The organism is Desulfitobacterium elongatum (assembly GCF_055378975.1).
Window position 1 is genome coordinate 2,363,964 of sequence record NZ_AP038772.1, and the last position, 57,671, is coordinate 2,421,634.

Annotated in this window: 53 protein-coding genes (2 of these 53 cut by a window edge); 12 read left to right on the forward strand and 41 right to left on the reverse strand. The window is 43.0% G+C overall.

All coding sequences use genetic code 11. The features are described from left to right. Positions 1-849, forward strand: the 3' portion of a protein-coding gene (locus ACZ42W_RS11130; RefSeq protein ID WP_464170788.1) for a M18 family aminopeptidase. It extends 471 nt beyond the left edge of the window; the window shows 849 of its 1,320 coding nt (coding positions 472-1,320); the start codon falls outside the window, past its left edge; the stop codon is at positions 847-849. Between the two features lie 51 nt (positions 850-900). Here the strand turns inward: ACZ42W_RS11130 and ACZ42W_RS11135 are convergent, their stop codons facing one another. From ACZ42W_RS11135 to ACZ42W_RS11185, 11 genes are all read right to left on the reverse strand, one after another. Then, entirely contained in the window at positions 901-1,266 is a 366-nt protein-coding gene (locus tag ACZ42W_RS11135; RefSeq protein WP_464170789.1) for a DUF192 domain-containing protein, read from the reverse strand. 81 nt (positions 1,267-1,347) lie between these two features. Then, positions 1,348-2,262 carry a type II secretion system F family protein gene (locus ACZ42W_RS11140; protein WP_464170790.1) on the reverse strand — a complete coding sequence of 305 codons (915 nt, stop codon included), beginning with the start codon at positions 2,260-2,262 and terminating at the stop codon, positions 1,348-1,350. A gap of 60 nt (positions 2,263-2,322) precedes the next feature. Beyond that, entirely contained in the window at positions 2,323-3,282 is a 960-nt protein-coding gene (locus ACZ42W_RS11145; RefSeq protein WP_464170791.1) for a type II secretion system F family protein, read from the reverse strand. 51 nt (positions 3,283-3,333) lie between these two features. Then, complete coding sequence (locus ACZ42W_RS11150; RefSeq protein ID WP_464170792.1) at positions 3,334-4,713, reverse strand: CpaF family protein; 1,380 nt, start codon at positions 4,711-4,713, stop codon at positions 3,334-3,336. Between the two features lie 12 nt (positions 4,714-4,725). Continuing rightward, on the reverse strand, positions 4,726-5,976 hold the full coding sequence (locus tag ACZ42W_RS11155) for an AAA family ATPase (RefSeq protein WP_464170793.1): 1,251 nt from the start codon (positions 5,974-5,976) through the stop codon (positions 4,726-4,728). 12 nt (positions 5,977-5,988) lie between these two features. Next, the gene (gene cpaB, locus ACZ42W_RS11160; protein ID WP_464170794.1) at positions 5,989-6,732 is read right to left on the reverse strand and encodes a Flp pilus assembly protein CpaB; all 744 of its coding nucleotides are present in this window, start codon (positions 6,730-6,732) and stop codon (positions 5,989-5,991) included. 17 nt (positions 6,733-6,749) lie between these two features. Next, on the reverse strand, positions 6,750-7,727 hold the full coding sequence (locus ACZ42W_RS11165) for a pilus assembly protein TadG-related protein (protein ID WP_464170795.1): 978 nt from the start codon (positions 7,725-7,727) through the stop codon (positions 6,750-6,752). A 32-nt stretch (positions 7,728-7,759) separates the two neighbouring features. Continuing rightward, positions 7,760-8,152, reverse strand: coding sequence for a TadE/TadG family type IV pilus assembly protein (locus ACZ42W_RS11170; protein WP_464170796.1), 393 nt, complete (start codon positions 8,150-8,152; stop codon positions 7,760-7,762). Positions 8,153-8,156: 4 nt separating this feature from the next. Beyond that, positions 8,157-8,669, reverse strand: a complete 513-nt coding sequence (locus ACZ42W_RS11175) for an A24 family peptidase (RefSeq protein WP_464170797.1) — start codon at positions 8,667-8,669, stop codon at positions 8,157-8,159. A 123-nt stretch (positions 8,670-8,792) separates the two neighbouring features. After that, positions 8,793-8,960, reverse strand: coding sequence for a Flp family type IVb pilin (locus tag ACZ42W_RS11180; RefSeq protein ID WP_464170798.1), 168 nt, complete (start codon positions 8,958-8,960; stop codon positions 8,793-8,795). Between the two features lie 389 nt (positions 8,961-9,349). After that, positions 9,350-9,625: a hypothetical protein gene (locus ACZ42W_RS11185; RefSeq protein ID WP_464170799.1), complete on the reverse strand. Its 276-nt coding sequence runs from the start codon at positions 9,623-9,625 to the stop codon at positions 9,350-9,352. A 272-nt stretch (positions 9,626-9,897) separates the two neighbouring features. On the opposite strand from ACZ42W_RS11185, the gene ACZ42W_RS11190 reads away from it, so the two are divergent. Then, complete coding sequence (locus ACZ42W_RS11190) at positions 9,898-11,154, forward strand: DNA polymerase Y family protein (RefSeq protein ID WP_464170800.1); 1,257 nt, start codon at positions 9,898-9,900, stop codon at positions 11,152-11,154. 112 nt (positions 11,155-11,266) lie between these two features. Here the strand turns inward: ACZ42W_RS11190 and ACZ42W_RS11195 are convergent, their stop codons facing one another. Beyond that, on the reverse strand, positions 11,267-12,244 hold the full coding sequence (locus ACZ42W_RS11195) for a 2-hydroxyacid dehydrogenase (protein WP_464170801.1): 978 nt from the start codon (positions 12,242-12,244) through the stop codon (positions 11,267-11,269). 1,043 nt (positions 12,245-13,287) lie between these two features. On the opposite strand from ACZ42W_RS11195, the gene ACZ42W_RS11200 reads away from it, so the two are divergent. Further along, a complete protein-coding gene (locus tag ACZ42W_RS11200; protein WP_464170802.1) occupies positions 13,288-14,040 on the forward strand; it encodes a hypothetical protein in 753 nt (250 codons plus the stop codon). 300 nt (positions 14,041-14,340) lie between these two features. On the opposite strand, the gene ACZ42W_RS11205 is transcribed toward ACZ42W_RS11200, so the two are convergent. Continuing rightward, positions 14,341-14,811, reverse strand: coding sequence for a LysM peptidoglycan-binding domain-containing protein (locus ACZ42W_RS11205; RefSeq protein WP_464170803.1), 471 nt, complete (start codon positions 14,809-14,811; stop codon positions 14,341-14,343). A gap of 464 nt (positions 14,812-15,275) precedes the next feature. On the opposite strand from ACZ42W_RS11205, the gene ACZ42W_RS11210 reads away from it, so the two are divergent. The 3 genes from ACZ42W_RS11210 to ACZ42W_RS11220 all read left to right on the forward strand — a co-directional run bounded on the left by ACZ42W_RS11210 (position 15,276) and on the right by ACZ42W_RS11220 (position 18,070). After that, on the forward strand, positions 15,276-16,283 hold the full coding sequence (locus ACZ42W_RS11210) for an ABC transporter substrate-binding protein (protein ID WP_464170804.1): 1,008 nt from the start codon (positions 15,276-15,278) through the stop codon (positions 16,281-16,283). 82 nt (positions 16,284-16,365) lie between these two features. Further along, entirely contained in the window at positions 16,366-17,301 is a 936-nt protein-coding gene (locus tag ACZ42W_RS11215; protein ID WP_464170805.1) for an ABC transporter permease, read from the forward strand. Next, complete coding sequence (locus ACZ42W_RS11220; RefSeq protein ID WP_464170806.1) at positions 17,267-18,070, forward strand: ABC transporter ATP-binding protein; 804 nt, start codon at positions 17,267-17,269, stop codon at positions 18,068-18,070. The genes ACZ42W_RS11215 and ACZ42W_RS11220 overlap by 35 nt, the downstream gene beginning before the upstream one ends. Before the next feature lie 248 nt (positions 18,071-18,318). On the opposite strand, the gene ACZ42W_RS11225 is transcribed toward ACZ42W_RS11220, so the two are convergent. The 3 genes from ACZ42W_RS11225 to ACZ42W_RS11235 all read right to left on the reverse strand — a co-directional run bounded on the left by ACZ42W_RS11225 (position 18,319) and on the right by ACZ42W_RS11235 (position 28,189). Further along, positions 18,319-22,686, reverse strand: a complete 4,368-nt coding sequence (locus ACZ42W_RS11225) for a UvrD-helicase domain-containing protein (protein WP_464170807.1) — start codon at positions 22,684-22,686, stop codon at positions 18,319-18,321. Then, positions 22,679-26,551, reverse strand: a complete 3,873-nt coding sequence (locus ACZ42W_RS11230; protein ID WP_464170968.1) for a PD-(D/E)XK nuclease family protein — start codon at positions 26,549-26,551, stop codon at positions 22,679-22,681. The genes ACZ42W_RS11225 and ACZ42W_RS11230 overlap by 8 nt, the downstream gene beginning before the upstream one ends. A 306-nt stretch (positions 26,552-26,857) precedes the next feature. Then, positions 26,858-28,189, reverse strand: coding sequence for a PhoH family protein (locus tag ACZ42W_RS11235; protein ID WP_464170808.1), 1,332 nt, complete (start codon positions 28,187-28,189; stop codon positions 26,858-26,860). A 266-nt stretch (positions 28,190-28,455) separates the two neighbouring features. Here ACZ42W_RS11235 and ACZ42W_RS11240 point away from each other — a divergent pair, with 266 nt between their 5' ends. After that, positions 28,456-28,995: a hypothetical protein gene (locus tag ACZ42W_RS11240; RefSeq protein WP_464170809.1), complete on the forward strand. Its 540-nt coding sequence runs from the start codon at positions 28,456-28,458 to the stop codon at positions 28,993-28,995. A gap of 117 nt (positions 28,996-29,112) precedes the next feature. Here ACZ42W_RS11240 and ACZ42W_RS11245 read toward each other — a convergent pair whose 3' ends face one another. Continuing rightward, positions 29,113-30,021, reverse strand: a complete 909-nt coding sequence (locus tag ACZ42W_RS11245; protein WP_464170810.1) for a patatin-like phospholipase family protein — start codon at positions 30,019-30,021, stop codon at positions 29,113-29,115. 81 nt (positions 30,022-30,102) lie between these two features. Between ACZ42W_RS11245 and ACZ42W_RS11250 the strand changes: the two genes are divergently transcribed. Further along, positions 30,103-30,429 (forward strand): DUF4878 domain-containing protein, encoded by a 327-nt coding sequence (locus ACZ42W_RS11250; RefSeq protein ID WP_464170811.1) that lies wholly within the window; start codon positions 30,103-30,105, stop codon positions 30,427-30,429. 31 nt (positions 30,430-30,460) lie between these two features. Here ACZ42W_RS11250 and ACZ42W_RS11255 read toward each other — a convergent pair whose 3' ends face one another. From ACZ42W_RS11255 to ACZ42W_RS11300, 10 genes are all read right to left on the reverse strand, one after another. After that, complete coding sequence (locus ACZ42W_RS11255; RefSeq protein ID WP_464170812.1) at positions 30,461-31,216, reverse strand: ABC transporter permease; 756 nt, start codon at positions 31,214-31,216, stop codon at positions 30,461-30,463. Next, positions 31,213-31,974 (reverse strand): phosphate ABC transporter ATP-binding protein, encoded by a 762-nt coding sequence (locus ACZ42W_RS11260; protein ID WP_464170813.1) that lies wholly within the window; start codon positions 31,972-31,974, stop codon positions 31,213-31,215. The genes ACZ42W_RS11255 and ACZ42W_RS11260 overlap by 4 nt, the downstream gene beginning before the upstream one ends. Before the next feature lie 195 nt (positions 31,975-32,169). Further along, the gene (locus ACZ42W_RS11265; protein ID WP_464170814.1) at positions 32,170-33,528 is read right to left on the reverse strand and encodes a GGDEF domain-containing protein; all 1,359 of its coding nucleotides are present in this window, start codon (positions 33,526-33,528) and stop codon (positions 32,170-32,172) included. Between the two features lie 223 nt (positions 33,529-33,751). Next, a complete protein-coding gene (locus ACZ42W_RS11270; RefSeq protein WP_464170815.1) occupies positions 33,752-34,597 on the reverse strand; it encodes a YitT family protein in 846 nt (281 codons plus the stop codon). A gap of 300 nt (positions 34,598-34,897) precedes the next feature. Continuing rightward, positions 34,898-36,181: a DUF4349 domain-containing protein gene (locus ACZ42W_RS11275; RefSeq protein ID WP_464170817.1), complete on the reverse strand. Its 1,284-nt coding sequence runs from the start codon at positions 36,179-36,181 to the stop codon at positions 34,898-34,900. After that, a complete protein-coding gene (locus ACZ42W_RS11280) occupies positions 36,178-36,690 on the reverse strand; it encodes an RNA polymerase sigma factor (protein WP_464170819.1) in 513 nt (170 codons plus the stop codon). Before ACZ42W_RS11280 ends, ACZ42W_RS11275 begins: the two co-directional genes overlap by 4 nt. 177 nt (positions 36,691-36,867) lie before the next feature. Continuing rightward, entirely contained in the window at positions 36,868-38,304 is a 1,437-nt protein-coding gene (gene cls / locus ACZ42W_RS11285; protein ID WP_464170820.1) for a cardiolipin synthase, read from the reverse strand. A 202-nt stretch (positions 38,305-38,506) separates the two neighbouring features. Next, the gene (locus ACZ42W_RS11290) at positions 38,507-39,061 is read right to left on the reverse strand and encodes a chromate transporter (protein ID WP_464170822.1); all 555 of its coding nucleotides are present in this window, start codon (positions 39,059-39,061) and stop codon (positions 38,507-38,509) included. Between the two features lie 28 nt (positions 39,062-39,089). Beyond that, complete coding sequence (locus ACZ42W_RS11295) at positions 39,090-39,611, reverse strand: chromate transporter (RefSeq protein ID WP_464170824.1); 522 nt, start codon at positions 39,609-39,611, stop codon at positions 39,090-39,092. 199 nt (positions 39,612-39,810) lie between these two features. Beyond that, on the reverse strand, positions 39,811-40,317 hold the full coding sequence (locus ACZ42W_RS11300; protein ID WP_464170825.1) for a spore coat protein: 507 nt from the start codon (positions 40,315-40,317) through the stop codon (positions 39,811-39,813). Positions 40,318-40,493: 176 nt separating this feature from the next. Here ACZ42W_RS11300 and ACZ42W_RS11305 point away from each other — a divergent pair, with 176 nt between their 5' ends. Both ACZ42W_RS11305 and ACZ42W_RS11310 read left to right on the forward strand, forming a co-directional pair. After that, the gene (locus tag ACZ42W_RS11305) at positions 40,494-40,694 is read left to right on the forward strand and encodes a PspC domain-containing protein (protein WP_464165466.1); all 201 of its coding nucleotides are present in this window, start codon (positions 40,494-40,496) and stop codon (positions 40,692-40,694) included. Positions 40,695-40,847: 153 nt separating this feature from the next. After that, entirely contained in the window at positions 40,848-41,186 is a 339-nt protein-coding gene (locus tag ACZ42W_RS11310) for a hypothetical protein (RefSeq protein ID WP_464165467.1), read from the forward strand. Here ACZ42W_RS11310 and ACZ42W_RS11315 read toward each other — a convergent pair. From ACZ42W_RS11315 to ACZ42W_RS11345, 7 genes are all read right to left on the reverse strand, one after another. Then, positions 41,173-41,451 carry a hypothetical protein gene (locus tag ACZ42W_RS11315; protein ID WP_464165468.1) on the reverse strand — a complete coding sequence of 93 codons (279 nt, stop codon included), beginning with the start codon at positions 41,449-41,451 and terminating at the stop codon, positions 41,173-41,175. The genes ACZ42W_RS11310 and ACZ42W_RS11315 overlap by 14 nt on opposite strands. A gap of 426 nt (positions 41,452-41,877) precedes the next feature. Beyond that, positions 41,878-42,705, reverse strand: coding sequence for a DegV family protein (locus ACZ42W_RS11320; RefSeq protein ID WP_464165469.1), 828 nt, complete (start codon positions 42,703-42,705; stop codon positions 41,878-41,880). Positions 42,706-42,847: 142 nt separating this feature from the next. Beyond that, positions 42,848-43,117 carry a hypothetical protein gene (locus ACZ42W_RS11325; RefSeq protein WP_464165470.1) on the reverse strand — a complete coding sequence of 90 codons (270 nt, stop codon included), beginning with the start codon at positions 43,115-43,117 and terminating at the stop codon, positions 42,848-42,850. A 287-nt stretch (positions 43,118-43,404) separates the two neighbouring features. Then, positions 43,405-45,231, reverse strand: a complete 1,827-nt coding sequence (locus tag ACZ42W_RS11330; RefSeq protein WP_464165471.1) for an ABC transporter ATP-binding protein — start codon at positions 45,229-45,231, stop codon at positions 43,405-43,407. Beyond that, positions 45,228-46,985, reverse strand: coding sequence for an ABC transporter transmembrane domain-containing protein (locus ACZ42W_RS11335; protein ID WP_464165472.1), 1,758 nt, complete (start codon positions 46,983-46,985; stop codon positions 45,228-45,230). The genes ACZ42W_RS11330 and ACZ42W_RS11335 overlap by 4 nt, the downstream gene beginning before the upstream one ends. A 14-nt stretch (positions 46,986-46,999) precedes the next feature. Next, positions 47,000-48,160: a metallophosphoesterase gene (locus ACZ42W_RS11340; RefSeq protein ID WP_464165473.1), complete on the reverse strand. Its 1,161-nt coding sequence runs from the start codon at positions 48,158-48,160 to the stop codon at positions 47,000-47,002. Between the two features lie 500 nt (positions 48,161-48,660). Then, positions 48,661-48,801 carry a hypothetical protein gene (locus ACZ42W_RS11345; RefSeq protein WP_464165474.1) on the reverse strand — a complete coding sequence of 47 codons (141 nt, stop codon included), beginning with the start codon at positions 48,799-48,801 and terminating at the stop codon, positions 48,661-48,663. A gap of 204 nt (positions 48,802-49,005) precedes the next feature. Here ACZ42W_RS11345 and ACZ42W_RS11350 point away from each other — a divergent pair, with 204 nt between their 5' ends. Both ACZ42W_RS11350 and ACZ42W_RS11355 read left to right on the forward strand, forming a co-directional pair. Continuing rightward, positions 49,006-49,308, forward strand: coding sequence for a carboxymuconolactone decarboxylase family protein (locus ACZ42W_RS11350; protein ID WP_464165475.1), 303 nt, complete (start codon positions 49,006-49,008; stop codon positions 49,306-49,308). Between the two features lie 80 nt (positions 49,309-49,388). Next, on the forward strand, positions 49,389-49,607 hold the full coding sequence (locus ACZ42W_RS11355; RefSeq protein WP_464170970.1) for a DUF1294 domain-containing protein: 219 nt from the start codon (positions 49,389-49,391) through the stop codon (positions 49,605-49,607). Positions 49,608-49,694: 87 nt separating this feature from the next. Here the strand turns inward: ACZ42W_RS11355 and ACZ42W_RS11360 are convergent, their stop codons facing one another. The 7 genes from ACZ42W_RS11360 to ACZ42W_RS11390 form a co-directional block, all read right to left on the reverse strand. Continuing rightward, positions 49,695-50,816: an FUSC family protein gene (locus tag ACZ42W_RS11360; protein WP_464165476.1), complete on the reverse strand. Its 1,122-nt coding sequence runs from the start codon at positions 50,814-50,816 to the stop codon at positions 49,695-49,697. A 239-nt stretch (positions 50,817-51,055) separates the two neighbouring features. After that, a complete protein-coding gene (locus ACZ42W_RS11365) occupies positions 51,056-53,113 on the reverse strand; it encodes a heterodisulfide reductase-related iron-sulfur binding cluster (RefSeq protein WP_464165477.1) in 2,058 nt (685 codons plus the stop codon). 86 nt (positions 53,114-53,199) lie between these two features. Then, on the reverse strand, positions 53,200-54,186 hold the full coding sequence (locus ACZ42W_RS11370; RefSeq protein ID WP_464165478.1) for an electron transfer flavoprotein subunit alpha/FixB family protein: 987 nt from the start codon (positions 54,184-54,186) through the stop codon (positions 53,200-53,202). A 16-nt stretch (positions 54,187-54,202) separates the two neighbouring features. Next, positions 54,203-54,976 (reverse strand): electron transfer flavoprotein subunit beta/FixA family protein, encoded by a 774-nt coding sequence (locus ACZ42W_RS11375; RefSeq protein WP_464165479.1) that lies wholly within the window; start codon positions 54,974-54,976, stop codon positions 54,203-54,205. A 223-nt stretch (positions 54,977-55,199) separates the two neighbouring features. Beyond that, on the reverse strand, positions 55,200-55,982 hold the full coding sequence (locus tag ACZ42W_RS11380; RefSeq protein WP_464165480.1) for an enoyl-CoA hydratase-related protein: 783 nt from the start codon (positions 55,980-55,982) through the stop codon (positions 55,200-55,202). 35 nt (positions 55,983-56,017) lie between these two features. Continuing rightward, positions 56,018-57,196 carry an acetyl-CoA C-acetyltransferase gene (locus tag ACZ42W_RS11385; RefSeq protein ID WP_464165481.1) on the reverse strand — a complete coding sequence of 393 codons (1,179 nt, stop codon included), beginning with the start codon at positions 57,194-57,196 and terminating at the stop codon, positions 56,018-56,020. Positions 57,197-57,242: 46 nt separating this feature from the next. Then, positions 57,243-57,671 carry the final stretch of an acetyl-CoA hydrolase/transferase family protein gene (locus ACZ42W_RS11390; RefSeq protein ID WP_464165482.1) on the reverse strand. It continues 900 nt past the right edge of the window, so only the last 429 of its 1,329 coding nucleotides appear in the window; its start codon lies beyond the right edge, outside the window — the gene reads right to left on this strand; its stop codon occupies positions 57,243-57,245.

The window sequence follows — 57,671 nt, forward strand, 5'->3', positions numbered from 1 at the left end:
ATTCTCGTGATTCCTAATCTGGCTATTCATATGAACCGAAAAGTGAATGAAGGAATCGAGTTGAATAAACAAAAGGACCTCCTCCCTTTACTTTCGACTTTGGGAGAAGGTTTGGACAAAGACGGAATTTTAAATGGACATCTAGCTGAATTACTCAATATCCGATCTGAGGATATCCTAGATTTTGATTTATTCTTATATGAGTTTGATAGTGGTAATGTCATAGGCCTCAATCAAGAGTTCGTCTCAAGTAGTCGCTTAGACGACCTAGCTATGGTTCATGCAGGGGCCTGGGCGCTATCTCAGGTACAAGGCAACGAAGCTACGGCAGTGCTTGCATGTTTTGATCATGAAGAAGTAGGTAGCACCTCCAAACAGGGGGCTGCCTCTCCCCTTCTCGCTCATGTCCTAGAACGGATACTCCTTGCCCAAGGAAAAGGGCGTGAAGCGTACTTCCAGGCTTTAGAACGTTCTTTCATGATATCAGCGGATATGGCACATGCTCTCCATCCGAATTTAGGAGAAAAGCATGATCCTGTTAATAAACCTGTGTTAAATGGTGGGCCGGTCATTAAGATTAGTGCCAATCAAAGTTATACAACCGATGCAGAATCTTCGGTGATGTTTGAGGGGCTATGTCAACTTGCCAAGGTCCCTGTGCAAAAATTTGTGAATCGATCCGATGAACGTGGAGGTTCAACGATCGGCCCTATCTCCGCCACTCACTTAGAAATTCGCTCGGTGGATGTGGGAAATCCGATTCTAGGGATGCATTCCATCCGAGAATTAGGTGGAGTGAAGGATCATTTGGCGATGAGCAAGGTCTTTCGGGAGTTTTTCGGAATCTGATTGATCGATATCTCATGGTAAAGACCGAAGGAACAGAAGGAGAAATTTATACTAAGAAATTGTAATTGGGGGCCTTAATAAGAGGTCCCCAATTTGTATCCCCGATTTTCTACCCCAGCCTGATGGGAACTCTAAAATAGTTCTTGCTTCCTTTATATAAGGGGAGGACTCTCCAGGTTTAAGGTCATCAATTATATGACAAACTCTTCCGTCGCAATCCAGGAACCAAATGGATAAGGAGTATTTCATTCCATGCATATGTACTTGTTTACAGGGAATGAGCCATAGCCCTTGCCCTAGCTCGAGTTTTGGACGGCCAAGCAGACCGCGTAATCGAAGCCAAAAAGTGTCAGCTAGGAGAATTTTTTCAGCTATAGATTCGTTAGTCCGTTGATTCGTTAGTCGAACGAAGGTCATCTTGGGTCTCCCTTCTTTAGCCCATTCTTTGTGTTAGAGCTGAGTTGAGTTCCGTCTTAGAGATACACTTTTATTATGGGTTTATTTCGTTGTGAAGTTTAGGATGATCTGAATGACAGCTGGTCCAAGAATAACGATAAAGACACTTGGAAAGACGAAAAAGACTAAGGGTATCATCATTTTGACAGGAGCCTTTTGAGCTTTTTCTTCAGCACGTTGACGGTGTTTCTGTCGAATCTGTATGGATTGATTCCGTAATACGCCTCCGATCGAGATTCCAAGCTGATCTGCTTGAACAAGAGAAGCGACGACGTTGTTCAAATCCTCAACTGAATTTCGTTTGCTTAAATCTCTCAGGGCGTCCCGACGAGGGCGTCCCATCTTAATTTCTTGAAGAACTTTAAAGAACTCTTCCGCAAGGGCTCCCTTTTGTTTTTCAACGACTTTAAGTAAAGCGGCATCAAATCCTAAACCAGCCTCAACACTAACAGTGAGTAGGTCTAATACATCAGGAAGTTTTTTTTCAATTTCTTGTTGTCGTTGCTTTGTCCGTGCTTTAAGCCAGCTCCGAGGAAAAAGATAGCCAATCAGTATACCAAAGACTAGGGCTTCTATTCGCATGAGGGGACTAGCATGAAGTAGAGAAAAAAGTCCGAAAAAGAGCAACCCAAGTAAAATGGCTAGTCCATATTGAAGTCCCTGCCATTCCCCTTCGTCCCATTGTCCATTTAGTCCTATGGTCCCAAGCTCTTTTTGTGTTCGGTCTTTTCCTTTCGAGGAAGTCAGTCGGGAAAATTGTGACCCAAGGGTATGGAGAAAGGGACGGAGGATACGTTCCTTTAATGGTGGTACCTCGTCTGAGACCGAGGGTTCAATCCGCCCTAAAGCCCGTTGAATTCGTTCTTGGGGGCTATTATCTACTCCTCCGGCGACTATCGCTAGGACAGCAAAGAGAACAAAACCAAAAATACTCAGTAAAATTAGAGGTTCGATCATAAGTCATCCCCTTAATTTTCTTCTTACATCCAAGTTGGACTGTTACATTGGAAAAAGTTATTACGCTTCAACATTAATAATTTTGCGGATGATGATAAACCCTATACACTCCGAAACAAGCCCCGCGCCGAGCATAATCAAACCTATAGGGTGGGTGATGAGTAATTTAAGATAAGATGGATTTATAACGCTGAGTATTGCAGCAATTGCAAAGGGTAGACCCGCAATAATAAAACCAGACATCCGCCCTTGGGCGGTTAAGGTTTTGATTTCCTGATGAATGCGTATTCGATCCTGAATTGTGGCATGAATATTCATGAGGACTTCGGCGAGGTTTCCCCCTACTTGTCTTTGAATGAGAACAGCTGTGACAAGAAGGTCCAGATCGTCGCTGCCAACTCGCTCCGCAAGATGAAGGAGCGCGGTCTCTGTGGAAGTTCCATACGTCATTTCCTTAAGAGTGAGTTTAAATTCTCCAGAGATTGGGTTAGGCATCTCCTGACTGACCATTTCCATAGCCTGCAAGAGAGAAAAACCAGCACGCAAAGAGTTAGCTAAAATCAATAAGGAATCCGCTAACTGATTATTAAATTGCTTACGTTTGCGTTTCTGTGCAGATTTTAACCAAAGTTTGGGGATGAACCCCCCAGTGAATAGGAATAAAAGGCTGAGGAGTACATTTTGCAGAATAAGCATCCCAGCGAGATAAAAAACAAGGGCTAAAAAGCCTTGCAATACAAGAAATTCTCCGCCTTTAAGCTGAATATCACCTTGCATGAGTTCTCGATCGATTTTTTCACTCCACCGCTTAGGAGTTAACCCCCCTAAACGGGAAAGAAAGACTTTGACATCTTTTTTATCGGAAGTGGAAACATGTGGGTTGCGTATTGCAGTAAATCTCTGAAGCTTCTCCTCTAAAGTTTCTTTACGCTTTGAAAGTGCCATAATCGTGAGGTAGACGAAAAGAAAGGCAGATACCGCAGCTATACAAATTATGAGATTATATTGACCTATGAGCATTATGGAATCCCTCCTTGTGAATTGGAGAGTTTTTCACTTAATATATCCAACCTAATTCGTTCTTAGATTAGGGTCAGTGACCCTTTCATTGAGGAAAAGTGTTTCAGGTAAGGCTTGCCCAGTCGCGTTGAGTTTCTCCATAAAGTGTGGCCTTATTCCAGTGGCTCTGAAGTAGCCTTGTACCTTTCCCTGTTTATCAATGCCAGTCTGTTCAAACCGAAAAATATCTTGAAGGACGATAATATCCCCTTCCATTCCTAAGACCTCTGTGATGTGCGTGATCCGCCGACTTCCGTCTCGGAGACGACTCTGCTGAACGATGACATCAATAGCACTGGAAATTTGCTCGCGAATCGCCCTAATCGGCAGCTCCATCCCAGCCATGAGTACCATGGTTTCCAGTCGGGAAAGCATATCCCTTGGAGTGTTTGCGTGTCCTGTAGTAAGCGAGCCGTCGTGCCCTGTATTCATGGCTTGGAGCATATCCAGAGCTTCCCCGCTTCGCACCTCACCGACGATGATACGCTCGGGACGCATCCGTAATGCGTTGCGAACTAGGTCGCGGATGGTTATAGCCCCTTTTCCCTCAATGTTTGGAGGGCGGGTTTCAAGAGTGACAACATGTGTCTGACGAAGTTGAAGTTCAGCCGCATCCTCGATAGTAAGTATCCGTTCGTCTTCTGGAATAAAGGCCGAAAGTACTCCTAAGGTTGTCGTCTTACCTGAGCCAGTTCCACCAGAGACTACAATATTGAGACGTCCTTTGACACAGGCTTCAATAAATTGGGCCATTTCCGCTGTGAGCGTCCCGAAGCGGATCAGGTCCTCCACTTTAAAAGGGTCCTTGGCGAATTTTCGAATGGTTAAAGTAGGTCCATTTAAGGCAAGCGGTGGGATAATAGCATTAACACGTGAACCATCAGGAAGGCGGGCATCGACCATAGGCTGGCTTTCATCAATTCGACGCCCTAAGGGAGCAACAATCTTCTCAATGATATGAAGAACGTGGTTATCGTCATAGAAGCTAACTGGAACAAGTTCTAGCTTCCCTTTGCGCTCGACATACACTTGGCGAGGCCCGTTGACCATAATTTCACTGACATCGGGGTCGTTTAATAAGGGATTAATAGGTCCGAAACCCAGAATTTCATCCATGATATCTTGAATAAGTCGTTGCTTATCCAAGCGGGGAATCGTCAATCCTTGGGCTTCAATTTTCTTCTCAAACATTTCTTCAACCACGGGACGCAGGGTCTCCGAGGTTAACTCATCGGTTTGTGACATATCTATAGTCTGTATAACCTCGTGGTGGACGTGATCTTTGAATTCCTTCCACGGATCATTGAGCTGTAGCGTTCGGTTCGCACGTACATCTTGTAGTGTTTCCTCAGGATTCTTTTTCTCTTTTTCTAAGCGTTTAAGCAAGGACATGGGTTATCCCTCCTAGAAGCCAAACACACGACGAAGTCCATGGAGTGACTTTGAACGGTTTGGTACGTGCTCAGTAGACATGGCTGTAATCTGTGCTGCTTCGCTTTTTTCAGTTAAGAATGTTGCGGCGATTCTCCGGATGCCTTCAGCTGCTTTGCTTTGAGGATTATGCTCGACGAAAGGTATTCCTTTATTAACAGCATTGACTAAGGTTTTCCCATCGCTCAGGATTTCAAAGCTAACCTTGAAATTAAGGGATTTTTCTATATCCGAGAGGTCTAAGCCCATTTCTCGGCTAGAGCGATTCAATATAACCTTTACTTTATCGAGATAATGTAAATCAGACATCGTTTCGAGGCTCAGCTTTGTATTTTTTAAGGCGGGGACCTCCATAGCAACGACAAGGAAAATTTTCTCAGCAAGGTCTAAGCTAAGTAAGCTAATATCTTCAAAACGACTGACATTATCTAGAATGATGAAATCAAAGTGAGGCTTTACTTCTTTTAGAATTTGCTCTATATGTTCCACTGTTACCAATTCCGCATACTCCGGTCGCGTCGGAGCGGCTAAAACCTGAACACCCGAGGAATGTGTCAAAAGGAAGGATTGAATTTCGCTAAATTGAAGATTGCCAGTCTGGGTCAGATCCGCTAGGTTGCGCTTAGGTACTAGGTTTAAAAACACTCCGACATCTCCGAATTGAAGATTAAGATCCATCAAAAGGACACGCCATTTACCTGAGTGAGCGAGTTCAACAGCTAGGTTGGTGGCTAACGTAGTTTTTCCGACGCCTCCTTTTGTACTAAAGAAGGAAAGAATCTGTCCTTTGCGGACATGAGATGCCGCTGCGTTTGGGTGAGGCTGTTCTACTTGGGCTCCGCGTTTACGACGTTCTAATTCATAGACTTTGGCGATAGCGCTTGCAAGCTCATCTCCAGTAAAAGGCTTAACGATATATTCTCGAGCTCCAGCCATCATGGCACGACGTAAATAGGCATTCTCTCCTTGGACAGACATGATGACCACAGAGCTATTAGGTGCGCGAAGAGCTAAGAGTTCCGTCGTACGAATTCCATCCATTTCGGGCATGTTAATATCCATAAGGACGATATCTGGAGAAAGGTCTTCGGCTAAAAGAAGAGCTTCAGAACCTGAGCCTGCTTCGCCAACGACCTCAATATCGGGTTCAAATTCAAGGAGTCGCTGAATACTTTCACGCGTGTCACTGATGTCATCGACTATCAGGATACGAATCTTTTTCAAGATGCTCCCTCCCTACTTATAACGGTTTAAATAGTTTGGATCAATAAATTGATTAGAATTAAATGGAGTCTCCTGGCGAATTTCCTTGTTCGCTGGATTTCTAAGAAGTAACCGAATACTTCCCTTTTCACTTCCTAGAGTGACAGCCATGGCTTGGGGCACAGTAAGTGCTAGTGTATACGATTTCGAATCCCCAACGTTTTTGTCCTTGGCTGCATTATCCCCGACACTTAATACGAGGATATCCTGTGCAGCAAGTGAAGTTAAGGTCTGAGGATTGTTTCCTGCCAAGTCCTTTATATCCATCGTCACCAGAATGTCCACATGATCTCCAGGTCTTACTTTATACCCCACTCCACTAACCAGCCCGATGGGAATGGCGACTGCTCGCTTACCTTCGGGAACAGCCAGTGCACTAGACTCTGGTACGTTAGGAGTTGAGGCTGGGTCGGTAGGTCGCTGTAAAACATTGCTTACAAGTAAATCACCAGCCATTAGGTTGACGAGACTTACTGAACCTATAACACTTTGTATATTAGAAGCCCCACCTTGAGGATATCCTTGACTGGGTACATCCTTGAGCATAACTTGGTCAGGTTGAATAACTGTGCGAGCTGGAATATCAATTTTAGCAACAACTAAGGGTTTTAAAGTCACTGTAGGACTACTTTTCGCATTGTTTAAATAGATGTAGGTTGATCCGGCGGCAATCAATCCGCAGATTAAGGCAAGGAAAAAAAAGCCTTTTCTTTGCATGATGTTTCAACTCCTGTTTAGCGATCCACAAGTTTGGGGGTATAAAGCCCGTAATCAATTTCCGTAGAACCGTCTTCCATTTGTTCCTCTTGTTTAAGGAGGTCGGATAGAAGGCCACTACTCTGTTTGTTAGGTACTAGGCTTTTAATAAAACGCCCCGTAATAATCGATTCGGTACCAGTTCCAGCTACCCCTTCCAAAAAGAAAGCTGCGAAACCAACGATTTTGACTTGACTCACTGTATCCGAACTCTTGGTAATGACTTCTATGATGGGAACGTAAATTATCTCTGGTGCATCTCGATCGTAATTATTGAAGGTGTTACGGGGAACCCGGGTATCACGGGCTAAACGTTCCTCTACCCCTTTTTTTGTTGGACCGCTCATGTTTCCGTTCTCGATATCGACAATCTGCCCTATGCTAAATGTCCCATTGTAGCCATTGGCGAGATCTGTTGTGTAGTCTTTTGCCCCGTTTCCATTCAGTCGAAGGGGTCCAAACCAGCCTTCATATCCTGTGCCCGATGTTTCTTCACCAGAACCGAACTTTAAGGTATAGGTCTCACCGTATACGAAATCCTGTTTTTCGATACTTAAAGGCACAGCGCCGGAAATAGAGCTCGGGGGAAGCATTATTGCACGGGCTGTAGCGGATAGATTTCCTTCGGTAATACCCCAGATTTTTGCGAGATAGGTAGGTACTTTTTTCTTGGCGGAAACTATAATTTTTGAATTTCGTGCTTCGAAGTCAACAGCTATCTCAGAAACGTTATTAAGCGTAGCATAATCTTGGGCAACCTGTTCAGCGCGTGAAGGGTCTTTGGGGAGCTCTTGGACCCCGGCCAAAGCCGCAGCATCGACTGCATTTTGTAATTTAGCTTTCTGTGCGTAAAACATTCCTACATCGGTTACTAACGCCCCGAATCCCAGAAGTGTGGTAAGTCCTAAGGCAACGAGGATTACAACACTTCCCCGTTCCTTTTTTGATCCTTTCATATCCTCTCCCTCAATCCCTTCACATGCATTGATTACTCTAACCTCATATTGAGGGTTGAGTTAACGACTACAGGGTTTGGAATAACGTTACTGATGATTGGTATTATCAACTGAACTGGATACGTCACTTGAACGGAGACCCCTTGACCGGATTGACGATTAAGTTGATTAGGAGTAATTTCAACAGTCAGTGCGGAGGAATTTAAGGCCGGTGCGGCATTAAGTACCGCCTCACGGATTTCGAGATCTGTTCCTCCTATGGTGGCGAGACGAGCCCCTGCTCGAGCGGCGCTGCTAACCGTGATATAGGCGTGACCAATTCGGCCCATTTCAATCACTCCAAAGAGAAGTAGAAAAAATAGTGGAATAACAAGGGCCATTTCGACAAGAGCTTGTCCGTGTTGCTCTCGGCGGAGTTTCATCATATTATCACCCTCCTAAGGGGAAGACGAAGGCAAGAACAGTTCCGAGGACGATGGCTATTCCGTAGGGGAATTTTTCTTGGCGAGCCTCCCTCATGTCTTCCTTAAGAAAACTTAGGTTAGAGAACAAAGGGAGAATAAGGAAGAAACGTTTTAGGGTGACTCCTAGTGCTTTGCGTCGTAACAGCAAAGCGGCAGAAATAATACCGCCGATAATTGCTCCATAAAGGAAGCTGTGGACTACAAAGTTTGGTCCTCCGAAGGCTCCGATTACGGCGAGCAGTTTAACATCTCCTGCTCCCATGCCACCGAGGAAGTATGGGAGCAGTAAGAGAATAAAACCGAGAAAAGTACCGTAAAGGCTAATTCTAAGTCCAGTGAAACCTCCGCTAAATGCGTGTAGAGTTAAGGCGAAGAGGAATGCTGGACCGAGGAGCTTGTTATAGATTCGCTGTTCCCGCCAATCCGTAAAGGCGGCGATGCTTAAGGTTAAACCTAAAGCGACTTCATTGAGACCCAATATCTATGCCTCCTTTGGAAACGACCCTACTGCAAGCAGTAGGGTCGTGAATAAGTTTGACTTCAGTAATAGCATAAGTTTAAAATAATTTGCGACTAGAAGATTCTCTTTATTATAAAAATTTCATTCACCTAATTTAGTACCGATTGCATTGAATTTGGCAGTTAGGTTAGTTCCAATTAAGGCAAGTGCAGTAATAACAACTACTGCGACCAATGCAATAATTAGTCCATACTCGGTCATCGCTTGACCTTTCTCGTCCTGAATAAGCCCAAGTAATTTTTCTTTCATATTAAAAGCCTCCTTAATATTTTTCTGAGTCCGACTTGTCCTCTTGTGATATTAGTATATAAAGAAACTAGTCTTTGTGATATCGAGCATTAGTCTCGATTAGAACGGCTAGAAGTCACGTTTTTACCTGTTCTATTTGGATCAGGCGCTAGGACTTAAGACTAATGTGCGTGGACGAAGGGACCAGGACGATATAAATTTCATAGTAGAAAATGCAGGAAATAAGAGGAATACCGAGGAAAAGAGTGAATCCTGGATTGTTTTTTTATTGCCAAGAATGTATGACTCGTTAATATAGAAATTACTCATAAGAAAAGACCGGCAAATAGCCGATCTCATTTACTGTAAAGAATTTTGAATCATCCTTTTGATGTAAGCTGATGACCTCGTTACTCTCGCCAATAATAGTCAAGTGGCTCATTATCCTCTATTGATGGGAGGCCTTCTGGGAAGGTCGTAAGCATCGTCTGTAAAAAAGCGGTGGCGTTATCCTTATGGACTGGAAGTATCACAAACTGGTCTTTTTCTTCAACTGCCAGATGTACTGCTACCAAATCTTCTAGCTGCGTGATTTTTTGCCCTGTGTGTTGACAAATTACGAATCCCTGTTGGTGGAGAAGCTTTTCAAAACTTTTTAGGCCTAGGACTAGGTTTATTTGATACATTTATTATAGCCCCTATCTGCAGTGATGCGGTTTTGGTATTATATTTATGCGAGATGATTTAATTTCAGGATATAGAAAACTTACTTCTGATGGAGTTTTATACTCCAACTGATGTAAGTTGCACTTATCAAGGGACTTAACACCACTTATCTGCAATTTAATGAGCTAGGTATTGGTGTTGGTTATTCATTAGGACAGTTAAAAATAGTAATTTTTTTGTGGTTAAGTTTAATCTTAACCTTGGTAAGAGTGAGGAAGAGGGATTCAAAACGATGGAGCATCAGATTAAGCGCCCTTTAGATATTGTTCTCTTTGATGCGAATAGTTATTATGCAAGCTGTCATCAAGCGGTTAATCCCGATTTAAAGGGTAAACCGCTGCTTGTGGCTGGAGATCCAAAGAATCGGACAGGAATCATCTTGACCGCGAGTTTTGAAGCACGCTTGCGTGGGGTTAAGACCGCGATGCCATTATCTCAAGCCCTAAGGTGTTGTCCAGATGCAGTAGTCCTCTCCCCTGACTTTCATTTGTACTTAGATCTCAGTGAGAAGATGTGGGAGATTGTTGGACGTTATACGGATAAGAAGCATATCGAAGTGGTTTCTGTGGATGAATGCTTTGCTGATTTCTCGGGATCCCATCTTCTCTTTGGGAGTACGGAGGAGATTGCGCGACGAATTCAGCGAGAAATTCTAGAGGAACTAGGCCTTGGGATATCGGTCGGAATCAGCTACTGCAAGATTCTGGCTAAGCTTGCTAGTGATTATGAACGAGACCCTCGTAGTCGGATTAAACTGCCTCGCAGTTTCACAGTTATTGCCCCAGAGGACTTAAAAAGGAAAGTCTGGCCAATGCAAGTAGGAGATTTATCAGGGATCGGCTCTCAGATGGAGAAGCACTTAGAGAATCTGGGTATTAAAACGATTGGAGATTTGGCACTCTTTTCTTCTAAGGTTTTACAGCAGAGATTCGGAATCTATGGGTTAAAGATTTACGATTGGGCAAATGGACGAGATGAACGGCTAGTTACTCCGGAAGATAACGTCCAGAATCATTCCTTAGGGCGTTCTATTACGTTACCTGAGGATTTGACAGATTCGGAACGTGTTGCAGAGGTGTTACTATCACTTGCGGATAGTGTCGGGAGAAAGGTTCGACATGAGAAAGCCATGGCGCGAACGATCACTCTCTCTATTAAAAATTCAAAATTTAAAACCCGGACCTACTCCATTACTCTCTCTGAACCGACGGATTTTACAGATGTGATTTACAGAGAGAGTTTAAAGCTCTATCAGGAAAAATGCCTTAAAAACGAACCCATTCGCTTGCTCGGTATTACAGCGGGTCGATTACAAAAAGGCAATGAGCAAATGAGCTTATTCCAAGAAGATATTGATGAGCAAAAGGAGTTATCACGCACGGTTGATGAACTCCGGGATAAATACGGGTCAAAAATTGTTATGCGTGGTACCCAACTTCTTAGCTTAAGTCGGGACATATCTAGAAGAAATAAAAAGAAGGATAATTAACTCGGCTTCAGTGTTTTTAATGAAAACAAGAAAAAGTCAGCGCTTATGCTGACTTTTTTAGTGAGTTCACTTATTGATGACACATATATAGTCTTGTCATTGATTGTCATAGTTAACCTTTTACCTGAGGATTCACCATATTTATTGGAATCTCACCTGTGAGTGCTTGGATTAGATTATGGGCAGCTAAGAGTGCCATTTGCCGGCGTGTTTTAATTGTGGCACTTCCGATATGCGGCAATGCGACGAGATTGTGTAGAGTCAGCAAGGGGTGATCTGTTGGGAGAGGTTCGATATCATAGACATCTAAACCAGCGGCAAAGATTGTTCCTTTTGCGAGTGCGTTATATAAAGCATTTTCGTTGACAATACCGCCACGTGCTGTATTGATGAGAATGGCCGTTGGTTTCATAAGTCCGAGTTCTTTTTCTCCAATTAAGTTCCGAGTTTCGGGGGTAAACGGTGTCATGATGCAGACAAAATCTGATTCTTTTAAAAGTTCTTCTAAACTCCGATATTCTACTCCTAGGCTCTCTTCTACCTCGTGTTTACGACTACGGTTGTGATAGAGAAGCTTTATATCAAAGCCTTTAGCTCGCTTTGCTAAGGCCTCCCCTATTCTCCCCATTCCTACGATCCCTAAGGTTGAGCCGTAGATATCTTGACCGGCAAGTAGCATCGGAGACCAGGTCTTCCATTCTCCTTTGCGTAGAAACTGGGTGGATTCTTCCATCCGCCGAGCAGTCATCATGAGAAGAGCAAACGTGAGATCCGCGGTTGTTTCTGTGAGGACTCCAGGAGTATTTGTCACCATAATCCCTCTTCTGGTCGCCGCTTGAACATCGATATTATTATATCCGACCGCCATATTGCTGACTATTTTTAGATGCTTTCCCTTAGCTAATAAGGAATCATCAATTGATTCAGTAAGTAAGCAGAATAGCCCCTCAACCTCTTGAATTTCTCTTTCTAAGACTTCATGAGGAACGGGAATATCGGTTTCAGTCCAAGTCTTTACCTCACAGCTTTCTTGAATTTTCGCGAGAATATCTTCCGGGATCATCCGGGTAACATACACCTTTGGTTTCAAAATAAGCACCCTTTTCTTCACGTAATAATTTCAATAATTTAGCTTAGCATACCAACATAAAAAATCAAAGAGCGCCCCGCTCTACAGGACGCCCTTTGACATGAAATTTCAGCGAATTTTCTTTGATTTAGAAAATAACTCCTAAAGCGATCAGGATAAGAATTGCAATTGCAATGATCCCAACACCGACAAATCCACCAAATGGGGCTCCACAGCCACCACCGTATCCGTACATAATAATCCTCCTCCCATAATGTTTGTAATTTAAGAAAGCTGAATTAGAAGACGATACCCATTGCAATGAGTAGAAGGATAATTACAACGACGACCGCAATTCCTGGAAGAAAGTTTGGTCCGCATCCGCATCCATCAACAACGCCTGCACCTAGTGCCATATTCATTCCCTCCTGTTTCTTTGACCTATTTGGGTTTTTCTAATTTAAATTATGTTATAGGCGATACGAATGTTACTATTTATTGGTATATTTAATTATATTTGGTATTATCGTTAAGCGTAAGACTGGGAAACCTTATTCCCTAACTAAATAAGAAAAAACTCCTGAACCATCTGAGGTCAGGAGTTTCTCAAAAAATATTCCCGCAAAGCTCCTCCAACGAAGAAGATTTCCCTGGGGTTAAATCGGACTGAGATTCAAGAGAATTGTGATAAAAAAGCAATACTATAAAACTAGAAAGGCTTGGACCTGTTTCTGATATCCTGGAAAGGTTCTTCGGATTCCCACAAAAGAATGTCCAAAAGTCAAAACGTGGCAAGGTGTTCAAGTGCATTCCCGTAGCAAAAAGTAATGTTGTGGCTCGATTACAAGACACTAATCTGAGACTAAAACAAACCGACATTGACCTAGAGAATGTGACTCGAGAAGAATAACCTCTTTACAAAAAGTGACTGACTTGGAGGAACTCTGCGGGAAACTTGACTGAATCTTTACATTTATATAATATGAAACTGGGGAATGTCCTGTCAATGTTTCTGTCTTATGTAAATAGTGGGATTTTATTAATTGTTATATGGAGGAGTTACTATGAGAGCACAATTCACTTTAACACCAAGCGAGTCAAAACGGCTTATTGCCAAAGGGGTTAAAGCTTTACCGAGTATTCAGAAAGCACTTAACGAGCATACCATCATTTTATCCGGCGGAACAACTAACGGATTCCTGGTAGAAGAAATTCTTGGGGAGTTGATAGAGGAAAAATCTTCTTATACAGTGGGCATTGTAACTGATGGAAAAACTGGGGTTAGTAAGGAAGATAAACGTATTCATCCCTTTATCATAACCAAAGGTAAGGCTCAAGGAAGAGAGGTTCATTGGAAGGAGTTTCTCCCTCAACTAAAGCAAGGGGATATCTTTGTCAAGGGAGGAAGCGCACTGGATCACACTGGATTAGCCGCAGTGTTGGTCTCTGATCCTTTGGGCGGAACGATTGGAGCAGCTCAGGGTTCTCTTTATGCTCGAGGAATTGAGTTAGTAGTTCCAATCGGGCTCGAAAAACTCATTCCCGATGTCCGAGAAGCTGTTGAATTTATGTCTATAGCCCCAGTTACTGAGGCAATAGGAGTCAAGGTCGGGCTTATTCCCATGTTAGGAGCAACGGTCGTTACTGAAATTACTGCTTTGGAGATACTCTTCAAAGTTGAGGCAAAATGCATCGGAGCAGGTGGAGTTGCAGGTTCAGAAGGCGCTGTCATATTAGTCATAGATGGCGCTGAGAACGAGGTGCAAAAAGCTTTGGAAGAGATTCGTACATTAAAGGGTGAGCCACAAGTTCGATAATTCAAGAAAACTCACAAGGGTTATTAGTAGAAAAAGTCGCAATAGTTCTTACGAGATACTGACTTCCAGAATATTTTCCATTGTTAACCCTCATCATTAAGTAAGCTATGCATTGCTTGGCGTTCATCGGAGGATTCATCGTAATTTCGAATAATTTCAACATCTATAGTAAAAAGGAGCATTATATAGATAATCACAATGCTCCTTTTGAAGTATCCGGCAAAATATAATTTATTCTCATTAGGGCAAAAAAGTGCTGAACCTTCTCTGGTTCAGCATGAATTGGTTTAGTCAATTGGATTAAACACCAGGGATATATAAGACTTGGCCAGGGAAAATCAAGTCAGGATTTCTAAGATTATTTGCAAGGATAATGGCTTGCATCGTGGTTCCAAATCTTTGGGCAATTTTATACACGCTATCTCCTTTTTTTACAACATAGGTTTTTGGCTCAGGGTATGGCAATGGAGTGGGTTGTGGAGCGGGTTGTGGACAATGGTATTCATGATGATACATTCCACACTCTCCATGCTGAGGTGGGTAAGGATAACCAGGATAACTTGGATAACTTAGATCTAGTGTCACTGCACCCGGTGCAAAATCGGGATCTAAATTCACAAGACCTGATGGAGGGAGTTGAGGATAATACATTCCAGGGGTCATTCCTTGCTGCCCCATCATTCCCATACCCATTCCTTGTTGATCCATCATTCCCATTTGTTGATCCATCATACCAGGGGCTCCGCCCATAGGGTTCATTGGATAGTTCATGAGATTTCCTCCCTTATTTCAATTCTATACACTTAAACTTGTTTTTTATCCAAGGTGCCTTTCTTGATAACAATATATGGGAATTAAAGAAATGTGAGTCTGTACTAAGCAATATTTTCCTTTTTAATTTCTTTGAAAAATTAGTGACTTATATTTTCTCACTATAAATCAGTTCACCCATATAATGAGTTAGATTTGAAAAATAAATGAAAGAAATAGACTATTTTAAACTACTCATTAAATAAGAAAATAAGAGATACAAGAAATAACAAGATATAACAAATTAATATTTGAATAACAAAAGGCATAATTACAATAACGTATTGACATTTCATGCTCAAATCTATAATATAATTTACAATAGAATATTGTGTAGTATGGTAGAACAGTAGGAAAAAGGCGATGGTGCACTTCCTGCGGAGGTGTATTTTTTTTTGCCAAATTTAAGAGGAGGACTGTAGGAAATGAAAAAAAGTAGTTTAAACAAAGTTTTAGGAATTGGGCTAAGCCTCGTGCTTGGATTGGGATTAGTGGGCTGCGGCTCGGCTAAACCAGCCGCTGGCGGTGCAGCTTCAAGTGAAAACAAAGAAGTCAAAATAGGAATTGTCCAGATTGTAGAACATCCAGCTCTGGACTCAGCTCGTGAGGGTTTCTTGGAGACCCTAAAGAAAAATGGGTATGAAGAAGGAAAAAATCTGAAGGTTGACTACCAAAATGCTCAAGGCGATCAATCCGTTCTACGGTCGATTGCCCAGAAGTTTGCATCGAGTAAACTCGACCTCGTTCTTGCGATTGCTACCCCTTCTGCGCAAGCTATGGCAAGTGCAAGTCAAAATATCCCGATTTTGATCACGGCCGTTACAGATCCAGTTGAAGCAAAACTCGTAAATACTATGGAAAAACCTGGTACGAACGTCACAGGCACGACAGATATGAACCCAATAAAAGAACAATTTGAACTTTTGAAGAAGTTGGTACCTCAGGCCAAAAATGTAGGAGTAATCTATAATGCTGGGGAAGTAAACTCTCAGGTTCAGGTGAAAATGGCTAAAGAGGTGGCTAAGAACCTTGGTATAGAGCTTATTGAGGCGACAGTTACTACGAGTGCCGATGTTCTTCAAGCAAGCCAATCCTTAGTCGGTAAAGTCGATGCAATCTATGTCCCCACAGATAATATGGTCGTTTCTGCTGCGCAGTCAGTGATCCAGGTTGCCAATAAAAACAAAATTCCCATCATTGCCGGAGAAAGCAGTGTTGTAGACAAAGGTGGACTCGCCACCATCGGGATTAATTACAATAACTTAGGTAAGCAAACAGGCGAAATGGCAATCAAGGTATTAAAGGGTTCTAAACCTCAGGATATGGCCATTGAAAGTCAAAAACAATTTGATATGGTATTTAATAAAGAAGCTCTTACCCTTCTCAACATTAAAGTTCCTGATGACCTAGCAAAAACAGCAATCGTAAAATAAGTCTTCAAAAAAAATTTCGCTTCTAAATGATTAAGAATTTCAACGACAGATTATAGATAGAAAAACATCGAGGTGTGTTAACATGCTCTCCCAAATAGCAATCGGAACTTTCGAGCAAGGTCTAATGTATGCAATCATGGTCTTGGGAGTTTACCTGACCTACCGAATACTCGATTATGCTGATCTCTCAGTAGATGGCAGCTTCACACTCGGGGCTGCCACCGCGGCCATCCTCATCTTCAAAGGGTTCGACCCTTGGATGGCAACAGGACTTGCTTTTATAACGGGGTGTTTAGCTGGAGCTTTCACTGGAATTCTCCATACCAAATTTAAGATTACTCCCCTTCTCTCAGGAATTTTAACAATGACCGCCCTTTATTCTGTAAATTTACGGGTAATGGGGAAGGCGAATATCTCACTCCTCAAGACGCGGACAATCTTTTCTGATTTCGCCAAGTTACCAGGGATGGCTGAATACGGAGTTATTATCTTAAGTCTTTTAACCGTGGGGATTATCGGAATTGCTGTTTACCTTTTTCTTCAAACAGAAATTGGCCTTGCCCTTCGCGCGACCGGCGACAATGAATTAATGATTAAAAGTCTAGGGGTCAATACTGACTTTATGAAGGTCCTTGGACTCGCAATTTCGAATGGTTTGGTTGCTTTTGCCGGAAGCTATGTTGCGCAAAACCAACAGTTTGCTGATGCAAGTATGGGAATTGGCATGATTGTCGCTGGGCTTGCTTCAGTCATCATCGGTGAAGTACTGATCGGGACTTCGTCGATTGGACGTACAATCCTTGCTGTCGTCTGTGGTGGGATCATCTATCGCGTAATTATTGCCATCGTCTTGCAACTTGGACTCGAATCTACCGATCTAAAACTCCTTACTGCTTTTATCGTGATTATTGCACTCGTTTCTCCGAATGTGAAATCTAAACTCTTAGCTATTAATGGTGGAGCTCGCGGAAAGGGGGATCATTATGTTAAAAGCTCGGAATCTAACGAAAGTATTTAATAAAGGTACGATTAATGAGAAAAAGGCTCTGGATCGTGTTCGATTGGAGCTTTCCCCTGGTGATTTTGTCACTATTATCGGATCGAACGGAGCTGGTAAATCCACTTTCATGAATGCTATTGCCGGTACGTTCTTACCAGATAGTGGAGAGGTATTGATAGATGGAAAAGACATTACGAAATGGCCTTCTTATAAACGTGCAGGGCTAATTAGCCGTGTTTTCCAAGACCCAATGTCTGGAACTGCAGCAACCATGACCATCGAAGAAAACTTGATCATGGCCTTACGCCGCGGCGAATCCCGTCGTCTACGCCGAGCAATTAATATAAAAGATCGCGAGTTCTTTCAGTGTGAACTGAAGAAACTAGGCTTAGGTCTTGAAGGACGGCTCACAACACGAGTTAGTCTACTTTCAGGCGGGCAGCGCCAGGCGCTAACTCTGCTCATGGCGACCCTCCAAGAACCAAAGCTTCTTCTTCTTGATGAGCATACCGCAGCGTTAGATCCGAAGACCGCAGAAAAAGTTCTCGAACTGACATGTTCAGTTACTGAGAATTCAAAATTAACTACCTTGATGATTACTCATAATTTGGACCACGCCTTAAGTGTCGGAAATCGTACAATCATGATGCACGACGGTCGGATCATTCTCGATCTAAAAGGTGCAGAACGAGCTAATATGACGATTAGCCGATTACTAGATATGTTTGAAAAAGCGAGTGGCGTGCATATGAACAATGACCGGATGATGCTCGCCGGAACTCTGTAATGGGAATGGCGAAGCTTTTCTGGGGTTAACACACCTCTTCCCCGTGTCCTGATTTACCGAAATCTCTTCGGTTTATCAGCACGGGGCTTTTTATTTATCAAGTCATTGAGTCCGAGTTCGCATGAGAAGTAGAATTATTGGAATAACCTTTATTGTCACTTTCCTAAAAAAACAGCAAAAGTACAATTTGTGAAACTATCTAAGATACAAGAGTAAAACACCCCAGTGCTCATACACTGGGGTGCTCCTCATTTTTCCAAGTTAACTATCTGACTTAATCGTGCTTGAATTAATTCTTGCGGAAGAACAAATTCTCGATTAAGGGATGTGGAATAAATCGTGCATTGGCGCACGGTGACCTTCAGAAGTCGTTCTACTGCATAGGAATATAGAGCGAGTTGGAGAGCATAGTGCTCAGTTAACGTTTTTTCTGGTTCAGAATCAAAGTGGAGATTATCGGTTTTGAAGTCTAATACTTCGGCTCTCCCCTCCTTAGGTGAGAGGATTAGCGCATCGATGACTCCTTGAACGAGAACAGGCTCATTTTGAGCCTTGAGTTTGATGGAAAGTGTGAATGGGACCTCGCGGCGAACTTCCTCTCCCTCCAATAAACGAGTACCGGCGGGAGAATCCAATAAAGAAAGTACGGCAGATACTGGAACGACTCTAGCTTGATCTTTTGTGAGGATTTCCCTGTGAACTAGAGACTCAATGAGTTGTAAGACGGGCTGTTCCTTAGCATCGCAATTGAGATGAGCCCAAGTAGCTCCCCAAGTATCCAGTGGAAGATGCTGCATCACTGAGTGCAAAGCAATTCCCTTTTCTGCAGGTGTGAAAGCTTTTTTTGTTTGTAAGAACTTCGGCCGTACATATACTGTGCTTGTGGACGACATAGTCTTGGAAATGGAATCATCTACGAGGTCTGGTGTATATAGTCCCTCTGTTGGGATCGATAATAATAGCGGTTGGATCATCTGTTCAGAATCAGTATGCCAAGGAAAACGTCGCTTTAATTCGCTGACACTTGTCTTGGCTGATTGGGTTACGGCTTCAGAATGGGGATACTTCCAACTAAGACGTGTATTAACCTCTTCCCTCAATCGCTCGTTTGCCAAAGGGATCGAATTTGCTGGGATTCCTTCATGGACATCAATTGTTGTTGAAGCTACGGTTGAAGACGCTGCAGTATCAAAGTAATTCTTAGACTCAGCTGATTCAGTTAGAGGCTCTGAATAGGGCTCAGACTGAGGTTCCAAAGGCTGTTCTGTTTGGGTTTCAGAACTAATCGTTTGGTGTACTACTACTTCCCAAGCGGAGGAAGAATCCGTCATCCTTAGACCCAAAGTTTGGGTGTCCTCCCCGAACAAATGACCAGGGTGACGCATAAGCGCGGGCCCAATCCAGTCTAGAAAGTTTTTCGCACTCCGTAGTTGTCCATCTGGAAACGCAGCCTCAGAACAGGAAGTTGATGAACGAAGCCATTTGTTTAAGGTCTCGTCTAGTTTACCAAGACTTCCATAAAGAAGGAGGCGTTCTTTAGCACGGGTTAAGGCGACATAGAGAATCCTAAGTTCTTCAGCGAGGGATTCCTGCCATAGACGTTCCTTAACTGCGTACTGAATAAACGAAGGATAACGGATCTGGTTTTCGATATCCATGAGAGGGATTCCGGCGCCTAGCTCAGAATGCAAAAGGAGTCGCCCGTTAAGACTTCGGGTGTTAAATTTAGTTCCCAATCCAATCATGAAAACTACTGAGAATTCTAGCCCTTTACTGGAGTGAACGGTGATAAGGCGAACGACATCCTCATTCTCTCCTAAGGCCCGAGCATTACCTAAGTCCTTCCCCTGTCCTTGAAATTTCTCAAGGAAACGAAGAAAGCGGAATAGCCCACGGTAGTTTGTCGTTTCATAACGACAGGCCCTTTCATAGAGAACACGCAGGTTAGCCTGGCGCTGAACTCCAGAGGGTAAAGTTCCAACATACGCTAAATACCCTGTCTCCTCATAAAGTTGCCACAGGAGATCGGCGAGAGAAGTTCTCCGAGAGAGTTGGCGCCAGGCTTGAAGTCTAGGCCAGAAAGAGTTAACTTTACTTTGGAGTCCAGGTGCTTCTTTGAGAATGTGCTTTGCTTTGGTTAAGAGTTGAGGTAGAGATTTGTGATAAATATTCAGGGTCTCTTCTAACTCAGAAATCCAGGAGGATTCATGTGAAGACGAATTTGAAAGCTGTGATTCCGGCTGGAAGTCATTTTCGACTTGAGTTTCGTACGTAGAGAGCGAATCGCTCTTCTTCGACTCTATACTGGCCCAGAAGGCCAGAACCAGAGCTTCATAAAAATCCCCATTCGGCAAAAGGGATCGGAGTTTTCCTAATTCCGTTCCATTCATATCTACGAGCGGAGAACGTAGAACTGCGGCCAAAGGAATATCAAGCCGAGGATTGTCAATCACTTTCAGCAACGAAAGTATGGTCTCGACTTCGCTCGCACCAAAATAACCACTACTCGTTTCAGCATAGACTGGTATCCCAGCACGTTGGAATTCTTCAACATAGACGGGAGCTACAGAGGAAAAAGACCGCATAAGAACGACTATATCTGAGTATTGAACTGGGCGAAAATCTCCTAAATGTTTGTCATGAACTTGGAACTCCCTTCCTTTCACCATGTCCTGAATTCGTAGGGCCACAAGTCGAGCCTCAATTCGAGCAGCCTCGAGTTCTTCCAAGGAGGGTTCCTCGCTAACATTTAAGGGGAGATCCTCATTTTCGGAATCTGAGGAATCGTGAGAATCGAACCCTTCAGCAGTTTCAATCGGGCGATCAGGAACCTCATCAGATAATGGATCTGTGAGAGCTTGAGGGTCAGATTCGGGAGTAACCGTAGGATTCTGGGTTTGTCGGATCGTTTTCGGATCAAAAAGATGAAGTTCAATGGGGCCTTCTGCTGTTTTAAGGTCTGGGTTATTGACAAAACTCGCACCATGACATAAGGCTGCTTGATCATCATAGGCGATTTCCCCAGCTCCTTCCGTCATAATTTGACGGAAGAGGAAATTGACTCCTTCAATCACCTCTAGGCGGCTCCGAAAATTACGATTCAAGTTAATGACAAGCTTTTGGCTTGAGATATTTTCTTTCATTGGTTCAGACTCTGGAACATCGATTACTGGTTTACTCTCCTTGAGCGCATCCCAGTTATGATGCCAATGAGGAAGTCCATTGTATTTTTTCAAGAACAGACTCGGATCGGCCATCCGGAAACGATAGATACTCTGTTTGACATCCCCTACCATAAAGAGATTGGGGGCGGGCCCATCCTGGCGGGAGACAAGCTGAAGAATCCGTTCTTGGACGGGGTTGATATCCTGATATTCATCGACGAGAACTTCGGCATAATGTTCCTGAAGTTTTTGAGCGATTGAGGAAGGGTTCTCCCCTTCTTCTTCGAGTAAGCGAAGTGCAAAGTGTTCAAGGTCTGAAAAGTCGACGATATTACGTAAGCGTTTAGCAGCTGCATATTCATGCGCGAACTCTTGGGCAACAGTGCTAAGGGTCTGAAGGAGTACGGACACTTCTTTGAGCAGGGGGAGTTGATCTTCAAGGGGAAAGGCAAATAGGGACAACTTTAGCTTGTCAAGTTTCTTCTTCGCTTCATCCCTAGCCTTCTTACTTTCCTCACGTGAGGATTTCTGAAGTTCTTCATCCATTGGCAAGCTTGTATTCTTTGCCTTTTTCGTACTGGAAGGAAGGCGTGGAAATGAAGTAGCCTCATTAAAGCATTTTTCTACTTCGGCCCAAGTACCTTCTCTGATAGTATGTTCTAGAAGCTTAAAGCGTGAAAGATCATCCAGCAGGATTTCCGCATATTGAAGTGGGCCACCTGGTTGGCTTGCTATCTGGGAAGCTCGCTCTAATAGAGTGATACCCTCCCCTACCTTATCTAGAATTCCTTGGCGAGCCACTTGGCCCCAGGGGCTTTGAATGAGCTCATCTACACTAGACCAAATATAGGCTTGTGGAAGTTGTTCTAGCCATTCGAAGGGATGCACTTGACTAATAGCAAATTCATAAAGCCTTAAGACCTGTTCCATAAGTGGTTGGTCATCACGATCCGTTCCAAAAGCATCAACTAGATTCCGAAAGTCTGGATTTTCTCGGTTATAGTAGATTTCAAAAAGATCTTCAAGTGTATCTTGGCGAAGAAGATCAGCTTCAGCTGCATCTGCGACTCTGAAGGCTGGATCGAGTTCTAACTGGTAGAAGTATTGACGGATGAGTTCCATACAGAAGGAATGGAGGGTTGTGATGCTTGCTCTATAGAGCAACGCGCGCTGGTGAAGGAGTCTTTCTACTTCTTGAGGATCAGTTTCAGCAAAGAGGGCATCATCTAAGGCTTTCCCGACTCGTTCTCGCATTTCATTGGCAGCGGCTTTGGTAAACGTAACAACGAGGAAACGGTCCACGTCAACTCCCTCGTGAGAATCGGTGATTCGACGAATCAGGCGTTCCACGAGAACCGCTGTTTTACCGGAGCCAGCTGCAGCTGCAACAAGGAGTTGCCCTCTCAGATCAATCGCGGCTTGTTGCTCTCGAGTCCATTTCGGGCTACTCATTAGTCTTCACTCCCTTTCCGGTTCTTTCTAGATCCTCTTCGCCTAGCCAGTTAAACTCTAGACTAGAACTAGATTGCTTATTGGACGAAGATATATCAGAACGAATGTCGTTAGATAGCCTCGATGGGTTAGGTGAGAATTCAGGGTTCTGAAGTTCGATAGCATCCTCAGATTTAGATTCTATAATATTCGATAGATTTTGTTGTCTCATCGATTCTAAGCGGTTCCAGATGTCTGAGTCCTTGAGTGTAGGTAGAGTTCTGTAGGGGTTCTCTGGAAGATAGGGATCAAAATGACAAACAGGCTTATAGGAACAGTATTGACAGGCATTCTCTTTCCCTTGACGATACGGTGCGATGGAAATATTTCCACCGAGGATTTCCTCCCCACTTTCTCGTAAGAAATCCCGGAGATGCTTCCTTAAGAGTAAAAACTGATCTTCGGTTAGGATCGGAGAACCTTTTTTGAATTCTCCGTCCTTTTTTATCTTTAATCCGAGTAGGTCTGAATCTCCTGATGCAAGGTCTCGATCCATCGCTTCTAGTACTTGACGATTCGCAAGTAAATAACCTTTAACCTTGACTGCCTTAATCCGTTCGAGTTCCATCTGTTCAGGTGTGAGGCGAGTCTTGGATTCGAGTTGTGGTTCTAGAACGGGAAAGTATAGAAAGCCTGCTGGGTGGACCGATAGTAGGTTAGAGGATAGGTAGTTCTCTTGCTCTTCCGCTATGGTAGTTGCAATTTCCTGAAGTTCTTGTATGGTTTGTTCTGAGTCAAATAGAATCTCAGCGCCTTGCATGGCAGCATCGAGATACGCCAAGAGTTGTAGGTCGAGCCCGTGATAGATTTGGTTCAGAGTGACATGCGGTTGTCGAGATTTGTAGTCAAGGATTCTCAAGTAAATCTGACCCTCGAGAAGAGCTCCATCGATTCTATCTATTTGCCCACGTAGCGTTAGGGAGTCGCCATCTGACAAAGGGACGTGTACACCGGGTAAGGATTCATCTGGCCCAAACTTGACTTCAAGCTGAACTGGAACGAAAATTCCTTGACGTGCATGCTCAGCGAGAACACGAACTGCATGGTGTACGGTACGTTTGAGTTTATGGGTGAGATATCGATAACGGGCATTGCTTAGTAGAATCTCATTTTGCAAATTTGGAGCGATTTTCTCTGCGAGCTCACTGACGAGACTCCAGGATTCTTCCTTGCTTAAGTACCCCCAATTCAGACTCCGTTCTCGGACGGTTAGTGCAAAATCGTGGAGTACTGCATGGAAGAATTGGCCCATGTCAGGACTAGAGAGTTGGAAGGTTGAACGTTCTTTGAGCTTAAGTCCATATTGTGAGTAATGGGCAAAGGGACACCGTGAAAATCTCTCTAAGCGTGAAACACTTGTGAGTAGCCGTTTTCCATAGAGGCGTCGCGCCAAGGGCTTAGGAATTCTCTCTTCTTGGTTCTCAGCTGTGACGCCCTTTTCTAATAATGTGATTTGTGGATGTTGGTCTAGCATGTGTTGGAACCAACCCTGGACGGCTTGCCATAAGGGGCTTAGGTCCTTCCCCTGTCGTATGTTCAGTAACTGAAGAGCATAAGCAGGAAGTAGAGCATGTGGGTGACTGATCAAGTTAAGCTCTTCTTCAGAATTGCCTAAATAGGTATCCTTGAGGTCTGGGAAAACCGTTTTGAGACGAGTTACAACGGGCGAAACCGTAAGCCCCTTTCCCTCTTCATCAGTAAGCGGATAGCTTATATATAGTTTTTTCGTCGCACGCGTTAAAGCGTTGTAGATAAAAAACTGTTCTTCAAAAAGTTGAGCCTTACCCTTAGGTGCAAGCTTAAGCCCGGAGTGTTCAAGACGTTCTCTTTCCAATCCATCAAGAACTCCCTCTGTCGAGGGTTTGGCAGGAAGAATTCCTTCATTCGCCCCAATGAGAAAGAGAACTGAAATCTCCGGATTACGAGAACGTTCGAGTGAACCAACAAGGACCTGATCTAAGCCTGGTGGGATTAAACCGAGTTTTAGGTTTTCAAGACCGGAGGAAAGGATTAAGGAATAATCTGAGAGATCGAGGCACTCCTCCCCTAAACCTGCCACCATCTCATCCAAAACTTCAATGACAGCTTCCCAGATTTGCTCTTGTAAGCGAGCTTCTGCTAAGTTACCCTTCTTTCGGGCCTCCTCTGCCCATTTTTCCAGGTGTTGTGGGACTTCTAAACGGACTAGGAGCTCGTAGAGGGCTTCTGTAATTTGGCGCACAGTCAGTGATTGGGGATTTTCTGAGGTGAATGACTGAACAGAAGGACTAAAGTTAGAATCTGCTATGGTTTCACTAGGTAATTGAAGGATGGCTAGAGTCTGAAATTGGGGTGAAGGAGATTGGTTATGCGAGTTATTGAGTTCTATAGCATGTACAAAAGGATTGAGTATATCAAAGATAACTTGTCGTGCTTGATTTATGACTGCTTCTTGTTCTTTTTCCGCCAGTCGTTGGATTTCTTGATTCCCGGCAGTCCATTTGTTTCGATAGTTCCAATTACGACCGCTACTCCAAGCTTCTCCACGAATCCCGTGAGCGAGGCAGTAGTTTTCTAGACGATCAAGGATATCTTTTCCTATAGGGAAGAAATCAGTCTTGAGGCAGCGAAAAAGGGGTTCATAGGCCCAATCCGTTCGTGCAGTTTCTAAGACAGAAAGGAGCAGCTCTAATAAGGGATGGTGAATCACAGGTCGCTTGTTATCAAGGAAGAAAGGGATTTCATGAGCACGGAAAACCTGTTCAACGATCTCCTGATAGCCAGAAAGGTCGCGAGTCATTACAGTCAATTCCCTCCACTGCTTCCCTTCTTCCCGGGCCAATCGACGCAGCTCGCGAGCTACGCCTTCGACCTCTGTTCTTCGGTTCGCTGTAGAAAAGAGTGCAATTCCTCGTTCGCTGTGTTCGAAATATTCTTTTGAAAACGGTTGAGTCGGATAACTATTATAAAATTTTTCTAAGTGCCTAAGCCAAGGGTTATTAAAGCGATGGCTTTCCTCTAGAAAAATTGATTTCTCGACAAGAGCTCCTGATTCCAATGCAAGGTGCTTTAAGGATTGAAAAGTCTGCCAGGGACCAGAAAATAGTTCTTCACCTGGCTTGAAGAGACCTGGTTTTTCATCTTCACGCTTGATAATCTGAGGGTCTAAGGGAAGTGTAATCGTTACTTGTGTCGCAACTCCGAGTAAAGCTTGCAAGATATAAAGCTCCTGAGGAGTAAATCCTTTAAAACCATCCACCCAGACTTTTGTTCCATGTAGGCTTGCCGCATAGGATACTTTTTCCGCGACGACAGTAAGCTCATCATCTGGGTCACGAATATCCTGACCCAGTGATTGATTAAACTCTTCATAGAGAAATGCGAGCTCATTAAGTTTTTGCATTAGCAGTTCGTCAGTGTCACGAATTTGACGCAAATCGTTCGGTGTAATTCGATAGGTCTTAAATTCTGCGATTGCCTGCGCTATTAAATCCGCCATTCCAGGTCGAGTTGCTGAGCGGGCGAAAATTCTAAGCTGGGGACGGTGTTTTAAGAGGAGTCGCCTTAGGATCATCCTCTTACCAACTTCTCCTGTGAGGATTTTCTGTCCGCCTCCAGTCTCAGAGAAGACACGCCAACCTAGACGGCGAAAGCTTAAGACTTGAGTACGGAGAATCCCGCCGAGTTCTGGTGTATGGACGAGACTCATTTCCATCTGGTGAGTTGCTTGCTCGGGTACCAAAAGAATAAGGGGTGCACCAAACGGGTCAGATTGGATTTCCTGACGAATTTCTTCTAGACAATGAGTACTTTTGCCGGTGCCAGCCCGGCCAAATATTAAGCGCAAACTCACGCATGATCTCTCCTCTCTTACACATTTCATTATAACATGGGGGCTCGTCAACTCTGGAGGAAAAATCAGGATTCGAATGATGGAAAAAGAATTACTAAATCACATGCAAAGAAAGAAACTGTAATTGCAAGATTATTATACAAGAGATTCGCGACAAAAAGTTGAGAGTTTGTACAGTACGCTAAAAATAAAAAAAGAAGCCAATAAGTGTTTTAGCTCATCGACTTCTTAAAAAAATCGTCATTCGAAAATAAAAATCAAGTCCTAGGACTGTCGATTCATGTGCTTATAGAGGAAAGATTAAAGTAAATCGGCGGCTTGAGTTGCAAGTTCACTCCTCTCCCCTTTTACGAGGCGAACTTGCCCGTAGAAAGGCTTTCCACAGAGTCGTATGGATAAGTGAGCAAGCCCGTTGCTTTCCTTATCAAGATACGGATGATCAATCTGATCAGGATCTCCGCAGAGAATGATTTTTGTGCCATCACCAGCACGAGTGATAATCGTTTTAATCTCATGCACAGAGAGATTTTGTGCCTCGTCGATAATCATATACTGATTTGGAATGCTCCGTCCACGGATATAGGTCAATACTTCAATTTCAAGTTGACGTTTTTTCTTAAGTAAGTCGATGGTGCTGTCTATGATGGCGTCTGAATTCTTATCACGTTCTCGATCGCGTTCTCGCTTTGGGCGGAGTAGGAGTTCGAGATTATCGTAGATAGGCTGCATGTAGGGGCGAACCTTATCCTCTTTTTCACCGGGTAAATAGCCAATATCCTTGCCAAAAGGGACTATGGGGCGGGCACATAGGAGTCTTGCATAGGATTCCATGTGAATGGTTTGTTCTAAACCACTTGCTAATGCAAGGAGAGTCTTTCCAGTACCTGCTGGACCCATTAGATTAACAAGTGAAATTTTGGGATTGTTGAGCATTTCAAGAGCCCAGCACTGTTCCATATTTTTGGGTGAGATATCCCAAATGGCACGATTGGCATGAAGCGTATAATGAAGCTGCTGTCCATCTGAGGACGAAACGAGTGGTAGAATACTTCCATCACTCACGATTCCTTTGATGCAGGTATTGGGTGGCAAGAGAGACGAGTGCAAAATCCTTCCCTCGCGGTAGAGCACACTGACATCATCATCTTGGAGGTCGATGGAAAAGATCTCATTGGCACTCGGAGGTAAGACAACTTTATCATTATAGTAATCTTGAGTAAGTACTTTGACGGCATCTGCCTTGACACGCATGGCAATATCCTTAGTAATAAGTATGACCGGTCTCCTATCTTCTCGAGCTAGATTAATTGAAACGGTAAGAATACGATTATCGGCGAGACTATGATCTGAAAAGGGGGGTAAGGCATCCCAAGAGGAATGGTTGAGTTCGATACGGAGAATTCCTCCTCCATCGAGAGGAACCCCATTCGATAATTGTCCTTTTTCTCGGAGCTTATCGAGTTGGCGAATGACTTCACGAGCAGCCCGCCCAACATTGTCCCCTAGGCGTTTTTTATTCTCTAGCTCCTCAAGTACTACATAAGGGATGATAACTTCGTTATCTTCGAATTGAAATATAGCATTCGGGTCATGAAGGAGTACACTTGAATCAATGACATAAACCTTTTGCAAAGGTGAAACACCCCTCTTCCCTGGTGATATGGTATTTACATCATGGGTTCTCCTTTCTTTCCTCGTCCTTCCTAAAAGTATAAATAAACTAAGAATTCCCCCAGAAGCCCTTGATGCTTATTCATATTCACGAAACAAGCCCAACTATTCCCATTCGCGAAAAGGTTCATTTCAACCAGATTCATTGAGCGCCTTCTTCTTTGTGTAATAAATGACATCCTTATTCAGTAAGTATGAACTAAAATCTTATATTTAGGAGGAGTACGGTGAAAAAGGCTATATATCTAGCACTTATTCTAGTCCTTAGTGTATTCATATTTCTTCCGTTTCCTGTTTTATTTGCTGGCAGTCATACTTCAAAGATGATTGAACATACTTTGAATCAAAAAATGCAGGTACAACTACCACCCACCATGCAAGTTTCTGAGAACCCCTTGGGAGAGCGTAGACAACTATTATATAGTGCCTCTCTGAATGATGATACCCTATTACTTCGAGGATATATTCAGATATGGCAGCTCGAAGATGTGGAGAAGTTCTTGACGAAGGGTAAGGAAATGAGTTCCTACGATTTTTATTCTTACTCTCTTAATAATGTTACAGTAGGAAATCTCAACGGCCTACTCAATGCATGGGGTGCTTCCTTTGGAGATCGCACAAAGATTTCGGGAAAGGAATATTGGCTGAGAAAATCAAGCAGTTCTGAGGTATTGAGGATTGCATTTCTGACAAGTAATGCTACCTTCTCAGAAGCACAGTTAAGAATAATGAGCCCTATCCTAGCTTCTGTGCGTTGGGATGAGTAAGAAAGTGAAAGACAGCTCGTGAGCTACATCACGGACTGTCTCAGTCTACTTAAGGTATATATACTTTGTTTTGTTACTAGATACTTTTGTGATAAAGAGCAGTAGTCTTAGCAATGGTTAATTATTGGATAAGAAGTCTTTTAATTGTTGGTAAGAACTCTCCGCATCCTGATATCCCAACTTATACAGATCCGTGAGTTTTTGTGGATTTCTTTCCAAACGTCCAACTTGCAACGGTTCTGAAGGACGAATTACGAAAGCTTGATCTGAATTTACGAGTTCTTCAATGAAATCAAGGGTTTCGTTGTAAATCACATGACGATTAAACATGGCCTCCCTAAATTTAGGGTATTTTGAATAAAAGCAATGTGCTAACCACTTAGACTTAAATGGTTTTTTTCGATAATCCTTATTTCGGGTTAGAATAACCACCTGTTTTTTATTCCCATCTTCGATAGACCTTCGAACCGGAATAGGATCTACGATTCCGCCGTCAAGGAGTACTTTTCCTTGGATCTCTACAATGGGTGAGACAAAAGGCAAACTACTTGAGGCCATTAAAGCTTTAAGAATTATTTCTGGAGAACTCTTTTTTGCATCAAAATAAACGGGTTCGCCCGTAACGCAGTCAGTAGTACCAATAAAGTAGGATTGGTCGGATTGGTAAAACGTTTCATAATCAAAAGGCTCTAGGTGATTGGGAATTTGATTAAAAACAAAATCCATCCCGAATAAGCTCCTGGTCTTAATCAGGTTTCTATAGCTAATATATCGTGGGTCTTTAATATAGCCAATGTTGACCCTCTTATTACGTCCATATTGACGAGAGATGTAGGAAGCAGCATGGCAGGCACCAGCCGAAACTCCGATTACATACGGAAGTTGAAGATTCTGATCAAGAAAAAAGTCGAGAATTCCAGCGGTATATAAACCTCTCATGCCTCCACCTTCGAGAATGAGTCCAGTAGAGGAAATTAGAGCATTTGTGGTAGGTTCTGTAGCCGGATTTGGGTATATTTCTTTCATTATGAATCACCTATCATTTCGGTATTTACTGAACACATTATGAATAAATCTGAGTATGTACTTTTTTAAGGAGTGATTTTCGTGCAAAAGAAAGCTTTAAGAACCCTCTTAGGACTGACCTTGACCTTTGTGCTTGCGTTAGGTTCACTCGTTGGCTGCAGTCAAGCGGCTCTCACATCGACAAAAAGCGACTTGACACCAAATCAGGCTGCAGAACTTATTTACAATGATCTTACTTATCATGGTAATGGTATCGGGAAAGTGAGTGTCACCAATCTAACGTTTAGCGATCGAACTACTGCAATGGCAGATGTGACCTATGTTACTGCCGAGGGGAAAAATTCGACTCAAAAAGTAACTCTGAAGAAAATGAATGGGCAATGGGAGATTCAAGGCCACCAACATTAAAATGTGAGCCCTTTGAATTCGTTTGCCGCAATTAGTCTTGTTGGATTTGGAGTTGTGCATGTGGTGTGAAGTAGCTAGTATATCCCATCAAGACGACAATCAAACTAGCAATGGCTGATGCCCCAGAAATCATAAACATAACAAGGATTTGGTAACGCACAGCTAAGACTGGGTCTGCACCCGCAAGAATCTGCCCTGTCATCATTCCCGGGAGTTGGACCAGGCCGACCGTTTTCATAGAATCAATGGTAGGAATCATGCCCGCCTTTACTGCTGCTTGAATGACAGGGAGTGCAGACCGCTTCGGGGGAGCCCCTAAGGAAAGGGCTAACTCTACCTCCCCACGCCGAAGATTAAATTCAGAGCATAAACGGTTCAGTGTTACCCCTGCTGCAACCATGCTATTCCCGATAATCATCCCCGATAGCGGGATAATGTACTGTGGAGTTACAGGGATAATCTTGAGTCCCAGGAGCATAAGTAAAGTGATACCTTCACTGGTCGCAATGCCAATTAAGACGATCCATTGCGCCCCAGGAATTCCTTTTCCGCGCTTCGCCGCATTTCTAGCTGCTACACTTACCATGACTATGAGCATAAGAACAACATAGATTACAAGCTGAGATGCAAAAACATACGATAAGATATAACCAATCGCCGTGAGTTGAATGATCGTCCGAATGACCCCGACAACGAGATCCTTTTCCAAGCCTAATTCTTGATACTTAGAGACTATAGCTGCTAACCCAACAAATCCTAAGGAGAGCCCAAGGGCTAGATTACTCATAGATCTCCCTCCCACTTTCCAGTCAAGTAAGCCTGACCTTTTTGTGTTTTTGGCTGAGCGAAGAATTGGGTAGCAACACCGTTTTCAATGACTTCACCTCGATAAAGGAGTGTCACGTCATCTGCTACTCGTTTTGCTTGATGGAGATCATGTGTCACCCAGATTGCTGTCAATTGACGTTCGAAACATAAGCGGGTAATGAGCTCTTCTAAGTGTAAACTAGCTTGCGCATCTAATGCAGAGGTAGGTTCATCGAGAAGCAGGACTTCTGGCTCGTTGGCCAGGGTTCGAGCGAGGGAAACTCGTTGCTGTTGCCCACCTGATAAAGTACTTGGATTGCGATCAACCCAATCGGGTTCGAGCCCCACGAGTTCTAAAAAAACGCGAGGATCAGGAAGATGGTTAGGCTCGTTAAAAGTAGACTTCGGACCATACCTTGGGCCATATAAAATATTCTCCCCGACAGTGCCAGGAAAGAAGATTGCTTTTTGCATTACTAATCCTACTCGGTGTCTCAAATCTAAAACATTGAGAGAATGGATATCCGTCCCCTCTAAAAATATTCCGCCTTTTGTAATTTCACGGAGCCGGTTAAAGGTGTAGAGTAAGGTGCTTTTTCCACTTCCGGAAGGCCCAAGTAGTGCATGGACACGGCCTTCCCTTGCGGATAATGAGACATCTTTTAGCAGAGCTAATGGCTTTTCTTTTTCAGAAATGGTTAATGAAACGTTATCAATAAAGAGTTTATCACTCTGCATAAGGCGCCCCACCTTTCCTGGTAAATTAACACTGTACATTATATCATAGTTTTAACCCAGCTTGAGAAGAGTGAGAAAGTAATAGATTAGGATCGCTCCATCATCCCTTTAGAGCAACCCTAATCTATTACACCGATATTTTCGGTTATAACATAAAAAACCACGTCTTTACAAAGGGTCTTTAATTCAAGAAATTCATGCGCCTGATACTTCCTCGAGATACACGGCGAGTTGATCTTTTCCATTGCGCTTAACAACATACAAGGCATCATCAGCATGTTTGATGAGGTCCTCGGCTGAGTTAGCGTGCTGGGGATAGACAGCTAACCCGACGCTGACGGTCGTACTTAATGCAGGAATATCCCCCATGCGTTTGTTACGGATATCTTCCATGAGTCGTTCAGCGACGACTTTTGCTTTGGTTAAATCAGAATTCGGCAGGATAACAACAAATTCATCGCCTGCGTAACGGATAGCAATATCTTCATCTCTCACAGAAGTCTGGAGAATTTGGGCAAAGAAACGTAAGAATTTATCCCCCAGAGGGTGTCCGAAGCGGTCATTGATGCTTTTGAAATCATCAAGGTCAATAAATAATACAGAAACAGATGATGAATTTGCTTGAGCTTGATTAATAAGATGTTCAACGATACGAGTGAGCGAACGGGAATTTAGTAGTCCCGTTAAACTATCCGTTTCGGATAATCTGCGCACATGTTCATAAAGTTGGGCATTAGCTAACGCGATACTCACCTGATCAGCAAAAATCTGAGCAAGTTGGAGGTCTTCATTATTAAACGCATGTAGTCCTAATTTATTGACCAATAGAACGCCATAGGTCTTGTCATCCGTTTGTAATGGAACAGCAATGACTGATTCTTCATCATAGGGAGTGCCAGGGATGTGGAATGAACGAGAATCTCTCTCAGCATCACCGGATAGAATCGATTCTCCAGTTGCAGCAACCCAACCCACCAGGCCAAACCCTACCCGAACTCGAACTTCCATAATTTGTTTCATGATTTCTGGAGGAGTATCTATTTCCTTACACGCAATCGGGAGTAACTCTCGAGTTTCTTCATTGAGAAGATAAATTCTGCAGCCATAAGCTGAAAACAGATCAATGATCGTGTCTACAACCCGCTCAGTCAATTGTTTTAGATCTAAAGTGCTCGTTAGAGAATGCGAAACACTCGATATGGCATTTCGCTCCTCAGTATAGCGCTGGATTTTGCGCATATTTTCGAATTCGTAGTTGATAACAAGACCAGCCATAAGGAAAACAATGGATCGTACTCCCCAAAGCCAATAAGCATTGTTTGAGGTACTTGGATCTTGTATAAAAAGTGAAAAAAGAGAAACAAGAATGACTGTAAATATGGTAACTCTCCGTGTGAAATGGAGTGCTGCCAATACTACGATTAGAAATAAAATTGGGATAAGAAAGGAACTTGATTCGTTTTTGAAAACAATGGAGATACAAATCAAGAGCACAATAGCAATGGGCAAAACCGTACGATGAAATTTAAGTCTTCTATGTTCCAAGATAGACACTCTATGCACTCCTTCAAAAGCAAGTTTAAGCAGCAATAAGAAGGCTCTTGATGATTAGCTAAAAAAATTACGGAATGCCAAATTAGATGTATTCTGCTATGTATCGCATTCATAATCAGAAATATTTGCCTTCATAGTTATTAATTCGAGTTCAAAGGAGGAACTCCTTCCTGAATTACAAAAATAGACAATATTACTAAATTCTTTTTTAACAAAAGAACCGCTATTCTAATGCAAACCCTTGTCCTATGACTTCGGTAGCATTTTGGACAATCAAAAAGGATTGTGAATCCTCTTCCCGAACTATGCGCTTCAGATGACCGAGTTCAGACACACTCACAACGCAGATCAGGACATTTTTGTCAGCTGATGAATAACCACCGTGTCCATGCAGGAAGGTAACTCCTCTTCCTAGGTCTTTTAGGATGCGTTGGATTAAGATATCCGACTGATTCGAAATGATAATTACGGCTTTTGCAGGTAGACCGCTTTGAATCACATCAACAGCTTTGCTGAAGGTAAACATAGAAACAAGTGTGTAGAGAGCAATCTTAGGACCTAATATCGCCCAAGAAATCAGTATAATCAATGCATTGATAGAAAGCATGGTCGTCCCCATGGACCATCCAAATCGACGTTGTATCACTTTCGCGACAATATCCGTTCCACCAAGACTACCCCCAAGTCGGAAGACGATTCCGGAACCCACTCCACCGAGGACTCCCCCGTATAATGCTCCAAGAAAAACATCGTTAAAAGGTAGCGGTTGAATCCCCTTTAAAATATCCAAGGCCAAAGAAAAGATAATAAGCCCATACAGCGTTTTATAAACAAAGTGACGGTTGACTCCCCTCCAGCCGAGGACAAATAAAGGGATATTGAGAATAAACGTCATCACTCCGATGGGGAGGCCCAAGGTATAGAAGAGAAGTAACGCAATACCACCGACCCCGCCACCGCCGAGTCCAGCATGCACGATAAATCCTTGCACGCTATAAGCACAGAGGATTGAGCCGAAGGCGATTCCTATTAGATTACCAATTCTTTTTAAAAACTGCCACTTATTCAATTTGGTTTCCCCCTTTTGAACGATTGGTGGTCAGGTGTACAAGCACAGATTCATAATATAAGATTCGTAATATAAGATTCATAACGATATTATATGCTTAACTTCGGCGTAATTCAATTTAGGGAATTGCCTTTAATTTTGCATATTGGCTTCCCTAAGCACACCCATCTTTGGATGTTCCCATAAAATAACTTAAATAAGTAAAAAGCTTGCGATATTTCAAGTCGCAAGCTTTCTTGTATTAATTGGCATCAAACTACCGGAACCTTCTGATTGTTTTCGAGGGTAAGGGAGGTCAATTTATCGACGGTATTTTCTGATACCCTTATATATCACAAAGACGACTCCTACGAAAAGAAGATAAGGTATGGCATAAGCGATACCTACAAAGAGATAATTTAATCCGTTCCAGGTGGAACTTAGAGTTTTCAGGACTGCATCTTGTGCTGCCTGCCAAGTCTTTGTCCAGGAGACAGGTTGCCAGGGGTCAGTAATATTGACAGGGTTTGGTGTAGTCTGAAGATTGAGTGTAATTGTGGAATACGAGACCTCATGATCCCAGAGCTTAAGTTGCCCTTTGAGTTGTTCGATCTGCATCCGAATATTGCTCAAGTAGCTCTCAATTTTGAGAATATCTTCTACTGTGTGGGCCTCTTTTAAGATTTCTAGATAGCGTGCTTCTTGAGCCTCTAAGGTCCGCATGCGAGTTTCAGCATCATAATATTGATTAGTGATATCATTTGCGGTAGTGTGTTGGTTCAAAACTTTCCCAACTTCAGTGAGAAGTCCGCGAAATCTCTCAAGTTGGCTAGAAGGAATTTTCAGAATCGCATGGGCGGAAGAAGAATTCTGGTACTGATTCTGCGAGGATTCGACGACATATCCCCCAACACTTATCACTTCTCGAGTGATTCGATCAAGTGAAGGATTTACATCCTCGACTTGAAGATTCGCATCCATATTATACGTTATCTTCCGAGGTAAACCCTCATCGGCTGGGGGAGCCAGCGGTTCAGGCTGAGGTGGTGTCGGAGCAATCGCGATGGAAGAGTTTGCAGCCCCTTTACTCTTAGCTCCGGCATTTGCAGGAGGAGCTCCCGCGGCGAATCCACTTATCCCAGCTCCCGAGTCTGCAGGAGCTTCAGCCTTTTGTGAAGCTGGACTAGTCATATCATAGAGTTCAGTAGAATTCTTCATCATACCTCGGGATTGAGTGGCTTTTCCCATCAAAGGAAAATCGAGTGACCCCTTCATCCCAGCTTGCCCTAGGGATACTATTAGAACAAGGGCGACTACAGGAATGGCGAGCTTCCATTGCCAACGCCACCAGATTGATTTAAGCCCCCTTCGAATACGATCCCGAATACTCTCAGACCCGCTACGAGGTAATTCAGGGATTTCTGACCCTTTTTGTAATGTCCCTTGTTCTGCACTTCGCTCTTCCTCTTCATGAATCTTTTCCAATGCGAGTTGCTTTATTCGTTCCTTTTCTTCTATGCTCGGACTAACATTTTTAAAGAAAAGTTTCATACGTTCTAAGTCGCCCTCCTGTTCCCAGAGGGTGAATGCATCTTTTTTCATCATCGACTTGTACCCCCTGCATTCTCCATTCCATAAAACTTGCGAAAACTCTTCTTTGCGCGATACAGGAGACTATCAACGGCTTGCTGGGTTATGCCGAGAATTTGAGCAACTTCAGCTGCGCTAAATCCTTCGACAAGCCGAAGCTGAATAACCGCAACTTGTGGTTCAGAAAGCTTAGTGAGAGTTTCACTGACACTAAGTAAAGTTACAAGATGTTCACTGTGATCCTCCGTCGAATGATCGGATCTGAAATCTTCACTTAAAGAAATAACGGGAAGCCCCTTTCCCTTACGTATGCGGTAAAAGTCTGCGACATGGTTGTAGGCGATTCGAAGAGCCCAAGATTTCAAAGAGCTCTTCCCCTCAAAATTTGGTAAAGCCCGCCATACCTTTGTCAATATTTCTGCGGTTACATCCTCTACTTCGCTGTGGGGAATGCGCAAACGCACGAATCGGTAGACCATGGGGAATAACTGTTCATAGATCTCATCAAAGGAGTCCGTTGGCACGGTGAGCAGACCTCCTCTCTCATTCTGAATTAATTAGACGGAGATAGTTCTATCAATCTGACGCTAAGTAACATCTACAGTCTTATTCACTACATAATAAGAAAAATCCTGCACCGATGCAGGATCCCGACAGATGTTAATCTGGGAAGGCAAGGAGTAATCTAGTTGCTTTCTGACTCATAATAACGGCGAAAGAAGTCGCGCATTCGCTTCCTGTACCTTTTCCCAAAGCGTACGATTTGCATAATCTTTCCTGTTCAACTGAATGCTATCTTTGAGATCGCGGTTAAAATCTAGGTTTAACCTTTCGGTAAGTTTCGAACTATAAATCATGGCACTCAGTTCGAAGTCCACTTGAAAACTTCGAATGTCAAAATTAGCCGAACCGACGATGCAAATCTGCTGGTCCACTGTAAGAACTTTACTATGGAGTATACCCTTTTGATAACGATAGATCTCGACTCCGGCATTTAATAAATCCTCAAAGTAAGAAGATGAAGCGAGATACGAGATCTTATGATCCGGCTTCCCTTGCACAAGAACCTTGACATTGATTCCACTCATTGCTGCTGATTTTAAGGCCATAATCATGCTCTCATCCGGAATAAAGTAGGGAGTGGTCAAAAAGATCTCCTTTTGAGCGGTGGTGAGAATCGTAAAGAAAAGTTCTTTCATGGATTCCGATTCGGAATCTGGACCACCAGCTATGACTTGGCAGAGAATCTCTCCAATAGGTTCAAGTTGAGGATAATAGCGTTTCTCCCTAATTTCTTCTTGGTTGATGAAGTACCAGTCATTAAGGAAGGTTTCTTGCATCGTCTGGACAGTTTCTCCTTCCATCCGTAGATGGGTATCCCGCCAGAAGCCATACTTGGGATTGCGTGATAAATATTCATCTCCCACATTGATACCACCCAGATACCCGATCTTGCCGTCAATAACAACGAGTTTTCGATGATTTCGGTAGTTCATCGTTCCAATCAATTGTGGAAAGCGGAGGGGGAAAAACCAGCTAATCTCAACTCCTGCGTTTTTTAGGGCTCGAAGAAAGTCTTTTGGAAGATCGCGGCTCCCCAGCCCATCAAAAATCATTCGCACTTTGATACCCTCCTGAGCTTTACGGATAAGGACGTTCTGAACGTCTGTCCCAATTTGATCAGCATGGAATATATAGTACTCCATATGGATATGATCTTTAGCTGTCTCAAGATCGCGGAGCAACGCTTTAAATTTCTCATTTCCGTTCGTGAGAACTGAAATTCGGTTGTTTCGAGACAAAGGTGCAAAGCCACTCTGGAGTAAAAGACGAGCTAATCGTTTACTCTCCACTGAGCCTTCCTTAAAGAAGACATCCTGTGAGGTAAGCTCTTCTTCTTGACGGCTAGAAAGCTGAGGCAATCTACTGCTCGGAAGGTGCTTGAACCTGAAGAGCTTAGATTTAAGCGGTGAACAACCAAAAGGGGCATAAAGAATTAACCCGATGAGCGGCCAGACAGCAAAAATTGCTAACCATGAGGCTGTCTTTTCAGGATTCTTACTTTCTAGGATAACAACAAGTTGAGCCATAAGATGACCTAAGAAGGGTAATAGTAAAATTAATATAATATAAATCAAATGCGCCACCTCAAGTGTATTACCTCTTCGGACGGAGTGAAAAATACGATGTCCACAATTATACACTTTCCTAGAGGAAAGTGACCTTCCGCCTTGTCTCATGTAGTCTGCATTTAGTTAGTATGACAGAAAGCGGTAACTTCAATGCGAAGTTACCGCTTTGTAAAAAAAATTCATGATTTGATATCTTTGCTTCCAATGACTATTTTGCTTCAGGCTTACTTCCCCGTCCATAAGCTAAATACCCAAAGATAAGAGCAGTGATAATCAAGATTCCAGGATGGAGATTAGTCATGAACAAGATCGCCAAGGCGACTACGGCGATGCCCCAGGTACTCTTATACTTTTTAGGAAAGGCTTTCTTACCGAGGTCATAGGCAGATTGAGCAATCAGAATAACAACAACCGGACGGACTGCGGTTAAAGCCGCCTTTAACTCTTGAGTATGAGAGTAACGAATAAGCAAGTCACCCAAGATCACGACGATAAAGGTCGTGATAAGAGTCCCCAACAAACCGGCAATTGCTCCAGGCCACCCAGCAACCCTATAACCCATATAGCTGGCAAGCTTTGTGGCAATGGGTCCTGGTAAAGAGTTACCAATTGCTAAGGCATCTGCAAACTCTTCATTCGTTAACCATTTGTAGCGTGTAACCGCTTCTCTCTGAATAAGGGGGATCATAGCTGGGCCCCCACCGAAGCCCAAATTCGTAGCACGGGCACACCCGATAAATACTTCCCAAAGTTTCTTTAACATTTTTCTTACCTCCCTATATCTCAGCATCTCAGCGGAGCACGAAAAGACCAAAAATCATGGATAGGATAATAACGATTCCAGGGTGGAGCTTAAATTTAAAAAGAAGAATCATGGCTAAGCCGGCAATGACCCAACTCCAAAAACTCGGAAATGCAGTTAATCCCATATCAAAGGCAGTTTTGCCTACGAGGACAGCTACGAGTGGACGAACCCCTATTAATGCTCCTTTAAGGACAGGTGAATTACTATTTTTCATTAAGAAGTCTGTCAAAACAATTACAAGAAATGTAGTAAGTGCAAGAGTTCCAAGTAAGGCAGCGAGAACACCCAACCAGCCAGAAACCTTATAACCAATGAAACCTGACAGGAGTGTAGCGATTGGGCCTGGTAGAGAGGTCGTTATCGCTAATCCCTCCGAAAATTCACCCGTAGTCATCCAGCCATGAGCAATTACTTCAGCCTTAACGAGTGGAATAATGGCAGGGCCTCCCCCGAAGGCTAAATTACTTGCACGAAAGAAAGCAAGAAATAGATCCCAAAGTTGTTCCAATTAAACTCATCTCCTATAACTTTATTCGTTATTGTAAGTACTTGGTATTAAACTTCCGCATGTTGAATATTATAGCAAAGCGTTTAGAGATTGAGAATATCTTGAACACAAATAAAAGAGCTAACGATCCATATAATAGAAAGTTAACTCTTTAACGCGAGTAAATTATTGGAGACAGTCAGAATGCTTTAAACCATAATCACTGAATATTATACATCCCATGGGATTTCATATAATTGAAGAGATCTTCTCCATGTTCTTGCTCTTCTTTTTGAATATGATTTAAGGCCTGACGCACACCTTTATCTTGGAATTCAAAGATTGAGGTATCATAAGTTCCCGAGATATACTTTTCTGTCGCGAGCATGTCTTTTGCCAGATCCGCATCGTTTTGATTAAAAGTGCCACTGGCTTGAGACAGCATCCCACTTGGCTGTCCTGATTGCATTTGCATCGCTTGACCTTGCTGCTGAGCTTGTCCCTGTTGCCCTTGTCCTTGGTTCATGTTCGGGACCTGTCCACTCAAAATTTGATTTACCGTACTAAAATGTTGCTGCTCATGTGTTGCATGTGTTTGGAAGATCTGCTTTAACTGAGGACATTGTGTTTCATTAGCGTACTTATTGTATTTCTGAATGCAAAGTTGTTCATGTTGTTTCAGATCTTGCAGAAACATTCTTTCTTTTTGGCTCAGTTGTAATGGCATGAAGACACCTCCTTGAATGATATCTCTAGTCTACAGCATATCCTACTGAATTATGCATCTTGGCAATTATAGCTTTTTATGCAACTTTTGCGAGGTATCTTTCGTATAATTAATGAGAAGAAAAGATGGCTTCATGAGTGTCTGATTTTAATCATTGAGTATTAGGGGGGAAAGCGATGACGAAGCGGTTATACCGTTCAGGTCGAGAAAAAATGCTCGGTGGGGTATGTGGTGGTTTGGGAGAATACTTTGACGTGGATCCCACCATAATTCGCTTAGGCGCGGTGATCGCGATTTTTGGAGCAGGTGCAGGATTCTTCGCTTATCTCGTTGCTTGGATCGTGATTCCACAGAATCCGGATCATAAGTACCTATAGAGCGACACAACTATTTAGCCCCTCGAAAAATATTCGAGGGGCTAAATAGTTGTGTCGCATAATTTATCACCAAAATGGCTTAAAATAATGATGGTTCTCATCGCTCTTTGATCTAAAGAGTTAGTGCTAATCTATACTACTGGAGGGATAACCATGTTTCGGATGAACGACGAGCAACAGCATAAGGTTTTTAATAACTTCAAGAAAGTGATTGATAAACAAAATGCGAATTTAATCAATAAAGATCTCTACTATCATCTGAACCTCAATTGCAACTTTGTTGCGCATTTTAATTTACAAGGATTTCGTGAGGCTTATCAAGGGGAAAACTTCAGCGAGTTTGTGGAGCATTTCAATCGAGATTCTCCTGAAAGCCAATGGTTGGAGGCCCCGGAAATTAGTACTCAATTCGAACCTTTGAATCAATCTTTAGTTCAATATGTCGAATCTCAAGCGTCAAAGCACACCAGTAATGACTTTAGAGTTCCTTAAAATGAATGCGAAATTCATCAACAACCGATTCAAATTCTGGAAACCCTTCATTTTGTAACATGCGGCCATAATTAGCGTGTTTTGCATTGGCGTCCGCGACGGTGCTCCAAAAATACTGAATCATTCCTTGTGCATTACGCTGCTTCATACGGAGCCGGAGACCACGAGTGGCAGTTTTAAAACGTTCGGAAGTTGATGCTGAATTGAGAATGGGTGTGAACATCTTTTCTTCAAGAAAATCAAGTATCTCCTGTTCTTTGGTCATACACATACCCTCCTACTTTCTTGAACTTTCCCATATTATTTATCCTTTGACTCCGCTACAAAGCTCCTTCTATTTAAGTTATCGCTTCTCGTTCATAGGTTCCGATGATGGCTGTCGAGATAAGTGGCGCTAAGTCCATGGATAAGATTAACTAACATGTGCAAAAGTTTAACGGTCGTTTCGCACTACAGGTAGAGCTAACACCTCCACTAGAATTAAGTTTTCTTTATAAATTTTATGAGACAAGGCTTCTACGTATGTTATTAAATTGTGTATATTTTTTTAAATAAGCGCTCAAATCTATAAGCTAACACTCAGAGGGGTATAAAAAAATGGAGTCCTTTCTTAGCCAAACTAAGAAAAGGACTCCATTTTTAACTTCTGCTAGAGTTAGCTCTTCAATGCTTCTCCTTCGGAGTGTTAGGACTAGAACGCTACAATTAACCCTGCTTTCCCAGCGTAAGTCGCAATCGTGGATCCCATTTCATTGATGATAATTTCTTTGGGATGATAGAGTTTATCAAGTTCGAGTGCAAGGAACTGAGCATCCGAGAGGTTGTCCACATGAGTTATACCAATCACCCGATTGGAAAAATCATTACAACGTTCACCAATAAGCTCAATAACCCTCTGGAGTGACTTTTGATGACCACGCACTTTTTCAAGAATCTCAGCACTTCCTTCAACATTTTGTAAGATTGCTTTAATGTCAAGAAGTTTCGCTAAAGATCCTTGAAAGCGACTAAGTCTCCCCCCTTTGACGATATTCTCCAGGGTATCTAGGAGGATGAGAAATTTCATTTCTTTTCGGTATTGATCGAGCTGGGAAAGGATTTTGTCCATCGAAAACCCAGCCCGAACCATTTCTGCCGCTTGAAGTACTTGAAGGCCATGCCCGATTGACCCTGCTTCAGTGTCAAAGACGACCACCTCGGGATTTCTAGACAATTCCTTTCCAAGATTCGCCGAGCCAAACGAACCGCTTAACTTCGATGAGACGGTAAGGCACAAAATCTCCCCCTGACCTGAGAGTTCGGAAAAGAGCTGGGCAAAACGAGCGGGAGTCGGTTGAGACGTCTTGGGAAGTTCTACGGAAGAGAACATTTCCAAGTAAAATTCCTGAGGGGTTATGTCTTCCCCTTCGGCATATTCTTTTCCGTTTAAATGGATGGTCAAAGGTACAAGGTGTATCTCATATTTGTCCAATAGAAATTTTGGAATATCTGCTGAACTGTCAGTTACGATTTGAATCATAGTTACTCACTCCTGTATATTTGGAATCATGGTATATTTTACCACACCACGACATGAAGCATGAATTAAATAGATTCGACTTCACTCAAAAAGGTTCACTTTGAAAACCTCCTGAAAAGAAAAAATGTTTAACCCTGCTTGGCTAGGTCAAAATACCTTTTTGAAGGAACCTTAGTCTATATATACTACTTTGAGTAAATATCTCACAATAGTCTGTTGTTTTAATGATGTTTGAAATGCAACTCAAATGAGTCCGTTTCCATTTTCCATCTTCTACAAATAACAATTGCCCACTTGAACCGATTTCAACCTGATGAAGCCACACGACTCTCCCCCATCTATGAAGTGAAGCTGGTACGTTTGGATATAATAGATCATAAACTCCTTCTATGACTGCTACATCATCGTTCATCAGCATCTCTCCTCATGTATGGATTTCAACCTTATCTTACCATATTCAAGAAGCGGAATGAACGAAAGTTGAAGGTTAAATTTATGAAAAGATGATATCTCGCTCCCAGTAAGAGAGACAAGCTTTAAGTAGGAGTTATCCTGACCTCTAACGAGGTTAGTCTAAATTACCGTTACAAGAAGATCGAGACAGCAATTCCTTAGACTCGATATATGTCAGAAAGCAATAAGAGGTTGTCGCAAATTTTATTCTGCGACAGCCTCTTATTGCGAAATATACCTAGATTACTAGTGTAACTGCTGTCTCTGCTGAAGTAGAAACATCTTATAATATAAACCTTCTTGGCCCAAAAGTTCAGCGTGGGTGCCACGCTCTACGATGTGACCTCGATGAAGAACAAGGATAAGGTCGGCATCTTGAATCGTAGAGAGTCGATGGGCGATGGCAATGGTGCTTCGCCCTTGGCGCATCTTGCTGAGGGCGACCTGAATCGCTTCTTCCGTTTCTGTATCAACACTAGCGGTTGCTTCATCGAGAATTAGGATTTTGGGTTGCCCTGCTATAGTTCGAGCAAAGCAAATGAGTTGACGCTGACCACTTGAGAGCGTGGATCCCCGTTCGCTAACGGGTTCCTCATATCCATGCGGTAATTTGCGGATGAATTCATCGGCTTGAACAAATTCTGCTGCTGCCTTGACGTCTTCATTAGAGAGGTTCGGTCGCTCTAAACGGATGTTTTTCGCGATATCTCCCACGAAGAGGAAGGGATCTTGGGCCACGAGTCCAATTTTCTGTCGGAGTTCATCTTCAGCGTATCCTGAGAGTGGAAGGCCATCGATAAGAATTTCTCCTTGTGTAAGCTGGTAAAAATGCATTAGGAGATTAGAGACGGTACTTTTTCCACTTCCAGTGTGTCCTACTAAGGCGACCGTCTGACCTGGGTGAACGGTGAACGAAATGTTCTTCAAAACCTCGGTGACTCCATCATAAGAAAAGCTAACCTCTCTGAACTCGATTTTTCCTTGCTCAATTTTTCTAACATCAAAACCTTGTTCATTTTCTTTGCCTTGAATATTCACAGTCGGAGAGAGCCTCTCATCATCGAGAAGTTCAAAGACGCGCTCCGAGGCGATAATGGCCTGCTGAAGCTGTGAAAGGCGCATCATAATCATATTTACAGGTTCAAAAAAACGGTCGAGGTAATTAATAAAGGCATAGAGAACTCCAACTTCAACTGGACCGATAAGTGACTCAAGACCGAAGAAGCCCAGGACGAGAATGAAGGCTAGGGTGTAAAGCAGATCTACAGCTGGGCGCATGAGCCAACTATCGAGTTTAATATTAGCAATGGCTGCACGATAATACCTTTCGTTGATCGCTTGAAACTCACTACGGAAGCGCCTTTCCTGACGCATAACCTGGATTAGGTTCATCCCTTGAATAGATTCATTGAGCTTCGAATTCAAATGACTCAGTTCGAGTCGTACTGTACGATACACCTTTGAACTTAAGCTTCGATAAATTTGCATGAGAATGAAAACTAAGGGAAGTAGAATCAGGCAAAACGTAGCAAGGCGTTTGTCCAAGCTGAACATCGCTATAAATATACCTATTAAGAACACAAAGTTCTGAACATACGTAGATAAGACCCCGACATAAAGTTCTTTGATAGCTTCTGTATCATTGGTAATGCGAGAGACGAGAGCGCCACCGGGTGTCCTGTCGAAAACATTCATTCCGAGATACTGAACTTTACTAAAGACCTCCACGCGTATGTGCTGGATGATGCGCAAGGCAATCTGATTAAATTTCAGAAGCTGTAGATAGTGAAGGATAGCGGATAACATCACGAGGATAAGATATCCTGCACCCAATAATAAGAGAGCTGATTGCTCGAAGATCCGAGGGGTTAGATACTGATCAATAAATATCTTTACAAGTACCGGCCCTGCGACGTCGGCTGCAGTAGCCAGGATTAAGACGACAAAAGCAAACGTAAGTGATTTGGCGTGGGGTCTTAAATAGTTGAGTAGCCTCACTATTGTTCGACGTTGACTAGCGAGTCCTTGGGGTTTCTCAACGGTGTTTTCAGGGGCGAAATCTGTGACACTCACTTCAGCCCACCCCCTTCCTCAATCAGACTTTCGAGTTGCTGAGCCTGGAAAGTCCCCGCATACCAGCCCTTCTTTTCCATCAACTCTGCATGAGAACCGCTTTCGATGATGCTTCCGTTTTGAAGAACTAATATTAGATCGGCATGTTCAATCGCACTAAGTCGGTGTGAGGAAATCAAGGTTGTTTTCTGGGAACGGTTCTCTTTTAAGGCATTGAGGATCTGTTTTTCAGTTTTGGCATCTACAGCAGATAAGGAATCATCAAGAATGAGAATCTCGGGATTTAGAAGAAGAGCTCGGGCGATCGCAACACGTTGTTTTTGTCCACCCGACAACGTCACGCCCCGATCACCCACAAGAGTTGCATACTTCTCTTCAAAGTGCTGAATATCGTCATGAATGCATGCCGTTTTGGCTGCTTTCTCGATTTCCAATGGGTTTGCGGCTGGCTTTCCTAATGTAATATTCTCAGCAATAGTCGTGGAGAATAGAAAATGGTCTTGCGGAACGTAGCCGAAGGCAGAACGTAATGTATCGAGCGAGAGGTCGTAAATCGAAGTATTCCCAATTCGTATATCCCCTTTCGTCCCATCAAATTCCCTTAAGAGAACCCGGAATAAGGTCGTCTTGCCACTTCCCGTTTTCCCAACGACACCGAGGGTTTGCCCTTTCTTGAGAGTAAAATAAATTCCTTTCAAGGCGGGGATAGATTGACCATAGTAAGTGAATGTATCGATCGCAAAGTTTAAATTCCCCTCAGGTGCGATCGACAACACGGATGATTTATCCTTGACCTCAGATTCTACTTGGAGTAAGTCTCTTACCCTATCATAGGAAGCCCTACCTCGCTCCATGATATTAAAAAGCCATCCAAAAGCAAGCATTGGCCAGATAAACTGTCCAAGGTAGAGAGTGAATTGAGTAAGTTGTCCAAGCGTAATTTGTTCGCTTACAACACTTCGGGCTCCAAAGGCAATAGCAAGAAAGAAGGAAAAACCAACAACTAACATGATGGTCGGGTCAAAGAGTGCGTCCACTTTAGCGACCTCGAAATTCTTCTTCACCACATCTTCAGAAAGAGTCTTGAAGAATTCGATCTCTTCCCCTTCTTGTCCGAAGGCCTTAACTACCCGAACTCCCGAAATATTCTCCTGAACTTTATCATTTAAATCGCTGAACGCTTCCTGGGCTTTAAAGAATCGATCGTGGAGCAAGGTGCCGTAATAGCTCGAGGTCCAAGCCATAATGGGCATAGGCAGGAGTGTGATAAGAGTTAGTTTCCAGCTCACAAAATAAGCCATGGAAAAAATGACAAAGCCACCGGTAACTAAGGAGTCCACTAAGGTCAAGACCCCCATACCAGCAGTTATCTCGATAGCTTGAATATCATTTGTGGCATGGGCCATAAGATCTCCTGTACGATACTTATGATAAAAGCCTGGAGACATACGGGTGAAATGCTCGAAAAGCTGGCTACGCAAAAGACGGCTAAGCCTTGCCGCAGAGCCGAAAATCATCATCCGCCAGGTGTAACGTAGGGAGTACACTAAGAGTCCTAACCCTAAAAGGGATAGGAGCTTAGGCCAAAGAATGGTTTCGGTCAAGGTCTGGTGACTCACCCCATCCACGATTTTTCCTATCACATAGGGAGGGTAGAGATTCAAAGCTGCGACCATGACCAAGATTCCAATTCCAGCCAGGTAGTTTCTCTTTTCTATTTTAAAAAACCAGAATAAGTCGCGAAAAAGACGCAAATGGAAGCTCCTCTCTATGGAGTAAATTTAATATGCATATCCACGATTTCTGGTTGATTTCCGATTCGGATGGGTGGGCCCCAGGTGCCATAGCCGTTGGAGACAATAAGATTAAAGTTGCCTTTTTGTAAAAGTCCCCAATCCAGCGGGAAAATTCGTTGGGTTATATATTGGTTTGGCCACATTTGCCCCCGATGGGTATGCCCGGAAAATTGGACGTCGATTCCTTCATCGACAGCCTCATCAATCTGGGAGGGTTGATGATCTAGGAGGATAAGCGGGAGGCTTCGATCCAGAGGCTCAACTAGAGGGTGTAAATCTGAACGTTTTACTCCCCGGAAGCGTCCCCCACTGGCATCATCTCGGCCGATCACATAGAAGGAGTTAGCCACTTGTAAGGCTTCATCGCGAAGAACTTTAACTCCCCCTTCTCCTAGATATTGAATGGCCTCTTCTGAGTGTCCTCCAATGTATTCATGGTTCCCCAGGGAGGCAAAGACTCCGTATTTGGCTTTGAGTAGTTTAAAGGTATCGGCCATATTCTGCTCGATAAAGACTTCAACGTTTTCGTCAAGCACGTCTCCAGCAAGCAAGATTAAATCAGGGTCAAGTTTATTGACACGTTCTACAAGCCCTGTCAAAGTGGAATTCTGATGGATCGTACCGAGATGTATATCGGATACCATAACGAGATGAAGATCGTTGAGTTCCCCTGCCCTTTTATTTATGGTGAGTTCATAACGATGAATCTGAGGATTCATAGCATTCCAGGACCCATAGGCAAGAATTCCTGTGATTGCAAGAAAGATTGTGAGCCCAATGACCAGAGGAAATGAGGGATTCTCTTTAATGCTCATAGGAAGGATATGTAGGAATCGATCAGCTAAGCTAAAGATTTCAAAAACAAACAGGATGAGAACAAGATAAAACATTGCAGCCATCCAATAAGAACCCACCCAGGCGATAATTCGGTTGAGGGTCGCAGGGAAAAAATTCTGTAATGAACGTCCCAGGATATAGGAAAATGCAACTAATGTAAAGAGAACCCAATAGGTCGCACGAAAATTTGCAGCATGAGGCAGGTATTTAAAAAGCCCTTGCCAGGCTCGAAGGCCAATCCAAAAGTTGATACCACCATATAGGGCAAGTGCAATAATAATCAAAAAAATGAACATAGAACGAATTCGGGCCCCCTTCCTTACTCTCTATGGTATACTCAATCATGATAGCATATTTGTTATGAAAAGACCTATTCGTCACAAAAAGAAGTGCGGTCCTTGTCCTGAGCGCAATTTACTTTTAGGTTAATCCAAAGTAAAATCCATGGGCGCCTCTTTTGTAGAGAGTAGCGTTCTTCATGACAAGAGATTATTCTTCGTGAATTAGCTCGTTAATTCCTCTAAAATTCTTAAACACTATAATTTTTTGCCACCTTAGCAAAAGGCCATCTCACTTTAAATCGAGATGGTCTCTTACTAAGGTGGCAAATGAAAACACCTGCCGTCCATAGCAGGTGTTTTCCCATTTTCGGTGCGCTCTTAGAGCGCTTCTCAATGTCAGCTCGTTGTATATTTTACCCTTACATCTCTTAATTGTCAAGAATAGTTCTTAAGAATAAATCTTAAGCAGCAAAGCAAACTGAATCTAGTATCTAGACATATTAATAAACACCAAACTAAACACGCTCTTTGGAATCTGCTGCACGCCCTATTTTATCATTATCATGTGCATCAAAAGGCGGAATCGGATCACTATTTGCTATAGTCTTCTTACGGGTTATGTCTTTAATGTTTTTCTTCTCTTTGGGTTTTGACATAGTCCTCCTCCTTTAGCATACAAAAAGTTTTCTAATGATTAGGATACCCTATCTGAAGAAAATTATTTTTGACATCCTGACCTCTCCTTGGTATGTTAGAAGTATCCAAATTCAGTTAACCTATTGACTTCAGTTAACCTATTGACTTATTCGATTGATCCTATTTAACTTAAAAAGCAATATTTGATGAGGAGGTTTTTTACTATGGCATTACCCCCTTTTTTAAAAGCACTAGAGAGTTATGATCCGAAATTCGCACAAGTAATGGAGAAAATGGTTTCTCTTTCCCTGGCAGAAGGATCTCTAGATCCGAAAACCAGAACGTTGATTGCCTTAGCCTTAGACGCGGCATTGGGGGCATCAGAGGGAGTTACTAGCTTGGCCCAGCAAGCTCGGAAGATTGGCGTCACTGATCAGGAAATCTCAGAAGCATTGCGTCTTGCTTATTTTGCTTCTGGAAACTCAGTTCTAATCTCCTCCTTTGCAGCTTTCAAAGATAAGGAGTAAGTGGTTTGAACATATTGCAGAGTATTATTTCACCTCTACTGATTCTATTTTTGCTGCTTAATCTTATCGCATTCTTTCTGATGGGAAGAGATAAATCTTTGGCCAGAAGAAAGCAGTGGAGAATCCCTGAAGCTTGGTTTTTCACTCTCGCTTTAGGGGGTGGGGCCCCTGGGGTGTGGTTAGGAATGCAGTTTTTCCACCATAAGACGAAGCACAATAGTTTTGTTTACGGTGTTCCTCTCCTTTTTATTTTTAATATAGTTGTGATATATGGAATTTGGACTGTGGTTAGCCGATAAGTTTACAATTGATGAGCCTAATAAAACGCCGATAAAAGAGCAATTCTTTTATCGGCGTTTTGTTAGGCTTTTAGTGCACTTTACTCATTATAATTTCTTAAAGGATCGGGAATTCCGCATTGACGGATTTGGTTCTTTCGTGCTATTTAGATTATTGATGGACTTCATACGTTTAGATGCCCACCTCATCTCAGTGGCAACAACAGCGACTTCCATCATAGCCCTTAGGTAAAATACCCCACTGACCGTCCGTTGCCATAGATCCATGGCCTGATCAAATTTTGACCAGTATTCAGGGTCCAATGCTGTATACATAGAAGAATGGCGTTGTGTCAAGCCGAGTTGAACGTTATCTCGAAGACTTGTGAGCTTCTCCTTCCCAACAAGAATAACTTCGAGTACACCTTGGAATTCAGGACTAATTTCATCCCCGCTGAGAAGGGGGGAATCGGCTGCTTGACGACGTTTTACCCTTTGCCGAGTCATCTCTTCGATGTTTTCCCCTCGTTCAATGAAACCTCGACTGAGTTCAATAAGACGTTCCATGATTAGAGCCTTATCCTTCGAATTAAACTCATCTCGTGCATGTTCATAGAGTTCCATGACTTGGTCAAGACGAGCCTCTAAATCAGTGGGCTGGGCTTTTTCATAATCGTTGAGGGGGGTCGAGTCCACAAAGTGTTCTATGCTTTCATGAAAGAAGAGTGAAGAATCGTTGAAAAGAGAATACAGCTTTTCTTTAAGAGCTTTTTTGTAGCGTGGCGGTGCAAGACCACGGTTAATTGAGAGTGCAACAGCTAATCCGATAAAAATAGATAAAGAACGCGTTAAAGCATGCATAAGGAATTGATCAGGAGGGGCATCAAGAATAAAAATAATAGAGACAATCCCTAGGGTAACTCCTTCCCATCTGATACGATTAGCAATACCAATAATTAAAATGACAGCTAACCCAATGACAAAGGGATTATTCCCCAAGAGCAATCCGAGTACAATAGCGAGAGCCATAGATACGAGATGAATGGAGATTTGTTCCCAAGCGTTTGATAGTGCTTTAGTAACGGAAGGTTGCATATTGATGACAACGGTAATTGCTGCAAAGGTAGCGGGTTGAATTCGCAGAAGCTGACAGATTAGCATGGCCACAGTAACGCCTAAACCGGTTTTTAGAATTCTAGGCCCAAACCATCGAAAGAATTTGGAAAGCAAAGAAATCCTACCTCCTTAACCCTCGAGAAGATGTATGTGGGCTGATAGCCCTATCACTCTCGAAAATGTTATATAGAGTATAGACTTTTTGGGCCTTTCTCGCAAGTCGTTAGATTTTCGAAAGAGAAGGTAATGTATTGCCCCTTCACCTGGGAATACAAATACCATCTTGTAAAGACATATAACGGGAATACAACCAATGAGGTCGTATTCCCGTTATATTATAGCCAAGATCGAACTTAAATCATCTTGACAATAAGTTCGGCCGGATCGACAACCGGAATCTGTGCATCGTCATCCATTTTAACTTTAACTCCGTCCTCTAACATCGTAATGCAATAGGGACAATTGGCACCAATGGCTTGGGGCTCTTTGGCAAGTGCTTGATCTACTCGCATGTTATTGATTCTTTCGCCAAGATGTTCTTCCATCCACATCCTGCCTCCACCGGCACCACAGCAAAAGCTCTTATCATGATTACGATCCATTTCCACCAATTGGACTCCAGGAATCTTGCTAAAGAGTTCTCTTGGTGAGGTATACACTTGTTGGTAGCGGCCTAAATAGCAGGAATCATGATAAACAATCTTCTGAGCTTCCATTTGGACATCTTTGTTTAACTTAAGCTTGCCATCGTTGATCAGCTCGTTAATAAACTGAGTATGATGAACGAGCTCGTAGTTGCCACCAAATTGTGGGTACTCGTTTTTCAGCGTATTGAGACAATGTGGACATGCGGTAATAATTTTCTTGACCTTATATCCATTCAAGGTCTCTACATTTTCTGCTACGAGGGATTGATACAAATATTCATTACCAGCACGTCGGATATAATCGCCACAACATTTCTCTTCTGCTCCTAGTATGGCAAAGTTCACTCCTGCTGCATTGAGTATTTTGGTTACTGCTGTAGTGACTTTTTTTGCTCTGCCATCGAAGGAGCCTGCACACCCAACAAAGTACAGATATTCAACATCCTCAGGGTTTTCAACTTCACTCAACTGTTTTACGTTGAGATCAGCAGCCCATTCGGCACGTTTGTTCCAACCCACTCCCCAGGGGTTAGAGTTATTCTCTGTATTACGGAAGGCTGTTTGAAGTTCCGGGGCAAAGTTCCCTTCCATGGTAACAAGATATCTGCGCATATCAATGATTTTATTCACATGCTCATTCGATACAGGGCATTGGACTTGACAGGACATGCATGTCGTACATGACCAAATTACATCTTCAGTGACCACATCATTGATTAAACTCTTCTCTAAAATTGCTGCGTCTTCAGGATTCGTTTCAGCAATCTTAGCTATTGCTTCGGCAGACTCTTCCCCTGTTGACGTTAAGCCATACTTCTGCATGACAGCTCCTTTTTCAAGAAGGTGATTCTTCAAAGTCCGGCTTATAAGTTCTTTAGGGTTTAAGGGTTTTCCTGAATTTGTCGCTGGACAATTCTCCATACACCTTCCGCATTCGCCGCAGGCAAAACTATCTAATAATTGGTTCCAAGTAAAGTTTTCAATCCGTGATACTCCAAATTCTGATACGGTTTCATCTTCCAGGTTCAAGGGCTTCATTTGACCGCCAATGGGTTTCAAGGATGCCAAATAGGCATTGAAAGGCGCTGCAATCAAATGCATGTGCTTAGAATTCGGAATATAGACCAAAAAGGTCAGTAAGATAACCATATGGAGCCACCAAACAACATCTCTAAGTGCTATTAAGGCCGAGTCACTCAGCCCGCTCATCATAGTTGCCATTAAATTATACATGGGATCAAGCGCATAAGCTGCAATGTGTGGCTCCAACGCAAATTTAGCACCCGTTGACATCCATTCGGTAAGAATAACGAGCATAATAAATATAACGACTAAGGCTGCTTCCATCGTGCGATATAAGCGTTTAGGCTTGATTATCCATCTCCGTATGAGTCCAACGATTAACCCAAGGAACACCATAGCTGCTAAGATATCTTTGATAAGAAAAAAGTAGGGATTGGTGCTCAGAAACGGTATAGCGTAGTTCGGGAACAATCCTTCGAATATAAAGGGTATCTCTCCAATGCCAATAAAAATAAATCCCCAAAAAATGAAGAAATGAATGACTCCATAAGGTTCTTTTATCATTTTCTTCTGGACTAGGATATTCATAATGAAATTCATGATGCGCACTTTAGGTTGATCAAATTCTTCTTCTTTGGCAGCTAACATTAAAATATTAATTTTTTTACGAAGTGCGATAGTAAAGCCATAACCTGCTGCACCTGCAAGAACTAAAAATATAATGAGCCACGTTAAACGCATTTTATAAACCTCCTTTACCAAACTAAAGTTTCAAATAATTTAGTTAGACAGCGAAGCGTTTTTCACTTCGCTGTCATCTTGTTGTTTTATTGGTTAACGAGTTTTTTGAATTCCTGTGTTAATAAGGGAACAACTTGAAATAAATCTCCGACTATGCCAAAATCCGCTGCGGTAAAGATGTTGGCTTCTGGATCTTTATTAATCGCAACGATAACCTTGGAGGAGGTCATGCCAGCAAGATGTTGGATTGCCCCGGAAATACCACAAGCAATGTAAAGTGTTGGTGCTACGGTATTACCCGTTTGTCCAATCTGGTACTGTAAATCAATCCATCCGGAATCAACAGCCGCTCTTGAAGCCCCTACGGCCCCACCCACTACATCGGCTAACTCTTCCAGAACACCAAAACCCTCTTTATCCTTCATACCCCGTCCGCCTGCTACGATAAAATCAGCCTCGACGAGATCTGGGCGTTTCGATACTGCGATAGCGATATCTTTAACAATTGCCCGTAAATCGTCTGCATCAATTTGGGCATTCGCTTTGACAATCTCTGCCTGGCGATTGCTGTCCGGTTCCTGAACTTGGAAGGTATTAGGACGAATCGTGGCAATAATTGGGCGTACCGCTGTGGAAACTTGAGCAAACGCTCTTCCGGTAAAGATCGGTCGATTGAACGTAAGATAAGAGGCTGCGTCATATTCCATACCGATGCAATCATCAACCATGCCTACTCCGAGTCGCTGAGCTAGGCGAGGTGCTAAATCCCTACCTAGAGCTGAATGGCCAAGCAGGAAAGCCTGAGGCTCCTGTTCCTTGATCAGTTTGTTCATAACTGAGGTATAAGCACCTGTCGTATAGTTAGCAAGCTGGGCATCATCCACGACAATCACTTTATCCGCTCCATAAGGAATGACTTCTTTAGCTAAAGCTTCGACCCCCTGTCCTAGCAGTACGGCAACGACTTCGTCTCCCGCTTGGTCAGCGATTTCCCTGGCTTTACTCAATATTTCCAACGATACTCTGCGTATCTTCATATTGCTTTGTTCTATATATACCAAAATTTTAGCCATTTCTATACTCCTCCTCTTACAGTACTTTCTTCTCTAGGGACAGGATTCTTGTTAATTCACTGGCTGCATCCGCTGGCTCTCCAGGGATAAGACGCACACTCCCACGGGCTGACGGCAAGCTGAGTTTTTCAATTTTCATTGTAGCTGCTACACTTGCTGCATCTATTCCTAGGTCTGCAAGGGTAAACGTTTTTAGCTCTTTCTTTTTAGCTTTCATAATTCCAGGTACGGATGGATATCTGGGTTCATTGATGCCTTGTTGAACAGCGATAACTGCGGGTAGGGTTAACTCGAGCGTCTCTTTTCCCCCATCAATTTCTCGTACTGTTGTAGCCTTTGTTCCATCAATTTCTAGCTTGGTTACCATATTGGCTGAAGGAAGATTAAGCTTTTCTGCCAGGCGTACGGGGATTTGGCTAGCTCCAGTATCAACATCGGTTTTACCCGTCAATATAATATCATAGTTGAGCGAAGAGATAGATTTTGCCAGCACTTCAACTGCGCCCAGCTCATCGGAGTCTGTCAGGGCAGGGTCATCAATCAGAACTGCCTTGTCTGCACCCATGGCCAAAGCGGTGCGCAGAGCCGTTATGGTATTGCTGTTACCTATAGACACCAAGGTTACTTCGCCGCCAAATTTTTCTTTGAGGCGGATTCCTTCTTCAACTGCATACTCATCATCAGGATTAATGACTAAAGTAACACCGGCTGAATCAACTTTACCCTCTTTATCTAGAACAACTTTAGCTTCAGTATCAAATGTCTGTTTGATACACACGATTATATTCATTTTTTCTTCCTCCTCAGTGGAATTATTTCTAATAAAAGCTTCAAATGAATATTAACCCACCCCATAGATGCTGTTTCCATTAAAAATGGTTGTCTAAAAATGGTTGTCCTACGTTGATTGCTTTGAATAAACCATTATTCTTAACTCCACCTTCTATAAAAACAGCATCCTTTTAATCAACGATACATTCATTTGTCAATAAGCAGTGGCTACAATATACAGTCTATTGCCCAGCAAACAGTGCTTTTCGTTTTTCTAGGAAAGCGGAGCAGCCTTCCGTTTGATCTTGAGTGCTAAAGGTTAGACCGAAGACTTCAGCTTCATAGGCTTGACCACTAAGTAAGTCCACGTTTTGTCCTTTGTAAATAGCAGTCTTGGTTAATTGAACTGCTATGGGTGCGCGAGAAGCAATTTTTTTAGCCATGGAAAGAGCTTGTGTCATGAGCTCGGAAAGCGGATAGACTCGATTAACTAGACCAATTCGGTAAGCTTCTTGTACATCCAGGTTATCTGCAGTGAAAAGAATCTCACTTGCTCTACCGCTACCAACTAAGCGTGCGAGGCGTTGGGTACCACCGAAACCGGCAAGCAGCCCCAAACTGACCTCAGGTTGCCCAAATTTTGCATTTTCACTAGCGAGTCGAAAGTCACAGGCCATAGCAAGTTCAGTTCCGCCTCCAAGAGCAAAGCCATTAACTGCTGCAATAACGGGTTGGGGTATACTCTCGATTAGATTCATGAGATTTTGGCCTAACTGGCTAAAGTTGCGAGCTTGCATCGGGGTCATAGTGCTCATTTCCGCAATATCTGCTCCTGCGACAAAAGCTTTTTCCCCACTTCCTGTAAGGATAACAACCCTGATCGAAGTATCTTTTGCAAGTTTAGTGAAGGCTTGAGTGAGTTCTTCTAAAGTTGCGCTATTTAAGGCATTTAATGCCTTGGGGCGGTTAATAGTAAGGATAGCAATCTGTTCTTGACATTCAAGAATGAGATTTTGGTACTCCACGCAATCGTCCCCTTTCAATATAATCTAAGACCAATTTATCTCTCTACGATCAGGCTAATTCCTTGACCTCCACCTATGCATAACGTAGCAAGTCCCCTTTGAGCATTACGCCGTTGGAGCTCATGAAGAAGTGTAACAAGGATTCGGGTTCCCGAAGCTCCAATAGGATGTCCTATTGCAATAGCGCCACCATTAACATTGGTTTTATCGATATTCAGGTTTAGGTCACGAGTGACTGCAAACGCTTGAGCTGCGAAAGCTTCATTGGCTTCAACGAGATCGATATCTTCAATTTTAAGCCCGGCTTTTTCGAGTGCTTTTCGGGTTGCAGGAATCGGTCCGGTTCCCATAATCAGAGGGTCTACTCCGGCAGATGCCCAAGAAGTAATCTTTGCAAGAATCGGTAAACCGAGTTCATCAGCTTTTTCTTTGGACATGACGACTACAGCTGCTGCACCATCATTGATTCCTGAGGCATTTCCGGCGGTAACTGTTCCATCTTTTTTAAAGGCTGGACGGAGCTTAGAAAGGGTCTCAGGTGTAGATCCCATGCGGGGGTATTCGTCCTGACTAAATACTAAAGGCGCACCTTTTTTCTGTGGAATTTCGACTGGAATGATTTCTGCATTGAATGTGCCAGCGTTGATTGCCGCTTCTGCACGATTCTGGCTACGCAGTGCTAAGCCATCCTGGTCTTCACGAGAAATTTCGTACTGCTGGGCAATATTCTCTGCTGTAATTCCCATATGCACGTTATGAAAGGCATCAGTAAGCCCATCTACTATCATAGTATCAATAATGCTGTCATTTCCCATCCTGTAACCGTTTCTTGCCTTAGGAAGAGCATAAGCTGCTGCGGACATACTCTCCATTCCTCCGGCTACTATCACATCGGCATCTCCGGAAAGAATAGCTTGAGCTGCGCAAACAACCGATTTTAGTCCAGAACCACATACTTTACTTACCGTCCAAGAGGGGATCTCTTGAGGAATCCCTGCTTTCATAGCTGCCTGCCGTGCAGGATTCTGTCCCATGGCAGCGCTAAGAACGTTTCCCATAATGACTTCCTCAACTTGTTCGGGTTGAATTCCTGCTCTTTTTACGGCTTCTTTAATAACAATTGCACCAAGGTCTGCTCCGCTTAGTTGCCCTAGTGATCCTCCGAAGGAGCCGACCGGAGTGCGAACTGCACTTACAATTACAACTTCTTTCATGGTTTGATATGACCTCCCTTAATAATATAATAATCCTCTAAATAGATTACTTATTGCTTTTTCTCCAAATTCCCATGCGCTCAGCTTCGGCAACCAGTTCATCTTGGAATTGGGGATGGGCAATAGAGATTAAAGCTTCAGCCCGTTCCCAGGTAGATTTCCCTTTAAGATTGATTATCCCATATTCGGTCACCATGTATTGAACCATTGCTCTATGTGCGGTTACAATCGCACCAGGGGTTAAAGTAGGTTTAATCCGCGAAAAAATTTCCCCATTTTTTTTGAAGGTCGATTCTAAGCAGATGAAGGATTTTCCCCCTTTAGAACGATAAGCCCCAACCATGAAATCCCATTGACCTCCTGTACCGCTGATCTGACGAGTTCCAGATGACTCAGAACATACTTGGCCATAGAGATCGACTTCTACACAGTTATTGATTGCTGCCACATTATCATTTTTTGAGATGATAAAGGG

What these genes read in the sequence shown, in the direction of transcription:
- ACZ42W_RS11135 (WP_464170789.1), bottom strand. Translation starts at nt 1,266, where the DNA reads ATGACCTTCGTTCGACTAACGAATCAACGGACTAACGAATCTATAGCT.
- ACZ42W_RS11140 (WP_464170790.1), bottom strand. Translation starts at nt 2,262, where the DNA reads ATGATCGAACCTCTAATTTTACTGAGTATTTTTGGTTTTGTTCTCTTT.
- ACZ42W_RS11145 (WP_464170791.1), bottom strand. Translation starts at nt 3,282, where the DNA reads ATGCTCATAGGTCAATATAATCTCATAATTTGTATAGCTGCGGTATCT.
- ACZ42W_RS11150 (WP_464170792.1), bottom strand. Translation starts at nt 4,713, where the DNA reads ATGTCCTTGCTTAAACGCTTAGAAAAAGAGAAAAAGAATCCTGAGGAA.
- cpaB (WP_464170794.1), bottom strand. Translation starts at nt 6,732, where the DNA reads ATGCAAAGAAAAGGCTTTTTTTTCCTTGCCTTAATCTGCGGATTGATT.
- ACZ42W_RS11165 (WP_464170795.1), bottom strand. Translation starts at nt 7,727, where the DNA reads ATGAAAGGATCAAAAAAGGAACGGGGAAGTGTTGTAATCCTCGTTGCC.
- ACZ42W_RS11170 (WP_464170796.1), bottom strand. Translation starts at nt 8,152, where the DNA reads ATGATGAAACTCCGCCGAGAGCAACACGGACAAGCTCTTGTCGAAATG.
- ACZ42W_RS11180 (WP_464170798.1), bottom strand. Translation starts at nt 8,960, where the DNA reads ATGAAAGAAAAATTACTTGGGCTTATTCAGGACGAGAAAGGTCAAGCG.
- ACZ42W_RS11185 (WP_464170799.1), bottom strand. Translation starts at nt 9,625, where the DNA reads ATGTATCAAATAAACCTAGTCCTAGGCCTAAAAAGTTTTGAAAAGCTT.
- ACZ42W_RS11190 (WP_464170800.1), top strand. Translation starts at nt 9,898, where the DNA reads ATGGAGCATCAGATTAAGCGCCCTTTAGATATTGTTCTCTTTGATGCG.
- ACZ42W_RS11200 (WP_464170802.1), top strand. Translation starts at nt 13,288, where the DNA reads ATGAGAGCACAATTCACTTTAACACCAAGCGAGTCAAAACGGCTTATT.
- ACZ42W_RS11205 (WP_464170803.1), bottom strand. Translation starts at nt 14,811, where the DNA reads ATGAACTATCCAATGAACCCTATGGGCGGAGCCCCTGGTATGATGGAT.
- ACZ42W_RS11210 (WP_464170804.1), top strand. Translation starts at nt 15,276, where the DNA reads ATGAAAAAAAGTAGTTTAAACAAAGTTTTAGGAATTGGGCTAAGCCTC.
- ACZ42W_RS11215 (WP_464170805.1), top strand. Translation starts at nt 16,366, where the DNA reads ATGCTCTCCCAAATAGCAATCGGAACTTTCGAGCAAGGTCTAATGTAT.
- ACZ42W_RS11220 (WP_464170806.1), top strand. Translation starts at nt 17,267, where the DNA reads ATGTTAAAAGCTCGGAATCTAACGAAAGTATTTAATAAAGGTACGATT.
- ACZ42W_RS11225 (WP_464170807.1), bottom strand. Translation starts at nt 22,686, where the DNA reads ATGAGTAGCCCGAAATGGACTCGAGAGCAACAAGCCGCGATTGATCTG.
- ACZ42W_RS11245 (WP_464170810.1), bottom strand. Translation starts at nt 30,021, where the DNA reads ATGAAAGAAATATACCCAAATCCGGCTACAGAACCTACCACAAATGCT.
- ACZ42W_RS11255 (WP_464170812.1), bottom strand. Translation starts at nt 31,216, where the DNA reads ATGAGTAATCTAGCCCTTGGGCTCTCCTTAGGATTTGTTGGGTTAGCA.
- ACZ42W_RS11260 (WP_464170813.1), bottom strand. Translation starts at nt 31,974, where the DNA reads ATGCAGAGTGATAAACTCTTTATTGATAACGTTTCATTAACCATTTCT.
- ACZ42W_RS11275 (WP_464170817.1), bottom strand. Translation starts at nt 36,181, where the DNA reads ATGATGAAAAAAGATGCATTCACCCTCTGGGAACAGGAGGGCGACTTA.
- ACZ42W_RS11290 (WP_464170822.1), bottom strand. Translation starts at nt 39,061, where the DNA reads ATGTTAAAGAAACTTTGGGAAGTATTTATCGGGTGTGCCCGTGCTACG.
- ACZ42W_RS11300 (WP_464170825.1), bottom strand. Translation starts at nt 40,317, where the DNA reads ATGCCATTACAACTGAGCCAAAAAGAAAGAATGTTTCTGCAAGATCTG.
- ACZ42W_RS11305 (WP_464165466.1), top strand. Translation starts at nt 40,494, where the DNA reads ATGACGAAGCGGTTATACCGTTCAGGTCGAGAAAAAATGCTCGGTGGG.
- ACZ42W_RS11310 (WP_464165467.1), top strand. Translation starts at nt 40,848, where the DNA reads ATGTTTCGGATGAACGACGAGCAACAGCATAAGGTTTTTAATAACTTC.
- ACZ42W_RS11315 (WP_464165468.1), bottom strand. Translation starts at nt 41,451, where the DNA reads ATGACCAAAGAACAGGAGATACTTGATTTTCTTGAAGAAAAGATGTTC.
- ACZ42W_RS11320 (WP_464165469.1), bottom strand. Translation starts at nt 42,705, where the DNA reads ATGATTCAAATCGTAACTGACAGTTCAGCAGATATTCCAAAATTTCTA.
- ACZ42W_RS11325 (WP_464165470.1), bottom strand. Translation starts at nt 43,117, where the DNA reads ATGAACGATGATGTAGCAGTCATAGAAGGAGTTTATGATCTATTATAT.
- ACZ42W_RS11340 (WP_464165473.1), bottom strand. Translation starts at nt 48,160, where the DNA reads ATGTTCATTTTTTTGATTATTATTGCACTTGCCCTATATGGTGGTATC.
- ACZ42W_RS11345 (WP_464165474.1), bottom strand. Translation starts at nt 48,801, where the DNA reads ATGTCAAAACCCAAAGAGAAGAAAAACATTAAAGACATAACCCGTAAG.
- ACZ42W_RS11350 (WP_464165475.1), top strand. Translation starts at nt 49,006, where the DNA reads ATGGCATTACCCCCTTTTTTAAAAGCACTAGAGAGTTATGATCCGAAA.
- ACZ42W_RS11355 (WP_464170970.1), top strand. Translation starts at nt 49,389, where the DNA reads ATGGGAAGAGATAAATCTTTGGCCAGAAGAAAGCAGTGGAGAATCCCT.
- ACZ42W_RS11365 (WP_464165477.1), bottom strand. Translation starts at nt 53,113, where the DNA reads ATGCGTTTAACGTGGCTCATTATATTTTTAGTTCTTGCAGGTGCAGCA.
- ACZ42W_RS11370 (WP_464165478.1), bottom strand. Translation starts at nt 54,186, where the DNA reads ATGGCTAAAATTTTGGTATATATAGAACAAAGCAATATGAAGATACGC.
- ACZ42W_RS11375 (WP_464165479.1), bottom strand. Translation starts at nt 54,976, where the DNA reads ATGAATATAATCGTGTGTATCAAACAGACATTTGATACTGAAGCTAAA.
- ACZ42W_RS11385 (WP_464165481.1), bottom strand. Translation starts at nt 57,196, where the DNA reads ATGAAAGAAGTTGTAATTGTAAGTGCAGTTCGCACTCCGGTCGGCTCC.